47 protein-coding genes and 2 tRNA genes (1 of these 49 running past the window's edge) are annotated in these 57671 nt (G+C 61.4%); 16 read left to right on the top strand and 33 right to left on the bottom strand.

The annotated features are described in order from the left end of the window. Window positions 1–1236: the 3' portion of an EAL domain-containing protein gene (locus BMX62_RS09595; RefSeq protein ID WP_090207960.1), read on the top strand. 2316 nt of this gene lie to the left of the window's left edge; only the last 1236 of its 3552 coding nucleotides appear in the window; its start codon lies off the left edge, out of view; its stop codon occupies window positions 1234–1236. Window positions 1237–1242: 6 nt separating this feature from the next. Here the strand turns inward: BMX62_RS09595 and BMX62_RS09590 are convergent, their stop codons facing one another. Together BMX62_RS09590 and BMX62_RS09585 are read right to left on the bottom strand one after the other, a co-directional pair. After that, complete coding sequence (locus BMX62_RS09590; protein WP_162273528.1) at window positions 1243–4308, bottom strand: chemotaxis protein CheB; 3066 nt, start codon at window positions 4306–4308, stop codon at window positions 1243–1245. Window positions 4309–4416: 108 nt separating this feature from the next. Beyond that, window positions 4417–4506: transfer RNA gene (locus BMX62_RS09585), tRNA-Ser, on the bottom strand. A 106-nt stretch (window positions 4507–4612) separates the two neighbouring features. On the opposite strand from BMX62_RS09585, the gene mltF reads away from it, so the two are divergent. Further along, a complete protein-coding gene (gene mltF / locus BMX62_RS09580; RefSeq protein WP_238375937.1) occupies window positions 4613–6091 on the top strand; it encodes a membrane-bound lytic murein transglycosylase MltF in 1479 nt (492 codons plus the stop codon). On the opposite strand, the gene tadA is transcribed toward mltF, so the two are convergent. Next, window positions 6086–6553 (bottom strand): tRNA adenosine(34) deaminase TadA, encoded by a 468-nt coding sequence (tadA, locus tag BMX62_RS09575; RefSeq protein WP_238375936.1) that lies wholly within the window; start codon window positions 6551–6553, stop codon window positions 6086–6088. The two genes, mltF and tadA, sit on opposite strands and share 6 nt — an antisense overlap. 72 nt (window positions 6554–6625) lie before the next feature. Here tadA and BMX62_RS09570 point away from each other — a divergent pair, with 72 nt between their 5' ends. Further along, entirely contained in the window at window positions 6626–7492 is an 867-nt protein-coding gene (locus BMX62_RS09570) for an HDOD domain-containing protein (RefSeq protein WP_238375935.1), read from the top strand. A 9-nt stretch (window positions 7493–7501) separates the two neighbouring features. Here the strand turns inward: BMX62_RS09570 and guaA are convergent, their stop codons facing one another. The 3 genes from guaA to BMX62_RS09555 form a co-directional block, all read right to left on the bottom strand. Continuing rightward, window positions 7502–9088: a glutamine-hydrolyzing GMP synthase gene (gene guaA, locus BMX62_RS09565; protein WP_090207954.1), complete on the bottom strand. Its 1587-nt coding sequence runs from the start codon at window positions 9086–9088 to the stop codon at window positions 7502–7504. Window positions 9089–9093: 5 nt separating this feature from the next. After that, on the bottom strand, window positions 9094–10554 hold the full coding sequence (gene guaB / locus BMX62_RS09560) for an IMP dehydrogenase (protein ID WP_090207951.1): 1461 nt from the start codon (window positions 10552–10554) through the stop codon (window positions 9094–9096). Between the two features lie 132 nt (window positions 10555–10686). After that, window positions 10687–11466, bottom strand: coding sequence for an HAD family hydrolase (locus tag BMX62_RS09555; RefSeq protein WP_090207949.1), 780 nt, complete (start codon window positions 11464–11466; stop codon window positions 10687–10689). Window positions 11467–11606: 140 nt separating this feature from the next. Between BMX62_RS09555 and rpmB the strand changes: the two genes are divergently transcribed. The 4 genes from rpmB (at window position 11607) to mutM (ending at window position 13921) form a co-directional block, all read left to right on the top strand. Next, complete coding sequence (gene rpmB, locus BMX62_RS09550) at window positions 11607–11843, top strand: 50S ribosomal protein L28 (protein WP_090207946.1); 237 nt, start codon at window positions 11607–11609, stop codon at window positions 11841–11843. A 12-nt stretch (window positions 11844–11855) separates the two neighbouring features. Further along, window positions 11856–12023: a 50S ribosomal protein L33 gene (rpmG, locus tag BMX62_RS09545; protein ID WP_008931018.1), complete on the top strand. Its 168-nt coding sequence runs from the start codon at window positions 11856–11858 to the stop codon at window positions 12021–12023. A gap of 97 nt (window positions 12024–12120) precedes the next feature. Then, entirely contained in the window at window positions 12121–13110 is a 990-nt protein-coding gene (locus BMX62_RS09540) for a chorismate transformation FkbO/Hyg5 family protein (protein ID WP_090207942.1), read from the top strand. After that, window positions 13103–13921 (top strand): bifunctional DNA-formamidopyrimidine glycosylase/DNA-(apurinic or apyrimidinic site) lyase, encoded by an 819-nt coding sequence (gene mutM, locus BMX62_RS09535; RefSeq protein ID WP_090207939.1) that lies wholly within the window; start codon window positions 13103–13105, stop codon window positions 13919–13921. Before BMX62_RS09540 ends, mutM begins: the two co-directional genes overlap by 8 nt. Before the next feature lie 49 nt (window positions 13922–13970). Here mutM and BMX62_RS09530 read toward each other — a convergent pair whose 3' ends face one another. From BMX62_RS09530 to BMX62_RS09520, 3 genes are all read right to left on the bottom strand, one after another. After that, complete coding sequence (locus BMX62_RS09530) at window positions 13971–14222, bottom strand: YfhL family 4Fe-4S dicluster ferredoxin (RefSeq protein ID WP_090207937.1); 252 nt, start codon at window positions 14220–14222, stop codon at window positions 13971–13973. 67 nt (window positions 14223–14289) lie between these two features. Continuing rightward, window positions 14290–14772 (bottom strand): pantetheine-phosphate adenylyltransferase, encoded by a 483-nt coding sequence (gene coaD, locus BMX62_RS09525; protein WP_090207934.1) that lies wholly within the window; start codon window positions 14770–14772, stop codon window positions 14290–14292. A 79-nt stretch (window positions 14773–14851) separates the two neighbouring features. After that, window positions 14852–16162 carry an MFS transporter gene (locus tag BMX62_RS09520; RefSeq protein WP_090207932.1) on the bottom strand — a complete coding sequence of 437 codons (1311 nt, stop codon included), beginning with the start codon at window positions 16160–16162 and terminating at the stop codon, window positions 14852–14854. A gap of 211 nt (window positions 16163–16373) precedes the next feature. Between BMX62_RS09520 and BMX62_RS09515 the strand changes: the two genes are divergently transcribed. The 6 genes from BMX62_RS09515 (at window position 16374) to BMX62_RS09490 (ending at window position 25527) form a co-directional block, all read left to right on the top strand. Further along, on the top strand, window positions 16374–16757 hold the full coding sequence (locus BMX62_RS09515) for a DUF6627 family protein (protein ID WP_090207929.1): 384 nt from the start codon (window positions 16374–16376) through the stop codon (window positions 16755–16757). A gap of 6 nt (window positions 16758–16763) precedes the next feature. Next, window positions 16764–17768, top strand: coding sequence for a PA2778 family cysteine peptidase (locus BMX62_RS09510; protein ID WP_090207926.1), 1005 nt, complete (start codon window positions 16764–16766; stop codon window positions 17766–17768). 182 nt (window positions 17769–17950) lie between these two features. Then, window positions 17951–18883, top strand: a complete 933-nt coding sequence (locus BMX62_RS09505; protein ID WP_090207923.1) for a carbohydrate kinase family protein — start codon at window positions 17951–17953, stop codon at window positions 18881–18883. Between the two features lie 66 nt (window positions 18884–18949). After that, window positions 18950–20668, top strand: a complete 1719-nt coding sequence (locus tag BMX62_RS09500; protein WP_090207921.1) for a proline--tRNA ligase — start codon at window positions 18950–18952, stop codon at window positions 20666–20668. 39 nt (window positions 20669–20707) lie between these two features. After that, complete coding sequence (locus BMX62_RS09495) at window positions 20708–25369, top strand: EAL domain-containing protein (RefSeq protein WP_143339729.1); 4662 nt, start codon at window positions 20708–20710, stop codon at window positions 25367–25369. A gap of 81 nt (window positions 25370–25450) precedes the next feature. Further along, window positions 25451–25527, top strand: a tRNA-Met gene (locus BMX62_RS09490). 170 nt (window positions 25528–25697) lie between these two features. On the opposite strand, the gene pmbA is transcribed toward BMX62_RS09490, so the two are convergent. Further along, a complete protein-coding gene (gene pmbA / locus BMX62_RS09485) occupies window positions 25698–27041 on the bottom strand; it encodes a metalloprotease PmbA (RefSeq protein ID WP_202906244.1) in 1344 nt (447 codons plus the stop codon). 54 nt (window positions 27042–27095) lie between these two features. Between pmbA and yjgA the strand changes: the two genes are divergently transcribed. Continuing rightward, window positions 27096–27629 (top strand): ribosome biogenesis factor YjgA, encoded by a 534-nt coding sequence (yjgA, locus tag BMX62_RS09480; RefSeq protein ID WP_090207915.1) that lies wholly within the window; start codon window positions 27096–27098, stop codon window positions 27627–27629. On the opposite strand, the gene tldD is transcribed toward yjgA, so the two are convergent. From tldD to leuS, 17 genes are all read right to left on the bottom strand, one after another. Next, window positions 27623–29068 (bottom strand): metalloprotease TldD, encoded by a 1446-nt coding sequence (gene tldD / locus BMX62_RS09475; RefSeq protein ID WP_090207913.1) that lies wholly within the window; start codon window positions 29066–29068, stop codon window positions 27623–27625. The genes yjgA and tldD overlap by 7 nt on opposite strands. Next, window positions 29068–29910, bottom strand: a complete 843-nt coding sequence (locus tag BMX62_RS09470) for a carbon-nitrogen hydrolase family protein (RefSeq protein WP_090207986.1) — start codon at window positions 29908–29910, stop codon at window positions 29068–29070. The genes tldD and BMX62_RS09470 overlap by 1 nt, the downstream gene beginning before the upstream one ends. 175 nt (window positions 29911–30085) lie before the next feature. After that, window positions 30086–31099, bottom strand: a complete 1014-nt coding sequence (locus tag BMX62_RS09465) for a transposase (RefSeq protein ID WP_238375934.1) — start codon at window positions 31097–31099, stop codon at window positions 30086–30088. Between the two features lie 101 nt (window positions 31100–31200). Continuing rightward, window positions 31201–31329, bottom strand: coding sequence for a hypothetical protein (locus tag BMX62_RS13280; RefSeq protein WP_274377169.1), 129 nt, complete (start codon window positions 31327–31329; stop codon window positions 31201–31203). Between the two features lie 786 nt (window positions 31330–32115). Further along, on the bottom strand, window positions 32116–34332 hold the full coding sequence (locus BMX62_RS09460) for a BspA family leucine-rich repeat surface protein (RefSeq protein ID WP_090207910.1): 2217 nt from the start codon (window positions 34330–34332) through the stop codon (window positions 32116–32118). Between the two features lie 42 nt (window positions 34333–34374). Beyond that, window positions 34375–34530 carry a hypothetical protein gene (locus tag BMX62_RS12855; RefSeq protein ID WP_156055390.1) on the bottom strand — a complete coding sequence of 52 codons (156 nt, stop codon included), beginning with the start codon at window positions 34528–34530 and terminating at the stop codon, window positions 34375–34377. A 708-nt stretch (window positions 34531–35238) separates the two neighbouring features. After that, entirely contained in the window at window positions 35239–36252 is a 1014-nt protein-coding gene (locus BMX62_RS09455) for a transposase (protein ID WP_238375933.1), read from the bottom strand. Window positions 36253–36404: 152 nt separating this feature from the next. Beyond that, the gene (locus BMX62_RS09450) at window positions 36405–40241 is read right to left on the bottom strand and encodes a YhdP family protein (RefSeq protein ID WP_090207908.1); all 3837 of its coding nucleotides are present in this window, start codon (window positions 40239–40241) and stop codon (window positions 36405–36407) included. A gap of 36 nt (window positions 40242–40277) precedes the next feature. Further along, a complete protein-coding gene (gene rng / locus BMX62_RS09445; protein ID WP_090207907.1) occupies window positions 40278–41756 on the bottom strand; it encodes a ribonuclease G in 1479 nt (492 codons plus the stop codon). Beyond that, window positions 41753–42349: a Maf family protein gene (locus tag BMX62_RS09440; protein ID WP_090207904.1), complete on the bottom strand. Its 597-nt coding sequence runs from the start codon at window positions 42347–42349 to the stop codon at window positions 41753–41755. Before BMX62_RS09440 ends, rng begins: the two co-directional genes overlap by 4 nt. A 59-nt stretch (window positions 42350–42408) precedes the next feature. After that, the gene (gene rlmH, locus BMX62_RS09435) at window positions 42409–42879 is read right to left on the bottom strand and encodes a 23S rRNA (pseudouridine(1915)-N(3))-methyltransferase RlmH (protein WP_090207899.1); all 471 of its coding nucleotides are present in this window, start codon (window positions 42877–42879) and stop codon (window positions 42409–42411) included. Window positions 42880–42884: 5 nt separating this feature from the next. Continuing rightward, window positions 42885–43283 carry a ribosome silencing factor gene (gene rsfS, locus BMX62_RS09430; RefSeq protein WP_090207897.1) on the bottom strand — a complete coding sequence of 133 codons (399 nt, stop codon included), beginning with the start codon at window positions 43281–43283 and terminating at the stop codon, window positions 42885–42887. After that, window positions 43265–43924 (bottom strand): nicotinate-nucleotide adenylyltransferase, encoded by a 660-nt coding sequence (gene nadD, locus BMX62_RS09425; protein WP_090207893.1) that lies wholly within the window; start codon window positions 43922–43924, stop codon window positions 43265–43267. Before nadD ends, rsfS begins: the two co-directional genes overlap by 19 nt. Window positions 43925–43942: 18 nt before the next feature. Continuing rightward, window positions 43943–45217, bottom strand: coding sequence for a glutamate-5-semialdehyde dehydrogenase (locus BMX62_RS09420; RefSeq protein WP_090207890.1), 1275 nt, complete (start codon window positions 45215–45217; stop codon window positions 43943–43945). Window positions 45218–45222: 5 nt separating this feature from the next. After that, window positions 45223–46254 carry a DNA polymerase III subunit delta gene (holA, locus tag BMX62_RS09415; protein ID WP_090207887.1) on the bottom strand — a complete coding sequence of 344 codons (1032 nt, stop codon included), beginning with the start codon at window positions 46252–46254 and terminating at the stop codon, window positions 45223–45225. Window positions 46255–46259: 5 nt separating this feature from the next. Further along, window positions 46260–46742, bottom strand: a complete 483-nt coding sequence (locus BMX62_RS09410) for an LPS-assembly lipoprotein LptE (RefSeq protein WP_238375932.1) — start codon at window positions 46740–46742, stop codon at window positions 46260–46262. A gap of 44 nt (window positions 46743–46786) precedes the next feature. Continuing rightward, window positions 46787–49243 carry a leucine--tRNA ligase gene (gene leuS, locus BMX62_RS09405; RefSeq protein ID WP_090207885.1) on the bottom strand — a complete coding sequence of 819 codons (2457 nt, stop codon included), beginning with the start codon at window positions 49241–49243 and terminating at the stop codon, window positions 46787–46789. A gap of 338 nt (window positions 49244–49581) precedes the next feature. Between leuS and BMX62_RS09400 the strand changes: the two genes are divergently transcribed. Next, window positions 49582–50106, top strand: a complete 525-nt coding sequence (locus BMX62_RS09400) for a zinc ribbon-containing protein (RefSeq protein WP_090207884.1) — start codon at window positions 49582–49584, stop codon at window positions 50104–50106. On the opposite strand, the gene lnt is transcribed toward BMX62_RS09400, so the two are convergent. From lnt to BMX62_RS09370, 6 genes are all read right to left on the bottom strand, one after another. Next, window positions 50103–51647 carry an apolipoprotein N-acyltransferase gene (lnt, locus tag BMX62_RS09395; protein ID WP_090207882.1) on the bottom strand — a complete coding sequence of 515 codons (1545 nt, stop codon included), beginning with the start codon at window positions 51645–51647 and terminating at the stop codon, window positions 50103–50105. The genes BMX62_RS09400 and lnt overlap by 4 nt on opposite strands. A 4-nt stretch (window positions 51648–51651) precedes the next feature. Next, on the bottom strand, window positions 51652–52533 hold the full coding sequence (locus tag BMX62_RS09390; protein WP_090207979.1) for an HlyC/CorC family transporter: 882 nt from the start codon (window positions 52531–52533) through the stop codon (window positions 51652–51654). 26 nt (window positions 52534–52559) lie between these two features. Continuing rightward, window positions 52560–53006 carry an rRNA maturation RNase YbeY gene (gene ybeY, locus BMX62_RS09385; protein ID WP_090207879.1) on the bottom strand — a complete coding sequence of 149 codons (447 nt, stop codon included), beginning with the start codon at window positions 53004–53006 and terminating at the stop codon, window positions 52560–52562. Further along, window positions 53006–53992 carry a PhoH family protein gene (locus tag BMX62_RS09380; RefSeq protein WP_090207876.1) on the bottom strand — a complete coding sequence of 329 codons (987 nt, stop codon included), beginning with the start codon at window positions 53990–53992 and terminating at the stop codon, window positions 53006–53008. Before BMX62_RS09380 ends, ybeY begins: the two co-directional genes overlap by 1 nt. A gap of 114 nt (window positions 53993–54106) precedes the next feature. Then, window positions 54107–55438 carry a tRNA (N6-isopentenyl adenosine(37)-C2)-methylthiotransferase MiaB gene (miaB, locus tag BMX62_RS09375; RefSeq protein ID WP_090207873.1) on the bottom strand — a complete coding sequence of 444 codons (1332 nt, stop codon included), beginning with the start codon at window positions 55436–55438 and terminating at the stop codon, window positions 54107–54109. A 75-nt stretch (window positions 55439–55513) separates the two neighbouring features. Continuing rightward, on the bottom strand, window positions 55514–55915 hold the full coding sequence (locus BMX62_RS09370; RefSeq protein WP_090207976.1) for a helix-turn-helix domain-containing protein: 402 nt from the start codon (window positions 55913–55915) through the stop codon (window positions 55514–55516). Window positions 55916–55981: 66 nt separating this feature from the next. Here BMX62_RS09370 and iscB point away from each other — a divergent pair, with 66 nt between their 5' ends. Continuing rightward, a complete protein-coding gene (gene iscB / locus BMX62_RS09365) occupies window positions 55982–57052 on the top strand; it encodes an RNA-guided endonuclease IscB (protein WP_090207870.1) in 1071 nt (356 codons plus the stop codon). Window positions 57053–57671: the final 619 nt, after the last annotated feature.

Genomic DNA, 57671 nt, shown 5'->3' with positions numbered 1-57671 from the left:
CGGCGGGTAGAGCGTTCAGGAAAAGGACTGGCCCTGCTGTTCATCGACCTGGATCGCTTCAAAACCATCAACGATACCCTGGGGCACAGTCTGGGGGATCAGCTGCTGCAGACCGTCGCCAAGCGGATGGCGGACAATGTACGCGCCTCGGATACCCTGGCCCGGCTGGGGGGAGACGAATTCGTGCTGCTGCTGGAAAACGACGCTTCCATGCAGAACATCCAGACCCTGTGTCAGAAGATTCTGGGCGTCCTCACCGATCCCGTGACCCTGGATGAACACGAAGTCATTGTTACCGCCAGTATTGGTGTGGCCCTGTACCCGGAGGATGGAGAAGACGCGGACACGCTGCTCAAGCATGCAGACATGGCCATGTATGAGGCTAAAAACACCGGGCGCAACGATTACCACTTTTTTACCCCCAACCTGTCCCAAGGGGTGCTGGAACGACTGAAGATGGAATCCGCCCTGCGGGGTGCCTCCCAGCGGGGTGAACTGGTGCTGCACTATCAGCCCCAGGTGAACCTGCAGACCCGGCAACTGGTGGGCGTGGAGGCTCTGGTACGCTGGCAACATCCAACCCTGGGGCTGGTGTCTCCGGGCACCTTTATCTGTCTGGCTGAAGACATGGGCATCATCAGCGAAATCGGCACCTGGGTATTGCGGGAGGCCTGTCGGCAAATGAATCAATGGCGGCAGGACGGCATCCACCTGCCCCAGGTGGCTGTCAACCTGTCGGTGCAACAGCTTGAGCGGGATAATCTGGTCAGTCAGGTCAAAATGGCGCTGCAGGACTATCAGTTGCCGGCAGAATGTCTGGAGCTGGAAGTCACCGAATCCCTCATCATGCGCGCCCCGGAACGCACCCAGAGTGTCCTGCGGGAACTCAAAACCCTGGGGATCAAGATTGCGGTGGATGATTTCGGTATCGGCTATTCCTGCCTGTCCTATCTCAAGCGCCTGCCGCTGGATCGCATCAAAATTGACCAGTCATTTGTTCAGGACGTGGGCGCAGACAACAACGACGAAACCATCGTCCGTGCCATCATCGGCCTGAGCCGGAGCCTGGGACTGGAGACAGTGGCCGAGGGGGTGGAATCGGAATGCCAGCGACAGTTTCTGATTCAGGAAGGCTGTCGCATCGGTCAGGGCTACCTGTTCAGCAAACCCCTGACCGTCGATGCCCTGATCGCGCAATGGGCCAGCACGGCCCATCATGGGCAGGGCGCCGACTGACCCTGTTTAATTGTCGTTATGTTTCAGCCGCTCCGGCACCCAGTCGGTGATCTCCAGATGGCTGACGATGGCACCGCCATCGGGATGCTGCAGTTTCACTGCCCGCATCAGAAACCACCGGGGCGCCCCCGCCGCATCGCAAGGGTACTCAAAACCCAGACTCTCTATTTCTCCATTGAGTATCTTGCCCACCCCCTCCTGGGCCTTGCGGGCGTGGATGCCATCGGCAGTCTGATCACTGTTTTTACAGGCCTGCAGATAACAGGCACCGACCTGGGCCCCCTTGAGGGTCAACAGGCCATAATCCTTGGCACACGCCTGCCAATGCTTGTTGAGCATCACAACCACGCCCTTGTGATCCAGGACCGCGACATGGTGATCCAGGGAATCAAGCACCGCCTGCAGCAGCGCCACATCCCGGATGGAGGTGATATCCACCAAGGTGATCACCGCCCCCTTGGAGGACGCCCCTTGCAGGGTATAGGGTAAAATACGCAGCAGATAATGATGACCGGAATCAGCGCTGACCTCATGTTCGACCATCCGGCCTTCCCGCAAGCTGGCGCGCAGGTCGCTCATCAGGTTCGGGTAATCCAGGGAATGGCTGAAATCGTCCAGGGGCCGCCCCACATCCCCGTCCCTGATCTTGAAAATATGAGTCGCCTCCGGCGTAAACCGGGTGATCCGCAGGGATTCATCCAGAAACAAGGTGGCGATGGAAGCCGCCTTGGCCATGCTGTCCAGGTCCGCGTTGAGACGGTTGAGTATCTGAATCTTTTCCTGGTTTTCCGCATTGACGGTGTACAGCTCCTCGTTCACCGACTGCAGTTCCTCGTTGGAACTTTGCAGTTCCTCATTGGAGGCCATCATTTCCTCATTGGTGGCCTGCAATTCCTCGTTGGACGCCTCCAGTTCCTCGATGGTGGCCTGCAAGCTCTCCCGGGTGGCCGCCAGTTCCTGTTCCAGGGATTGAATCCGTTCCTGGGCTTCCATGTTCACGTCCATCGGCTGGCCGCCTTCGCTGCCTTCCGATGAACTGCTGGACACCAGGGATTCAAAAGACAGCAACAAAAATCCAGGGTTACGCTCATCCCCCCCCAGCCGTCGCGCCGAGACACACAGGCGCTGGGATGTGCCATCGGGCAACTTGAAGGTGCTGGCCTCGGAACGGACCACACCACTGGCTTTGGCGGCACGGCGCAACAGGGCCTGAGCCACCGGCACGATGCCGGAGGGCAAGAGTTTGGAGACTTCCAGGGAGATGCTGCCGGAGGGAAAATGCAAATAGCGCTGGGCTTCACCGAAAATATGAATCAGATCCAGGGTATCCGACAGCAATACACTCGGCGGCGCGTGATCCCGCAGCAGCAACTGCTGGGCCGTGTCAATGGCGGAAGCATCCCTGGGCTGGTTTCCCTGGATACCGGTGCGCCGGACCCGTGAAGAGGAAGACACCCGGGCACCCAGCAGCGCCGAACTGCCATGGGAGTCCAGGGGTAATGTGGTACTGCGCAGCATCTGGAACAGCTTGTATTTGCTGCTTACCGGGGTGAAGTCGGAACTCAGACCCGCCAGGGATTCACTGCTTCCCAAAAACAGGTAGCCGCCGGGGGCCAGGGCATACTGGAAACGCCGCAGGGCACGCTCCTGGGCCCCCGGCACAAAGTAGATCAGCACATTACGACAGGACACCATATCCATACGGGTGAATGGCGGGTCTTCCAGCAGGTTGTGGCGGGCAAATACCAGGGTCTGGCGCAGTTCGGGCTTGACCACAAAGTGGCTGCCCCGCTTGATGAAGAAACGCTCTAGGCGCTCCGGGGACACCTCCGCCATGATGGCCTCGGAAAATGTTCCCGCACTGGCGGCGTCCACGTTTTTCTGTTCTACATCGGTGGCAAAGATTTTGATATCCGGCCAACGGCGTGCCCGTTCAAATGCCTCGGCAAACAGGATGGCAATGGAATAGGCTTCTTCTCCGGTGGACATGCCTGCCACCCAGACCCGAATGGGATGGGATGCAGAGGATTGTTGCACCACCTGATCCACCACTTTGGTGGCCAGGGCGTCGAAGGCTTCCGGGTCACGAAAGAAGTTGGTCACCGGGATGAGAATTTCCCGCCGCAACACCGACACCTCGCCGGAGTCTCCATCCAGCAATTCCAGATAATGTTCAAAATCCGGCACATGGCGCACCTGCATCCGCCGCTCGATACGCCGCAGAACCGTAGCCGGTTTATAGTCCCGAAAATTCACCCCGCCGTGGTTATGCAGCAGATGGAAAATACCCTCCAGGGACGAGCCGGTATCCGGGTCCGAAGGAATGCGCGGTGGTGGTCCCACCCGGGTTTCCGGCTTTTGCAGGATATGGTCCTTGATCCGGCGTCCCAGCAGCTCCGCCGGCAGAATTTCATCCACAAGCCCGGTGGCAATGACGCTGCGGGGCATACCATCAAACTTTGCATTTTCCGGGTTCTGAGCCAGCAGCAGGCCGCCGGCATCGTTAATGGCCACCGATCCCCGGGTGCCATCGGATCCGGTGCCGGAGAGAATCACGCCGATACAGCGGTCCCGAAATTCCTGGGCCAGGGAGGAAAAAAACAGGTCAATGGGCAGGGAGAGGGCCTTGGGATTTTTCGGGCTAAGCCGCAGTTGACCTTCGGAAATGGTCATCAGATTGCCCGGCGGAATCAGATAAATGGTCTCCGCCTCAATTTCCATGGCATCCCGCACTGTCACCACCGGCATACTGGTATGCCGGGCCAGCAGATTGGCCATCAGGCTTTTATGGTCCGGGGACAGATGCTGCACCACCACAAAAGCAGCCTCGGTGCCTCCAGGCATACAATTGAACAGTTGCTCCAGTGCCTCCAGCCCGCCGGCAGAGGCACCGATGCCCACCACGTGGCCCTGAAACCCGCTGCGGGGTGTCGTCTCGGCGATATTCTGCTGTTCTTCAGCTTCGCTGGATTCGCACGCGTCCGCCAACCCCTCGGGCATCTGTGTTGCTTCCTGCGGCTCGGCAGCGGACTGAGGTTGGGTGACAGGGTGGGTGTCCGTCTTTTGGTTCATCTGAGTATCCTGGTGAACCTTAGTTGAGGGATGGGGCATGATACATTGCCCCCCAAGGCGAAAAAAAACCCGGTGGGGGCATGGGGCCCCCGCCGGGCGGCGGTCGTCTGGCGGAGAGGGAGGGATTCGAACCCTCGGTACGCTTGCACGTACAACGGTTTTCGAGACCGCCCCGTTCGACCACTCCGGCACCTCTCCATAACGGTCGAATGTTCGCCGCCCGGTGCAAGGCACCGGTCATATTGCATTATGGCACAGTGGCAAACTGGTTTATTATAAACGATTCCACCGAATTTTTAAGCCCTTGAAACGCCGCCGACCCAGATTAACCCTCATCCAGCGGCTGGAGGTGCTGGCTTTCCTGCTGTTGCTGGCGCTGGTGTTGCTGTTTACCTTCAACCGGCCAGTGACGGACCTGGAACGGGTCATTGCCTCGGGAGAACTGGTGGTAGCCACCCGGGTCAGTACCACCACCTATCAGGAATGGCCCACCGGCCCGGACGGTTTTGAATATGATCTGGCCGCCGCCTTTGCCGATAGCCTGGGGGTCGATCTGCGTCTGGTGGTGCCCCGACAGTTCGATGATATTCTGCCTCTGGTGGCCAGAGGTCGGGTGGACATGGCCGCCGCCGGCATGACCGTAACCCGATCCCGGCTGGCCCAGGTCCGTTTTGGCCCCACCTATCAACAGGTGACCGAACAGGTGGTCCATCGTCGGGGGACTCCCGCGCCCCAGTCCATAGAGGATCTGCAGCACCGGTCACTGGCGGTGATTGCCGGCACCAGCCACGGGGACACCCTGCGCCGGTTACAGCAGGATTACCCCTGGCTGACCTGGGAGGAGTTCCCCGGCATCACCCCGGCGGAACTGCTGCGCCGGGTCCATGACGGGGAACTGGATCTGGCGGTGGCAGACTCCATTGAATTGATCTCCATCCGTCGCTTCTACCCGGAATTAAGGGCGGTGATGGATCTGACAGAACCCCATTTTCTGGCTTGGGCCTTTCCCAGACATCAAGATTCCAGCCTGATCCAGGCCGCCGAGGCATTTTTTGAGGCTCAGGCCACCAGCGGTCGGCTGGCCCAGTTGCAGGAACGGCATTTTGGCCACATGGAGGTACTCGATTATGCGGGCGTCCTCACGTTCATGAGTCGGGTGCGGGAGCGCTTGCCCCGCTATGAACCCCTGTTCCGGGAGGCCGCCGAAACCTTCGGGATGGATTGGCGTTTGCTGGCAGCGGTGAGTTATCAGGAATCCCACTGGAACCCGGACGCGGTCTCCCGTACCGGTGTAAGGGGGCTGATGATGCTCACCCAGATCACCGCAGGGGAACTGGGGGTGCGGGATCGAACCAATCCCAGGGAATCGGTATTTGGCGGCGCCGAATACCTGCGTGGACTGCATCAACGATTACCCGAAGCCATCCTGGAACCGGATCGCACCTGGATGGCCCTGGCGGCCTATAACGTGGGGCTGGGACATCTTTACGACGCTCGACGCATCACCTTGAGCGAGGGCAAAGACCCCAACCGATGGATCGACGTGATGGCCCACCTGCCCCTGCTCAGCCGCCCGGAATGGTATGTCCACACCCGCCATGGCTATGCCAGAGGCTGGGAGCCGGTACATTATGTGCAAAATATCCGCAGTTTTTACGACATCCTCACCTGGTTCACCACCCCGGAACAGGAACATCCACTGGAGGGTGCCCGTCGTCCCTGGATGTCTCCGCCCAGGCCGCAGGCCACGCCACCGCTGGATATTCTGCCACCGGGACTATGACCCACGCCCACGCCGGGCGCGAAAAAAGGCCCGCAGACAGTCCCCCCCCGCCTGGGCCAGCACTCCCCCTCGCACCTCCAGGCCATGATGATGCACCGGCAGCGCCAGGGCATCGACGGCCCCCCCCAGCACCCCGGTTTTGGGGTCATGGGCGCCAAATACCAACCGGGCCACCCGGGCCTGCATGATGGCGCCCAGGCACATGATGCAAGGCTCCAGGGTCACATACAAGGTCGTGCCGGGTAGCCGGTAATTGCCCTCCTGCAAAGCCGCCTCCCGCAGGGCCAGGATCTCCGCATGGGCCGTGGGGTCGTGCAGGGCCACGGGGCGGTTCATGCCCCGCCCCAGACAGATTCCATCCCGCACCAGCACCGCCCCCACCGGCACCTCTCCCTGCTCGGCAGCGGCGGCGGCCAGGGCCAGAGCCTGCTCCATCCAGAAGATATCCGGGTCTGTTGCCATCTGGATTCCTTACCCGCCAACCGCGGTGATTATGCGATACTCCAGGATACATCCACCGGCGTCATCATCCTCGTGAATCCCCATTCTGCATCTCCCAAGGAAATCGTTGACACCTTCATCGACGATCTGCGGCGCGATCTGCGCAACAACGGCATCTATATTCCCACCTTGCCGGATATTGCTGTGCAGGCCCTGTTTGCCATCAATCAGGACGACAGTTCCATCGACCAGATCACTGCAGTGGTGGCCAGGGATACGGCCATGGCCGCACGGTTGATCCGCTATGCCAACAGCCCGGTCTACCGGGGACTGAGTCGTTGCGTCACCATCAAGTCGGCCATCACCCGGCTGGGACTGGAAAAAGCCCGGAACGTGGTGCTGGTGCTGGCCATGAAAGATGTTTTCAGCAGTGAGCATGAGCATATCCGTGATCGCATCGAGCATCTATGGCGTCACAGTGTGGAGGTGGCGGTGTTGAGTTTCCTGCTGGCGGGGCAGCATCGGCACCTGGAACAGGAAATCGCGCTGCTGGCCGGGCTGGTACACGACGTTGGCGTTATCCCGATCCTGAACAAGGCCAAGGATGTGGAGGTCATCGTGGAAAACGAAAAGTACCTTGCCATGATCACCCAAAGCCTGCACATGAGCGTCGGTCGTGCCGTCCTCAAGGCCTGGAATTTCGATCCACAACTGGTGGAAGTGGCGGCAGAACACGACAACCTGACGCGAAACCCCGGCCCGGATACCCCGATTGACTATGTGGATATCGTCCAGGCCGCCAATATCGAAAGCTACCAGTCCACAAGACACCACCTGGCCCAGGTGGATCGCTTGAATGTCCCCGCTTTGATCCGCCTGGGTTGTACCCCGGCGGACCCGAATCTGCATTGGGACAGCAGTCAGGATGACATGAAGCAGGTGAGCCTGATTTTTGGTTAGGGCGTTGCCCTATTCCCACTCAATCGTCGCCGGCGGCTTGCCGGAGATGTCGTAGACCACCCGGGAAATGCCCTTGACCTCGTTGATGATGCGCCGCGAGACCTTGTCCAGAAAATCATAGGGCAGGTGGGCCCAGCGGGCGGTCATGAAGTCGATGGTTTCCACCGCCCGCAGGGCCACCACATAGTCATAGCGACGACCGTCCCCCATCACGCCGACGGATTTCACCGGCAAAAAGACCGCAAAGGCCTGGGACACCTGATCGTACAGGCCGGCACCACGCAGTTCCTCGATGAAGATGTGATCCGCCTGGCGCAGCAGGTCCGCGTAGGGCTTGGTGACCTCGCCCAGGATGCGCACCCCCAGCCCCGGCCCCGGGAAGGGATGCCGGTAGACCATCTCCGACGGCAGCCCCAGTTCCACGCCGATGCGCCGCACCTCGTCCTTGAACAGTTCCCGCAACGGCTCCACCAGACCCATCTTCATGGTCTCCGGCAGACCGCCCACGTTGTGGTGGGACTTGATCACATGGGCCTTGCCGGTCTTGGAACCGGCGGACTCGATCACATCGGGATAGATGGTGCCCTGGGCCAGCCAGCGGGCATTGTTGAGTTTGGCGGCTTCTTCGTCGAAGACCTCAACGAACAGGCCACCGATGATCTTGCGCTTGGCCTCCGGGTCCGACTCCCCCGCCAGGGCCGCAAGGAAACGGGCTTCCGCATCCACCCGGATCACCCGCACCCCCATGTGACGGGCAAAGGTGGCCATGACCTGATCCCCTTCATGGAGACGCAAAAGGCCGGTATCCACGAACACGCAGGTGAGCTGGTCACCGATGGCCTTGTGCAGCAGGGCACCCACCACGGAGGAATCCACGCCACCGGACAGGCCCAGGATGACCTCATCGGTGCCCACCTGCTCCCGCACCCGCTGGATCATGTCATCGATGATGTTGCCGGCGGTCCAGAGGTTCTCGCAACCGCAGATGTCATGGACAAACCGGGACAGAATGCGCTGCCCCTGACGGGTATGGGTCACCTCGGGATGGAACTGGACGCCGTAGAAACGACGGGCCTCGTCGGCCATGCCGGCCACGGGGGCCGAGTCCGTGGAGGCCATCAGGGAGAAACCTTCCGGCAGGGCGCAGACCCGGTCACCGTGAGACATCCAGACGTCCAGCAGGCCATGACCTTCGGGGCTGGTGTGGTCTTCGATATCCGTCAGCAGGCGGGTATGGCCGTGAGCCTGGACCTGGGCATAGCCAAACTCCCGATGATCGGCGCTTTCGACCTGCCCCCCCAGTTGGGCCGCCATGGTCTGCATGCCGTAGCAGATACCCAGCACCGGCACCCCCAGTTCAAACACACACTGGGGTGCCCGGGGCGGATCGCTTTCAATCACGGATTCCGGGCCGCCGGAGAGAATGATGCCGCTGGGGTTGAAGTCGCCCACGGCGGCGGCGTCCATGTCCCAGGGGTGGATCTCGGAATAGACCCCGGACTCCCGCACCCGCCGGGCAATGAGCTGGGTGTACTGAGAGCCGAAATCGATGATGAGAATGCGATGGGCGTGAATATCCGGGGCAGACAGGGGCATGTTCTTCAATCCATCCGGTAGTTGGGGGCTTCCTTGGTGATGGTCACGTCATGGACGTGACTCTCACGCATCCCCGCCGAGGTGACCCGCACGAAACCGGGACGGGTGCGCATCTCGTCGATGTTGCTGCAACCCACATAGCCCATGGAGGAACGCAGTCCCCCCACCAGTTGATGGATAATGGCCACGATGGTGCCCTTGTAGGGGACGCGACCCTCGATGCCTTCCGGCACCAGCTTGTCCACCACGCCGCTGCTTTCCTGGAAATAGCGGTCCGAGGAGCCCTGCTGCATGGCGCCCAGGGAACCCATGCCCCGGTAGGATTTGTAGGAGCGGCCCTGATAGAGCTCCACTTCACCGGGGGCCTCTTCGGTGCCGGCAAACAGGCTGCCCAGCATCACGCTGTGGGCGCCGCCGGCGATGGCCTTGGCAAAATCACCGGAGAAGCGCACGCCCCCATCGGCGATCAGGGGCACCCCCGTGCCTTCCAGGGCCTGGCGCACGTTGTCGATGGCGGTCATCTGGGGAACACCCACCCCGGCCACGATGCGGGTGGTGCAGATGGAGCCGGGGCCAATGCCCACCTTCACCGCATCCGCCCCCGCCGCCACCAGATCACGGGCGGCTTGGGCCGTGGCAATGTTGCCGCCGATGACCTGAACCGCCGGGTAGGTCTTCTTCACCCAGGCCACCCGGTCGAGCACGCCCTGGGAATGGCCGTGGGCAGTATCCACCACCACCACATCCACCCCGGCTTCCACCAGCGCGGCGCAGCGCTCCTCGGTACCGGCCCCCACCCCCAGGGCCGCCCCCACCCGCAGGCGACCACGGTCATCCTTGCAAGCGATGGGAAAGTCGGTGGACTTTTGAATATCCTTGACAGTGATCATGCCCCGCAGATGGAAGGCATCGTTCACCACCAGCACCTTCTCGATGCGATGCTTGTGCAGCAGGTGTTGTACCTCTTCCTTGCCCGCCCCCTCGCGGACCGTCACCAGACGCTCCCTGGGGGTCATGATCTCGGACACCGGGGAATCCATGCGGGTCTCGAAGCGCAGGTCACGACTGGTGACGATACCCACCAGATCGATCCCCTTGACCACCGGGACGCCGGAGATGGCGTTGGCCCGGGTAATGGCCAGCACGTCACGGATACTGGTGTCCGGACTGACGGTGATGGGATCGCTGATGACGCCGCTTTCATATTTCTTCACCAGACGCACCTGCTGGGCCTGGGCTTCGATGCTCATGTTCTTGTGAACAATACCAATGCCCCCCTCCTGGGCAATGGCAATGGCCAGCCGCCCCTCGGTGACCGTATCCATGGCGGCGGAGATCAGGGGGATATTCAAGGTGATGTCGCGGGTGAGGCGAGTGGTGAGGTCCACGTCTCTGGGCAACACCGCCGAATGGGCGGGAACCAGGAGGACGTCGTCGAAGGTGAGGGCTTCCTGGACGATGCGCATGATAGGTCTCGGGGGGGAGGTATTGGTGAACCGACGGATTATAAAGAGGCCCCTGAATGGGGTAAACCCAGCCACGGCCCGAAACCGGGTATGACACCTGTCTTGTGGTGAGGTTCCCGGCCTGCGGGGTGGTCATGATCGGGATGGGTGGGCGGCCCGTAGCAGGGCCTCCAGGTCACCGATATCCACGATCCCGTTTTCCGGCCCTGTCCCCTGAATGACCCGCCCGGGCCGCCCCGGTTCTCCCAGATGCTCCAGCACGGCGGCGGCCCCGGAAAAATCATCGGTCGCCGTATAGTCGGTCGGGGTAATCAGTGTCGTGATCCCCGCCCCCTGGGCCGCCTGCAACCCCTGGGCGGAATCCTCGATGGCCACACAGCAATGGGCCGGCAGGCCCAGATGTTTGAGCACATACAGATACACATCCGGCGCCGGTTTCTTGACCGGCACCCCGTCACCGGCACCCATCACCGGGAACCAGTCCAGTGATGCCGCCCCCAGATTGGCCCTTAACAGGGCTGTCACGTTGGTCATGGAGGTGGTCGTGGCAATGGCCAGCACCACCCCCGCCCTGCGGGCCGAGGCCATCAGGCGGGACACACCCGGTCGCAGGGGAATATCCCCCCGCTCCAGCCGGGCCACCCAATGCTCGGTCTTGCGGGCATGTAACCGGGCAATGAACCGATCCAGATCCGGGGACGGCGGGCGGTCCGGGGCAAAGGTCTCCAGATAATAACGAATCCGCTCCTTGCCGCCGGCCACCTGCAGCAACTCACCATAAAGAGACACATCCCAATGCCAGTCAAGCCCCATATCCCTGAAAGCCGCGTTGAAGGCAGGACGATGCCCGTCTTGTTCCGTATCCGCCAAAGTCCCGTCCACATCGAAGATCAGCGCTTTTAAATGCGACATCAATATTCCCCTTCGGTCATTTCATTCCCCCCCCGCCATCACAGGGCCACAGTGCAGCCGGCAGGCTTGAGAGTTCCCCACCCTTCTGTTATCGTTCCCGGCTTTATTCAAATCAGCCTGGTTTTTCCGGAGAATATCCAATGGCCCGAGTCTGTCAAATTACGGGTAAGCGTCCAGTGTCTGGGTTCAACGTATCCCACGCCCACAACAAGACCAAGCGTCGCTTCCTGCCCAATCTGCATGAACACCGTTTCTGGGTCGAGAGCGAAAATCGCTTTGTCAAGCTCCGGACCAGCAGCAAGGGCATGCGCATCATCGACAAGAAGGGGATCGATACGGTCCTCGCCGAGCTGCGCGCCCGCGGCGAAAAGGTTTAAGGAGACGCAACCATGGCAAAAGGTGTTCGCGAAAAAATCCGCCTGGTGTCCAGCGCCGGAACCGGCCACTTCTACACCACCACCAAAAACAAGCGCAACATGCCCGATAAAATGGAGATCAAGAAATTTGATCCCGTGGTGCGTCAGCATGTGATGTACAAGGAAGCCAAGATCAAGTAATCCCCGGTACGACCTGGCTGATGGCCTCGCCCCGGTGAGGTTTCATGTACGAGGCCCATCTATGGGCCTCGTGCGTCTTTGCAGGTAACATGGCCCCATGGCGCACCCCCTCCATTCTGCACCCCTGACAATCCGCTTCCAGCAGGAAGTGACGTTGCCCGAGCAAGACCCCCATCGTCTTGCCCTGATCCACTTTGGCCAGGAAAACCGGGTGGACCCTGCCGACCCGGTGACATTGACCGTGGCCTTGCCTCCACTGGCAGCCCCGGCACCGCCGGAGCTGTGGCTGGCAGATCAGCCCGTGACCACCGGCTTTGAGGACGGCGTGGGCTACAGCCATACCGATCAGGCGCTGTTTGGCTGGATTTTGGTGAATGAAGGGGATTTTGATCAGGACATCAACCAGGCCGCTGAGTATGCCTATGACCGGCTGCTGGCGGTGCACCGCAATCTGGGCTTCCCCCATCTGCTGCGCATCTGGAACTATTTTCCAGACCTGCATCAGGAAGTGGACGGGCTGGACCGCTATCAGGCCTTTTGCCTGGGGCGTCATCGTGCCCTGGAACGGGTGCCCCTGACGGAGGGCGAGTTGCCTGCCGCCACCGCCATCGGCACCACGGCCCCCGGCCTTTTGGTGTATTTCCTCGCTGGGCGCACACCGGGGATTCAGATCGAAAATCCCCGTCAAGTGAGTGCGTTCCACTATCCCCGGCGCTACGGCCCCAAAAGCCCCTCGTTCTCCCGGGCCACACTCAAGCATTGGCCCGATCAACCCCATCTGTATATTTCCGGCACCGCCAGCATTGTCGGCCATGAAACCCTGCACACCGATGTGCTGACCCAACTGGATGAAATCATCGAGAATCTACGCACCCTGATCCAAGCTGCCGGTGATGATATCCGCCATCAGGTACATACCCCCGGCCATCTGTCCATGCTCAAGGTCTATGTGCGTCACGAGGCAGACCACGCCGCAATCCAGGCCCGGCTGGAGGCCGCCCTGGGCACCCAGGCGCCGGTCATCTACCTGCGGGGCGATGTCTGCAGGCATGATCTGCTGGTGGAAATCGAAGGACTCTATGCCTGAACTGCCGGAGGTGGAAACCACCCGGCGGGGCATTGAACCCCATCTGGTTGGCCGCCGGATCATCGGCATTGTGGTACGCCAATCCCGGCTACGCTGGCCAATACCCGACACTCTGCCACAACAGGCCCAAGGCCGGACCCTTCAAAGGGTTGGTCGCCGTGGCAAATATCTGCTGCTGGATGATGGCCAGCTCACCCTGCTGATACATTTGGGCATGTCCGGCAGTCTGCGCCTGGTTGAGGCCAACAGCCCGCCCCGGCGCCACGATCATGTGGACCTGATGCTGGATTCGGACAGGATTCTGCGCTTTCACGATCCCCGTCGCTTTGGCGCACTGCTTTGCTTTGATCCCCGCCAAGGCCCCCATCCCCTACTGGCAAAACTGGGACCGGAACCCCTGGAAGCAGATTTTGATGGCGCCTACCTGCATCGCCAAAGCCAAGGCCGGCGTCGGGCCATCAAAAGCCTGATCATGGACAGTCAGGTGGTGGTGGGGGTCGGCAATATCTATGCCTCGGAATCCCTGTTTCTGGCGGGTATCGAACCCCGGCGGGCGGCAGGAAAACTCAACCAGACCGAGGCCCACAGGCTGGCAGAGGCCATTGCTGATGTACTCACAGCCGCCATTGCCCAGGGGGGCACCACATTAAGGGATTTCGTGCGTGAGGATGGCCGTCATGGCTATTTCAGCCAACAGTTGCAGGTCTATGGTCGGGGTGGGCAGCCCTGCCTGCGCTGCGGCACCTTGATCCAGCAGACCACGGTGGGACAGCGTTCCACATTCCATTGTCCCTGCTGCCAGCCTGGCTAAATGCCCCAGGGAACACCAACGGCGTTCCCTGGAGCCATGCCGCATCCGATCAGGCTGCGCCGGTGATGCGCTTGAACTTGGCCATCAGTTCGTCCTGGGTTTCCTTGTTGTCCGGGTCCAGGGGAATGCAGTCCACCGGGCAGACTTCCACACACTGGGGCGCGTCAAAATGACCAACGCATTCGGTGCACAGGACCGGATCGATCACATAGATTTCCTCACCGGGAGAAATCGCGCCGTTGGGACATTCCGGCTCACACACATCACAGTTGATGCATTCGTCGGTAATCATCAGGGCCATAGTGCACTTTCCTCTTCAAAATCAAATATATGTAGTTTATACGGCATGTTGTGCCTGACCGCGTAGTTTAACGCAACCGCTCAATCAGCGCAGCCTTGACACCCTCGGCAACAAAGTGTGAAACATCGCCACCGAGCATGGCAACTTCCCGTACCAGACTTGAGGATATGAAGGCGTATTCCTCCGCCGGGGTCAGGAATACCGTTTCCAGGTCCGGTGACAGGTGACGGTTCATGCTGGCCAGCTGGAATTCATGCTCAAAGTCGGACACCGCCCGCAATCCCCGCAGTAACACCCGGGAATCATTGGCGGCGGCAAACTCCGCCAACAGGCCGGAAAACCCCTTCACTTCCACCTGATCGCCCAGATCGGCCAGAACAGTACGCGCCAGTGCCACCCGCTCATCCAGGGTGAAAACAGGCCGCTTGCCGGGATTGGCGGCCACGGCCACCAGCACCCGGTCAAACATCCTGGAGGCACGGCGCACGATATCGGCGTGGCCATTGGTGATGGGATCAAATGTCCCAGGATAAACAACGGTGACAGGCATGGGCGAAAATTCCAGAAATATGAAAGCCAGGGTTTCGGGGGAGGCATGATAACAGCATGGTCGTTAAAGGTTGGGGATGCTATCCACGACGACCATCACGGGCTTCGGCCACTGCGCGGCCCCGGGTCTCGTTGAGGCCCAGCGCCACCACCAGCGCCAGTGCAAACAACAGGGCGCAGAACAGAATCGACAGATGCAATCCGAACAGCATCTGCAGCACACCCAGCCCCAGCAGGCCCACAATGGCCGCCAGCTTGCTGGACAGTCCCCAGAATCCGAAAAATTCCGCCGCCTTCAGGCGGGGGGAGAGCACGCCCACCAAGGCCCGTCCCGCCGACTGGGTAGACCCCAGGCACAGTCCCGCCACACTCCCCACCACCAGGAAGATGTACTGGGCCTGCAAATCCAGGACACGCCCCAGCCAGGGGGTGGCAAAAATCAGGGTGACCGCCAGTATCCATAGCACCAGCGTCATCACATAGGTGCGCCGCGCCCCGACCCGATCCTGCATGAACCCGAAGGTGAGCGCGCCGGCGGCGGCGGTCAGTTGCACGGTGACAAACATCCAGACCCGGACATGCTCATCCCACTGGATCACCTGGGCACCGTAGATGAACGTGAAGGCGATGATGATGTAAATACCGGCCATGGCAAAGAAAACCGACACCATCAAGATGGCAAGATCCCGGTAATGGACCAGATCTCCCAGGGTAGAACGTACCCGACGCAAACCAATACCTACATATTGGTGCAGTCGGGGCAACCGCCGGGGCCGTCCCCGCTCCTGCAACCACAAGAACGTAGGAATGGCCGCCACCAGGAAGAATACTGCAGCAAATGGACCCACCCAACGGATTCGGTCAAAGTTTTCTTCACTGACCTCCCCCAGAACCACCAGGGCAAAGGCGGTGGCCACCAGCCCCCCCACATAGCCCAACGCCCAGCCAAACCCGGAAATCCAGCCCAGGGCCTCACGAGGCCCCAGTTCCGGCAGAAAACTGGCAATGAAGGATTCGCCGATGGCATAGGCAAAGTTGGACACCACGATCAGGGCCATACCCAGCCAGATATAACCGGGGGCCACACAGTACAGCAGGGCTGTGGAGATCACGGTAAGCAGATAACTGGCGAATAAAAAGCGCTTGCGGGCGGCGGAAAAATCCATGATGGCCCCCGCCACCGGCCCGGACAGCACCACCAGCAAATAGCTCACCGCCAGGGCAATGCTCCACAGCAGGTTACCCAGCCGGTAATCGGCATGGGCATCTCCCACGATCACCCGGGTAAACAGATCGCCGAAGATCACCGTGATGATCAGGAGGGTATAGGCTTGATTGGCGAAGTCGAACATCGCCCAGCCGAAGATTTCCCTGGATGAGGCCCGTTGCATCGATGGAGGGCACCTGGCGGAACGAAGTCCTTGAGGGGTCCAATGGTATTGAGTCGCCCCCCCTCCAGGCAACCTCTTTTACCGGGCACCGGAAGGTGACTGACCTTACGCCGGATATTGACCCATATCGAGGCCCGGCATGGTTTCGTCCTATAATAGCATCCCTGGCCTGAGCCATAACTGTTGCAGCGTACATCAAAGGTGAACAATCATGACCAGATATCTGCTGACCCTGCTATGTGCCCTGTCCCTGCTGGCCACCGCCATCAGCCCGGTGCATGCCGGGATGATCAGCACCGATCAGTTGCTTGAGATAGAACAGGGGCAGGTGGACCGGGCGCAATGGCTCTCCAGTCTGGAGCGGGAAGATGTGCAACAACAGCTGGCCCGCCTGGGTGTCAGCCCCGCCGATGCCGCCCAGCGGATTGCCCGCATGACTGACCAGGAAATACATCAGCTCAACCAGCGGCTGGAGGAGTTGCCCGCCGGGGCCGCCAGTGTGCTGGGGGTGGTGGTGCTGGTGTTCATTGTCTTTGTCATCACCGACGCCATCGGTGCCACGGACATATTCCCCTTTGTCCGCCCGGTACAATAATATCCCATGGTTCCGGTCACGGCCCTGATTGTAGTGGTTGTCCTGCTGTTGACCGGCTGCGCCACCCCATTGCAGACCCCCGCTCTGCGAGGCGACCCACCTGACCACCTGCCCCGGCAGGTGGAACTCAAGGACACGCCCTTTCACCCCCAGGACCGCTATCAGTGCGGTCCTGCCGCTTTGGCCACGGCACTCAATGCCCAGGGCATCTCCATCACTCCCCAGGCTCTGGTGCCGGAAGTCTATCTACCGGCCCGTCAGGGCAGTCTGCAGGCGGAAATGCTGGCAGCCACCCGGGCCAGGGCACTGGTGGCCTGGCCTGTACCACCCCGGATGGAGGCCCTGTTACAGGAACTGGCCGCAGGACATCCAGTGGTGGTGCTGCAGAATCTGGGGCTCAACTGGGCGCCCCACTGGCATTATGCCGTGGTGATTGGTTATGACCTTGATGCCGGCATTGTGATACTGCGCTCCGGGACCATCGAGCGTCATGTCAACAGCCTGCAACGTTTTGAACGCACCTGGCGCCGGGCGGGATACTGGGGGTTTCTGACCCAGCCACCAGACCGGCTGCCTGCCACCGCCACCCCCCTGAGCTGGCTACGGGCTGCCAATGATCTTGAGCGCACCGGTCAACAGGATGCTGCGGTCCATGCCTATCTCACAGCCACCCAGACCTGGCCGGAACATCCCGTGGGCTGGATCGGGCTGGGCAATGCCCATTATGCCCGTGGAGATCTGACAGGGGCGGAGCAGGCTTTCAGGGCGCTGATCCGTCAGGATCCAACCGCCCATGCCGGCTGGAACAATCTGGCCCATGTGCTCCATGCCCAGGGCTGCAGGGCCAGGGCACAAGCAGCTGCCACATGCGCCCTGCAACTGGCGCCCGATGACCCCCTGTATCGGCGGACCTGGGACACGGTCACCGCCCCTTCCCCATCTGCCGACCTCTGCCCTCAGGAACGGGCCGCCGGTGACCATGCCGACGTGATCTGCCCTCTGGCGCCATGAAGGTGGCGAAACAATGGCCAGAACAAACGGGTTTCCCCAGGTTACCCCGGTGTCGGGATATTCGCAATCACCCGTCCGGTTGCCTATCATGTCGCCCATCCCGACAGCGGTGCTGTGTATCCGATCAAGATGCCCCGGCTTGAGCCGTGGGTTTGTGGTTTACCTTGCTCACAGGAGTTTTCATGTCTGCCCTGATTTGCGGTTCCTATGCCTTTGATACCATCATGGTTTTTCCCGACCGGTTCAAGAATCATATCCTCCCGGACAAGGTACACATGATCAATGTGTCCTTTTTGGTGCCGGACATGCGTCGGGAGTTCGGCGGCTGTGCAGGCAACATCGCCTATAACCTCAAGCTGCTGGGGGGTGATCCCTTGCCCATGGCCACCGTGGGAGCCGATTTTGAACCCTATGCCCAGTGGATGGACGAGTGCGGCATCTCCCGCCAATACATCCGCATGATCCCCGAGCATTACACCGGTCAGGCCTTCATCACCACCGACCAGGATGATAACCAGATCACCGCTTTCCATCCCGGCGCCATGAATGATGCTCACCTCAACAAGGTCAGCGACGCTCAAGGCATCACCCTGGGCATCGTCTCCCCCGACGGTCGGGATGGCATGATCCAGCACGCAGAACAGTTTGCCCAGGCCGGTATCCCCTTCATTTTCGATCCAGGCCAGGGGATGCCCATGTTCGATGGGATGGATCTGCGTCAATTTGTCAAACAGGCCACCTATGTGACCCTCAACGACTATGAAGCGCAGCTGATGAGTGAGCGTACCGGCTGGAATCACGAGGAACTGGCAGACCAGGTAGAAGCCCTGATCATCACCAAGGGTGGAGAAGGCTCGGTGATCTACACCGGCGGCAAAATCCTGCGGATTCCAGCGGCCCCCATCGCCCGGATCAAAGACCCCACAGGCTGCGGCGATGCTTACCGGGCGGGCCTGCTTTGGGGGTTGATGAACCAGCTGGACTGGGAGACCACAGGCCGGGTGGCTGCCGTCATGGGGGCCATCAAAATCGAGCATACCGGGCCGCAAAATCACCGGCCCACACTGGAGGACATCAAGGCCCGCTTCAAGGAAGCCTTCGGGCGAACCTTCTGAGTCATCGCCATTGCATCTGGCACCTGCTACATTAACATCCCTGCACCTGATCCTGGACTGTTTTGCATGCGCGTATCCCAGTTTCCCCTGGCCACCCTGAAAGAAACCCCCGCCGATGCCGAGGTCATCAGCCACCAGCTCATGCTGCGGGCCGGCTATGTGCGCCGTCTGGCCTCCGGCCTGTATACCTGGATGCCCCTGGGGTTGCGGGTGCTGCGCAAGGTGGAGGCCATCGTGCGCCAGGAGATGAACCGGGCCGGTGCCCTGGAAGTGTTGATGCCGGCGGTGCAGCCGGCGGAACTGTGGCAGGAATCGGGCCGCTGGGAACAGTACGGCCCCGAACTGCTGCGGCTGAAGGATCGCCATGACCGTGACTTCTGCTTTGGCCCCACCCACGAGGAAGTGATCACCGATCTGGTACGGCGGGAAGTGAACAGTTACCGTCAGTTGCCGGTGAACTATTACCAGATCCAGACCAAGTTCCGGGACGAGATCCGCCCCCGCTTTGGCATCATGCGGGCGCGGGAATTTTTGATGAAGGACGCCTACTCCTTCCACGCCGATGCCCAGAGCCTGCAGCAGACCTACGACCTGATGTACGCCGCCTATACCCGCATCTTCCAGCGCTGCGGTCTGGATTTTCGCGCCGTGCATGCAGATACCGGCGCCATCGGCGGCAGCAAGTCCCATGAATTTCATGTACTGGCCGCTTCCGGCGAGGATGCCATTGCCTTTTCCAGCAGCAGTGACTATGCCGCCAACGTGGAACTGGCCGAAGCCGTGGCCCCGACCGGGGAACGGCCCGCCCCCACCGAAGCCATGCGCATGGTGGATACCCCCAACGTGCGTACCATCCAGGAACTGGTGGACGGTCACGACCTGCCCATTGAACGGACCGTCAAGACCCTGGTGGTGGCCGCTTCGGAAGAAACCGCCACCCAGCTTATCGCCCTGGTGGTGCGCGGCGACCATGAACTCAACGCCCTCAAGGCAGAAAAGCTGCCCCAGGTGGCTTCCCCCTTGCGTATGGCCGGAGAGGCAGAGATTCGGGCCGTGATCGGTGCCGGCCCCGGCTCCCTGGGTCCCGTCAACCTGCCCATCCCCTGCATCGTCGACCGGTCGGTGGCGGTGATGAGCGACTTTGCCGCCGGCGCCAACCAGGACGGCAAGCATCTGTTCGGCATCAACTGGGAACGGGACGTGCCCCTGCCCACGGTGGCGGATCTGCGCAACGTGGTGGCCGGCGACCCCAGCCCGGACGGTCAGGGTACCCTGGAGATCCGCCGCGGCATCGAGGTGGGCCACATCTTCCAACTGGGGGACAAGTACAGCAAGGCCATGAATGCCACGGTACTGGACGAGCAGGGCCGCTCCCTGGTGGTCACCATGGGCTGCTACGGCATCGGCGTCTCCCGGGTGGTGGCCGCCGCCATCGAGCAGAACCATGACGACCGGGGCATCATCTGGCCCGCCGCCCTGGCCCCCTTCCAGGTGGCCCTGTGCCCCATCAATGCCCACAAATCCCAGCGGCTGCGGGAAGCCGCCGAGGACCTGTACCAGCGCCTGCAGGGGGCTGGTATCGAAGTGCTCATGGACGACCGCAACGCCCGGCCCGGGGTCATGTTCGCGGACATGGAGCTGATCGGCATCCCGCACCGGATCGTGCTGGGCGAACGGGGCCTGGATGCGGGCGAGGTGGAGTACAAGGGCCGCCGGGATGCGGAGGCCACCATGGTCCCCATGGCGGCGCTGGAACCGTTCCTTCTGGAGCGACTGGGACAGTGAGGTTTAGGGGTGGCAGTTCATGGCCAGGGATTAACAAATGTGGGATCACCTTCTCCCACCCATGATTGCCCACCCCGACGCCGCTGGCTTGACCGCGGCACGGTGCTGTGGCTTGGGCTGATTCTCGTGCTTGGATCGCTGGTCGCCGGCTGGAAGGCGACCATGGTGGATCAGCACATGCGCGCCGAACTCCTGGCCGAAGCCGAACGATTGGCCGATACCCTCAACCTGCCACAGATTGGGGTACTGAGCGGTACCCGGGATGACCTGGATCAACCGGAGTATCAGCGCCTCAAACAGCAGCTGATGGCGGTACGCCAGGCGTTTCCTCGCTACCGGTTCATTTACCTGCTGGTGCAACACCCGGATCACACCGTCATCGTTCAGGTGGACAGCGAGCCCATTGGCTCCGAGGACCAATCTCCCCCCGGCGAGGTCTATGCCGAGATCAGCGCTGAAGTCATGCAGGTGTTTGACCCTGGCATCGCCCTGACGACCCAACCCACTGAAGATCGGTGGGGTGTCTGGATCTCCGCCTTGTTGCCCCTGCCCATGCCGGATACCCGCCCAGGACAACTGGCCCTGGGTATCGACGTTGATGCGGACCATTGGCGGTGGGACATCTTGCGCCAGTCCGTCATACCGGTGGGGATTGCAACACTCCTGCTGATGGCGCTGGTGGTCGCAGGACGCCTGCTGCGCGTGGGCCGCGGGGATCTTGATCCGCACAATACCGGGGCCTTGCGTCATACTGAACCAATACTGACCCTGTGCATCGGTCTGGTGCTCAGCCTCACCGCCGCCTGGATCGTTCACGGCCAGACGGCACGAGAACAGAGCACCAGCTTTCAGCTGGTGGCCGATGCATCCGCCCAGAGCCTGATCCGGGAGTTGTGCAACCTGCGCGACTTCGGCATGGATACCCTGGTTCGATTTTTTGAGTCCAGTCGCCATGTATCGATTGAAGAATTTGATCATTTCACCCAGCGCCTGACGGAAAGCGGACTGGCGCAGAACTGGGCCTGGGCGCCGCGAGTCCACGCCCAGGACCGGGAACGATTCGAGGAACACATCCAGAGGCTGGACCAGAGGGCCTTTTACATCTGGGACACGGCAGGTGACGGGCAGCCGTCCCTTCTTGAATCAGATCGGCAGTTTCTCTACCCCATCCTGCGCCAAACCGCATTTCGTCCCGACCCGGATCGGCTGGGTTTTGATTTGAACGCGCTGGAACGGGTACGCCAACCCCTGGAGATTGCCTATCAAACCGGTCTGATCACCGCATTGCCCCAACTCCGGGGGACGTATGCACCGGCTGTCCGCGGTCAGATGCTGATCATCCAGCACACCCGGGTCAAGCTGGATGATGACCGCCCGGAAGGCGCCGTCTTCAGCACGGTCGACTTCAACCATCTGATCCATACCTGGGACGGCGGCGGGCTGCTGGAGATGGAATTTTGGCTGCTGCATCCCGACGGCTTGCACAGCGTATTGGCCGCCTCGAATCACGCAAACCCTCTGGAGCGGACGGGCTACATGCTGGAGCGCCCGATCCTGGGCTTTGGCGAAGCCTTTCTCCTTCGGGTCCGCCCAGGCCCTGATTTTCCGGGGGCAAGACATCATCTGGCGAGTCTGGGCACAGGGCTGGCGGGCACCGTGCTGACCGTGATGCTCAGCATCGTCGTTGGGCTGGTGATACGGCGCCGGGAAACCCTGGAGCACGCAGTGCTTGAGCGCACATTGGCATTGCAGGAGTTTCGTTCAGCGGTGGAGCAATCGGATGACGGCATTGCCCTGACCGAACTATCGGGCAAGATCCGCTTCATCAATCAGGCCTGGGCCAGGATGCACGGCTATGAACCCGGTGAACTGAACGGGGCTGGGCTTGACACGTTCCATACACCAGAGCAGATGGCGACGGGTGTTGGTCCAAGGCTTGAGGAACTGCGGGCCAGGGGCGCCATTGCCGGCGAAGCCTTCCACCGACACCGGACAGGCCGTTGCTTTCCCGTTCACATCTCCACCAGTCTGATTCGTGATCCACAGGGTCGGCCCATCGCCATGCTGACCATTGCCCGGGATATTTCCGAGGAGGTGGAACGCCGTCAGCGGGAGCAGTTCGATCTGAGATTCCGTGCACTGGTTGCCGATACCGCATCCCGGCTGGTAACTGCCGGCAACGATGATCAACTGGATGCCGCAGTGAGCGAAGCGCTGCGGTCCCTGGGCATGTTGTTTGAAGTCGACCGGGCCTACCTGTTTCGATTTTCGGATCAACTCAGCCGTATGCGCAACACCCACGAATGGTGCGCCGACGGTATCACCAGCTACCTGAACACCTTGCAATCCATCTCCACGGCGCAGTTGGGTTGGTGGAGTGCCCGGATGCAGGAAAGGCGTCCGTTGCAAATTCCCAAGGTCAACGACCTGCCCGAGGCCGCCAGCTCGGAAAAAACCATCTTCCAGCAGCAGGATATTCAGTCACTGATCTGCCTGCCGATCCTGGACCCATGTGGAACACTGATCGGATTTATCGGCCTGGACTCAGTGACCAGGACACGGGTCTGGTCGCCGGATCAAGTGGCCATGTTGCAGGCCATCGCCGATCTGATTGCAGCAGCCCTGGCCCGCCACGACGCAGCCCAGGCACTGGCGGACAGCGAAGCCCGCTATCGGGAACTGGCCCGCGAGAGTCGATCATTCCGTTGGGAAGTGAATCTGGACGGCTTTTACACATCCGTTGACGCCATGGTGACCGAGGTCACCGGTTATTTGCCGGAGGAATTGATCGGCAAGAAAACCTTCTACGATTTAACCCCGGCAGACGCCCGCGAAACCATGAAGCAGGAGGGCCTGGAACATATCCGCCAGGGACTCAAGCACAGCGGCTATCACAACCGTATCCTGCGCCGGGATGGGTCGGAGATTTGGGTCAGCACCACCACCCTGCCCCTATATGATCCCCACGGAGGTCTGATCGGCGCCAGTGGTGCCGACACCGACATCACCGCCCGCAAAGCGGTCGAACTGCAGCTCAAGCACATGGCCCATCACGACCCCCTGACTGGACTGCCAAATCGGGTCTTGTTGGCCGACCGTCTGCAGCAAGCCATGCTGCAGGCGGATCGACGGGGTGAGTTGCTCGGCGTGGCCTGTGTGGATCTGGATGCCTTCAAACCCATCAATGATCGTTTTGGCCATGAAGTCGGCGACCGACTCCTGGTGACCATTGCCCAACGCATGGGGCAAGTGTTGCGGGAAGGGGATACGGTGGCCCGCCTGGGGGGTGATGAATTCGCGCTGGTGCTGGTGGGTTTTGATCAGGTTGAAACCTGCCGTCCATTGCTGGAGCGCCTGCTTGATGCGGTGTCAGCCCCGCTTGAAGAACAGGGGCAACAACTCGGCGTTTCGGTGAGTATTGGCGTTACGTTCTATCCCCAATCGGAAGACATCGACGCGGATCAACTCTTGCGGCAAGCGGATCAGGCCATGTATCAGGCCAAGCTGGCGGGCAAAAACCGCTATCACCTGTTCGATGCCGCCCATGATCGTCGCCTGCGGGACAACCATCAACAGATCGAGCGCATTCGCCAGGGCCTGGATTCGGGAGAATTCGTCCTTTACTACCAGCCCAAGGTGGACATGAAGCGCGGTGGCCTAATTGGGGTCGAGGCCCTGATCCGTTGGCAACATCCCAAGCGGGGGTTACTGCCACCGGGCGCGTTCCTGCCGCTGCTGGAGAACCACACCGCGATGCTGGACCTTGGCACGTGGGTCATGACAACGGCCATGCAGCAAATCACCGACTGGCGCGCCATCGGACTGCACATTCCCATCAGCCTGAACGTCGATCCACTACAGCTTGCGCAGCCGGATTTTATCGGTCAGTTACGGGATTTACTGGCGCGGTATCCGGCTGTACAGCCGGGGGATCTGGATCTTGAAGTCCTGGAAACCAGTGCGTTGGACGACACCGTTCCGATGGTCGACATCATTCGCCAGGGTGACGAACTGGGCGTATCATTTTCGCTGGACGACTTTGGCACCGGCTATTCATCGTTGTCCTATCTCAAGAAGCTGCCGGTAGCCACACTCAAGATTGATCGCAGTTTTGTCCGCGACATGCTCTTTGAGCCTGATGATCTGGCGATCCTGCAGGGGGTCATCAATCTGGCCCGCACCTTCCGTCAGGCCGTTGTGGCAGAAGGGGTTGAAACCGAAACCCACGGCAAGATGTTGCTGCTTCTGGGCTGTGAACTGGGTCAGGGGTACGCCATTGCCCGCCCCATGCCTGCTGATCAGCTTGAAACCTGGCTGACCCACTGGTCCCCGCCGCCTTCCTGGCAAAACACCCAGGCAGCGCGCAGCGATCAGTTACCGTTTCTGACCGCCATGGTTGAATATCGCAGTTGGGCCAACCAACTCCAAAGCCTCATCCGCAGTCCCGACGACGGCCCCCTCTCCCTGACAGAGCCGGCACAGGATTTCACCGCCTGGTTGAGTCAGCGTTTTAGTGACAGAAGTCTTGCAGAACAAGTGCTCCAGCTGCATGGTGATCTCAATCAGATCGCCCAGGAACTGATTGAGCTGGCTTCATCGGGATCGGCACAAAGTGCTCTGGACAAGCTGCCCGAGCTGGAAGCCCGCCTGGAAACCCTGCTGGAGCTTCTCAGGCGGGCCATTGGTATTGAGGTGGTATAAAACCAAAACCACTGGCGCTAACACGGAATTGCTGGGTACTTGACAAGCCGCCGGGGTTGGTGGAAAATGCCGCGCTTTAAAGGCTACGTAGCTCAGCTGGTCAGAGCATCGCACTCATAATGCGGGGGTCGGTGGTTCAAATCCACCCGTAGCCACCATGTATTCCAATGCAGGGCTTCCTTGCAGCAAAAAACCGCGTCGCAACGCGGTTTTTTTGTGCCTGCAGGTTTTTCGTGTCAACAGCCAGCGCAAGCTGGTGGAAGGCAATCCGTTGCAAAGCCCTGTGGCCGAACCAGCACCAGCAACAGGACTTTGCAAGCACCGAGGTTTACTCGCCGGCAATGGTAAGACCGTCGATCAGCAGGGAACCGGTCCGGATATTGCCCCGCAAATCCACGTCCGAACCCACAGCCACCAGATTCATGAACATGTCCTTGAGATTGCCCGCCACGGTGATCTCGGAGACCGGATATAAAATCTCGCCATTTTCCACCCAGAACCCCGCCGCACCCCGGGAATAGTCGCCGTTGACCATATTGATGCCGTGACCGATCAGTTCGGTCACCAGCAGCCCGGTACCCATCTCCCGCAGCAGGGCCTGGGCATCCCGGGTACCCGGATCAATGGTGAGATTGCGCACGCCGCCGGCGTTCCCCGTGGTTTCCATCCCCAGTTTGCGGGCAGAGTAGCTGTCCAGGGCATAGGATGCCAGATGGCCGTCACGGACCAGATCCCTGGCCTGGGTGGCTACACCCTCACCGTCGAAGGGGGCACTGCCCAGGGCCCGGGGGATGTGGGGCTGCTCGTGGATATGCACAAATTCAGGAAAGATCCGCTCCCCCAGCCGGTCCACCAGGAACGAGGACTTGCGATACAGGGCGCTGCCGCGGATGGCGGCGACAAAATGCCCTAGCATGGAACGGGCCACATCCGGGGCATAAAGCACGGGCACCCGGCGGGTGGAAAGACGCCGGGCATTGAGACGGCGCACCGCCCGGCGGGCGGCCTCCATGCCCACGGATTCGGGGGTTTCCAGGGCACCAGCTTCCCGAGCCACGGTGTACCAATAATCCCGCTCCATGGTACCGCCGTCCCCCGCCAGCACGGAACAACTCAGGGAATGCCGGGTGGAGGCGTAGCCGCCGATAAAACCGTGGCTGTTGCCATAGATGGCGGTGCCCCGGAAGGTGTTGACGCTGCCGCCTTCGGAATTGATGATCCGGGCATCCTCGGCGCGGGCCGCAGCCTCGCAACGTCGGGCAATCCCGATGGCGTCGTCGGCCTCCAGATCCCAGGGATGATCCAGGTCCAGGGCAGGATAGTCCCGGGCCATGAGACCGGCGTCGGCCAGGCCGGCACAGGGGTCCTCGGCGGTATAGCGGGCGATGCGGCAGGCGGCCTCGGCCACTTCCCGCAGGGATCGGGCACGCAGATCGGAACTGCTGGCGGAACCCTTGCGCTGGCCGATGTAAACGGTGACGCCTACACCCTGATCACGGTGAAACTCCAGGGTTTCCACCTCGCCCAGGCGGACATTGACCGACAGGCCGGTATCGTGGCTGACAGCCACCTCAGCAGCCGTGGCCCCGGCGCGACGGGCCTCGTCCAGGACCTGCCCGACGAGTTGTTCCAGCGCCTGCGCATCGAGAACCGGGGTCTGGGGTTCGGACATGAGATCTCCTTTGGTGATGCTCGTTGAAGGGGTCTTCGGGATACACTATGTCCCATGATGACCCATGATGAACTGGATGAATTCGACCGCCCCAGCCGCGGCGCCCGCAAACGGGAGGCTCAGGCCGCCAAGGACCTGGGTGAGGCCCTGCTTGAGCTTTCCGAGGCGGACCTCAAGGCTCTGGACCTGCCAGAACGCCTGCTGGATGCCCTCCACCACTGCCGCGGCCTGCGCAAGGAAGCCCTGCGACGACAGCGCCAGTATATCGGTAAGCTGATGCGTCAGGTGGACACCGGCCCCATTCAGGCGGCCATCGAGGCCAGGGAGGCGGCCCGCCGTGCCCAGGCCCGGCGCTTTCACCGGATGGAGCAGTGGCGGGACCGGCTGATCACCGAGGGAGACACGGCGCTGGTCTCTTTCTGCGATGCATATCCCCGAGTGAACCGCAAACGCCTGGCGACACTGGCTGCCGATGCCCGCGCCCAACGTCCCGGGGCATCCCGGGCCCTGTTCCGCCTGGTGTCCGACACCATGCAGACATCCGACACCATGCAGACATCGGATAGCCCGTCGCCAGAGGATCAGTGATTGGTGCCGCCCACCGTCAGGCCGTCCACCCGAAGGGTGGGCTGTCCGACCCCCACTGGCACGCTCTGACCTTCCTTGCCGCAGGTGCCCACGCCACTGTCCAGGGCCAGGTCATTGCCCACCATGGCAATCCGGCTCATGACCTCGGGGCCGTTGCCGATCAGGGTGGCCCCCCGCACTGGCCGGGTCACCTTGCCGCCTTCGATCAGATAGGCCTCCGAGGCGGAGAAGACGAACTTGCCGGAGGTGATGTCCACCTGACCACCGCCGAAATTCACCGCATAGAGCCCCTTGTCCACCGAGGCGATGATCTCGCCCGGGTCATGGGCGCCCGCCAGCATGTAGGTATTGGTCATGCGGGGCATGGGCAGATGGGCATAGGACTCGCGGCGACCGTTGCCCGTGGGCGCCAGCCCCATCAGCCCGGCATTGAGCCGGTCCTGCATGTAACCCTTGAGGATGCCGTCCTCGATCAGCACCGTGGACTGGGTGGGGATGCCTTCATCATCCACGTTCAGTGAACCCCGCCGCCCGGCCAGGGTGCCGTCATCCACCACCGTCACCCCGGATGCCGCCACCTTCTGCCCCAGCCGGTTGCTGAAGGCCGAGGTCCCCTTGCGGTTGAAGTCACCTTCCAGGCCGTGGCCCACGGCTTCGTGGAGCAGTACGCCGGGCCAGCCGGACCCCAGCACCACGGTCATGGTGCCCGCCGGGGCCTCGTCCGCCTCCAGATTCACCAGGGCCTGACGCACTGCTTCCCGGGCATAGCCCAGACCCCGCTCCTGATCCAGAAAGAATTCGTAACCGCTGCGTCCACCACCGCCGCTGGACCCCTGCTCCCGGCGCCCCTTGTCGTCCTCGGCGATGACATGGATGCTCAGACGCACCAAGGGCCGCACATCTGCCGCCACGGTGCCGTCGGTGTGCATCACCATCACCACCTCATGGACCCCGGCCAGACTGACGATCACCTGACTCACCCGGGGGTCCTGACGCCGGGCTTCCGCGTCCAGACGCTGCAACAGATCAATCTTGGCCTGTTCGTCCAGGGTCCCCAGAGGGTCTACCGAGGGATAGAGGCGGTGTGTCATTGTCTGCCGCTGCATCGGCACCGTGCCATCACGATGATCCCGGCCAATGGCCCGGGCAGCGCGGGCTGCCTCCATCAGGGAGGGCAGCAGAATCTCGTCGGAATAGGCAAAACCGGTCTTGTCGCCGGACAGGGCGCGTACCCCCACCCCTTGCTCGATGTTGTAGCCGGCATCCTTGACGATGCCATCCTCCAGCATCCAGGACTCGTGGCGGGACAACTGAAAATACAGATCGCCCCCATCCAGACCGGGGCCACACAGGGTGCCAAGCACCCGGTCCAGATCAGCCTCGGTGAGGCCGGCAGGTTCCAGCAGATGCAGGCGGGCGGTATCCAGAGCTTGGGTCATTAAAGGGGCCTTTGATCAGTGTCAGATGAGAGGTTGCAGGAGAGTCGACGATGGTAGATGGACGGAAAACTGCGGCGGATGGACTGTTGCCATTCCCGGTCCAGGGTGCCGGTCACCACCCCGGAACCCCGGGGCAGACGGTCGAGCACATTGCCCCAGGGGTCCACCACCATGCTGTCACCGTGGGTTTCCCGGCCATTGACGTGATAACCACCCTGGGCGGCAGCCACCATGTAGACCTGATTCTCGATGGCCCGCGCCCGCACCAGGGCTTCCCAGTGGGCACGACCGGTCACGGCGGTAAAAGCCGCTGGCAGCACCACGATCTCCGCGCCCTGGTCCAGCAACCCCCGGTACAGTTCCGGGAACCTCAGGTCATAGCAGACTGACAGCCCCATGATCCCGAAGGGGGTCTCCACCACCACCACCTGATCACCGGCGACGATGGTTTCGGATTCTTCGTAATGCTCGTCGTTGTCCGGCAGATGCACATCGAACAGGTGAATCTTGTCATAACGGCCCACCATCCGGCCTTGATCATTGTAAACCAGACAGGCGGCATATACCTTGGCCGGGTCCGGGCAGGTCATCGGGGTTGTTCCCCCCACCAGCCAGATTCCGTGACGGCGGGCCTGTTCCGCCAGAAAATCCTGAATTGGTCCCTGGCCCGGCGCTTCCCGCACCTTCACCTTGTCGTGTTCGGACATCCCCATCAGGGCGAAGTTCTCCGGCAGGACCACCAGGCGGGCACCAGCCTGGGCGGCCTGGGCGATCAGGCGTCCGGCTTCCTGAAGATTGGCACTCAGGTTGGTCCCCGAGGCCATTTGAACGGCGGCGATCATGGTCACATTGATTCCCTGTTTACTTGCGCGTCATCGTGGATGGGTTCTGGGTGTTCAAGGCGGCCTTTAGACTATACTCCTGAATCCGTGGCCAACCTCGCCCGCCCGACCGGAAATCGGCCCTGGCAGGGGGGCGACCCCGCGAGCGATGCTGTGACCGGTGGCCAACCAGCGTTCAGGGTACCTGAAGGCGTTTATCCATGAAATTCGAGCCTTTCCAAGCAACATTTGGGGGTGATTCCCGGGGCCGGAGCCATGGGTATCCGCGCCGCCTGTGCGCCAGGCAGTGCGCACCAAAGCGCAACCAGACCTGACGGGCGTGGTGAACCAGTTGTGCCGGCAGGCTGATCAACTCCTGGAACACCGTGCGGATACGGCGGCGCTTGGCGGGATGGCGCACGGGCGAGTCATCGCCGATCAGCCCCTGCAGGCCGATCCAGCGCAGGACGTTGTACACGAAAGTGCCCGCTGCCATGACCAGGGTGTTGGTGTCGAACTTGCCGGAGGGCAGGCGCTCCAGGTCCATGTCGGTCTTGAACTCGGAATGGAAATGCTCGCAGGTGGCATGGCCGCGATACAGGGCGATGATGTCGTCATCGGACAACTCCAGGGAGGTCCACCAGCCCTCGACCTCCAGGTCGGGGAACACCAGCGCCTGACCCTTGCGGTCAATAGTGCGCTCCACCACGCGCATGACGCGTCGGAAGGTGTACTCCTGCCCTTGCCAGCTCCGGGTTTCGTTGACGCTGAAGGTGGCGATCCGCTTACCCTCGCGGGGCGCTTCCCACTTGACCTTGCTCGCCTCCAGGCCATCCGCATGCGCCAGCCAGTCAGCGGCCGACGCCTGTCGGGGGTTCCACTTGATGATGAAGTCGATATCCATGGCCGAGGCATCCATGCGCTGACGCAAGCGCGCTGCCGACAGCCCGCGCTTCAAGCCCATGCAGGACAGAAAGAACGGATCCTTGCGCACCCCCTCGGCGGCTTCAAAGTCGCTCTTGCCCAGGGTAAGCAGCCCCAGGTAGGTGCTGAGCACCTGACCATGGTCGGTGCCCCGGTAAGATCCCATCGACTTCACCGCCTGATCCAGGCGGGATGCCGCAATCGCCTCGCCAATCAGTGCCAGCCCCGCATGGGCGGTGAGAATCCGGCGCGGCGACTGCTCAAGGCGAGGTTTTTTGAGGGGCATCTGGGTTCACCCAACTGGTGCAACGGGAAGCCCCGATTTTCTCATTTATCTTGTTGTTTTTGAAGGCTAATCATGAAATTTGGCGAGATTTCGTCACGGATTCAGGTGGCACACACCTTGTCCGCAATCCCGGTGCGATGGGCATCGGGAAACTCCCGCATCAGGGCTTGCACCCGGGCAACACTTTCCGGCTCACTAAGCGTACGCTTGATCTGATTCTGTGCTCGCATGCCAGGGACCGTAACCGCCCCGGCAGGCGTTTGTCCAGCGGAAGATGTGGGTACAGGGCAGGCCTAGGCCATCCTGCGACGCTTCACCCAGCAAAACGTGCAGCATGTACGGGCGGTTCGAACTCGACATGAGTACTCGGTTGGCCCGGCCTTGAGAGAAGTGGCGGCCTGGTGACACGGCTGTTGGGTCTAGCCCATGAGACAGATGAAATACCACCCGACCATGCCACGGTCAACCGCCGCCGGGCTTGCCGGCCGGCTACCGGGAGATGAGCCACCCTTCTGACTGACAGCCGCCGTACCAAGCTGCGTGCGGAGGCGTTACCTTCCGCGCTCAGTTCGGGGCCGGGGGTATGGGGGCGATGATCGTTTCTGGACAATCTATTCAATGCGTAACGGACGTGCTGTGGCTTGAGGTACGCAGACAACCCCAAGACGGTGAAGCGAGAGAAGATGGAAGCAACCCGCGGGGGCGTCGATATTGGTGTGCTGGTTGAGGTGAGTGCTGCACTGCCAAGTAGATCGCCCGCTGCTCCAGCGTTATGCAAATCAGCTCGTTTGCCAGTGTTGTGCGGGGGGGCGGCCGCGGGTAATTCCTTACCCGCGACCATGCCTTCCCTCAGAAGCGTCGCCACGCGCTCATGCTGCCCGAGAGCACCCCATCTCGCCTCGACTGATCCACGACATGGGGATACGTCTCCGGGATTCGCAAAGCCCACCTCCGGCCTCCCAAAATAGGCGCACTGTCTCGAATGGGTCTCGCAGCATGAGGGAAATACGGGCGATTTAAATAAACATGCTCCAATCCGGATGAAAATCCGGGTTCAGGTTATTGGCGAAATCATCCGGCATATTGTCAAGTGAAGACACATCCCAATTTGAAATGTCCCGGCTGAAATTGTTTGCGTAGAAAAACATTTGATCCATGTTTTCGACATTCGACACGTCCCATTGATTCAGGTGTTTATTGAAGTTATTTGTATCCCTGAACATCTCACTCATATCCTTGACGCTAGAAACATCCCAATCATTGAGTTCTTGATTGAATGTTGTAGCACCCATGAACATCTGGCTCATATCGACCACATTAGAAACATCCCAGTAGCTGATATTCCCATTGAAGTCTGAATTCTTGAAAAGCCCGGACATGTTGGTGATTGAGGATGTATCAATGTCGAAGGCCGAACTGCTGAAGGTGTATGTTTCACCTGAATCTTCAATGGCATAACTACCATCGGCCACTGCAGCGAACAATTGCTCTTCGGTCACCTCCAGCATCAATCCCTTGCCCCAGTCTGGCAGCCAGTCTGGGTTGAATGACCAATTTATAAAGCCAAATGGCTGCGATGGGATCAGCGGAACAAACCAATCGCTGATGTCCTGATTGAAGGATTCGGCTCCGAAGAACATACTCCCCATGTCGGTAACATTGGAGGTATCCCATCCGCCGATGTCCTGATTGAAGGATTCGGCTCCGAAGAACATACTCCTCATGTCGGTAACATTGGAGGTATCCCATTCACCGATGTCCTGATTGAATGATTTAGCTCTCGAGAACATCCACCTCATGTCGGTGACATTGGAGGTATCCCATCCGCCGATGTCCTGATTGAAGGATTCGGCTCCGGAGAACATAATCCCCATGTCGGTAACATTGGAGGTATCCCATTCACCGATATCCTGATTGAAGGATTCGGCTCCAGAGAACATAGACCACATATTGATGACATTGGAAGTATTCCATCCACCGATGTCCTGATTGAAGGAATCGGCTTCCCAAAACATCCACCTCATGTCGGTGACATTGGAGGTATCCCAATAGCCAATATCTTCATTGAAATCTGTAATACCAGAAAATAACGATGACATATTTGTTATTTCAGAGGTGTCAATATTAAATTCAGAATCCCCAAATGTGTATAGCACCCCATCGTTTTCAATAGCAAAGCTGCCATCATTGATGGCGCTCTTAAGCTCCCACTTGCTGGTCACTGTTAAATAATTTGGAGGTTCAGTAGACTGTTCAAGTAGCTCACCATCCTGGTATTCATAAGTAGAGTCACCCTGAGTAATGCCATTTACAGTAAAGTCATTCACCTCAACAAAGAAATTATCCGGCAGCGAATCTTCAGCCTCGAAAGTAAATGCCAGCACACCTTCTGGCTGGCCATTGCTGGCAGAGATCGTATAACTGGCCTCAGTCATGCCACCCAATGTGGTGCTGAATGAAGAGATGGAAAGTGCGCCGCCCCCTTGTAGAGAAACACCGTCAAGGGTTGCCGATGCGGGAAAGAAAAGATTGAAGCTGATATCGTTGCTGCCTGTTGTCCATGTGTCTGTGAGCGGTAGCTCCAGCTTCACTGAATCATGAACAGGCTCCGGATCGGGAGTCGCCTCCACGTTCAGATCCTGCTCACCGGTGGTGTGATCCTCAGTGGCCATCTGGAGGGTGTAGCTGCCGATGCTCAGGTCATCTGCAGCCAGCTCGAAGCTGACCGTCTCGCTACTGCCTCCGTCCAGGGTGATGCTTGTGGTGGACTGCGCGACACCGTTCACCAGCAGTTCCACTGTCTGCGTGGCACTCTGCTCGCCGGTGTTGGTCACCACGGCAGTGACAGTTACGGCCGTGCCTTCCGCGACCGAATCATCACTCAAGCTCAGATCGCTGACCTGGAAGAATGCAGGATCGGGAGTCGCCCCGCCTTCAAGAGACTCTTCAAAGGCAGTCTGAGCCTCCTCTTTGGCAGCATTGATCTGATCATTATCATAGCCACCCATTGGCCCTGCGGCAGGTCTATCGCTAATCGGACTGATAACGAAAGTGAAAACCTTGGCGAGCGTCTCAAAGGTTGGAGTGATAACCACATCACCCTCCTCATCGACGTTTATTTGCCTACTCAGTATTCGGCTAAAAACACCTTTGAGGCTATCATTAACCGGGATATCGTTACCGGCTAAAGACTGCATGAAGGTGTTTGCAAATTGTTCCATGGCGTTATGCATTATTTTTCCTCAAATTTCTATGTCAAAAGCCGTTGTAGCTGTTCAGCCTGTTGCGGCCACCCGCAGGACTTCGAAGGGGTTCTGCACGCATAATTTGCTGGTTTCCCAACCGGAGCGGTTGATGCAGAAGGCACGGGTGCCCCCCATGGCCCGGAAGCCACCGATGACCTTCAGTTTCACCTTGATGGGGCGGACCATCCGCGCGGCGAGTTTTTTTGAAGGGGATTCTCCAGGCGGTCACAAAGCGCCAGATGGCATCGCGGAAGTCCTGCAGTCTCATTAGCAGGTTGGTGACCAAGTGCTGTTTGGGGTGGCCCCGATTTCCATCCTTGGAGATTCGGTGGCCAGTACATTGTCCTGTTCGCTTCTGTATCTCGATCCCTACATCGTCTCTGACCCGAACGTGGTCGCCGTTCTTCAGGGAAATAACCTCCATGCGCCAAAGCACCTTGCCGGTCGGAGACAATAGGAGACTGGCTGGCGATGGGTGCCAAGAGGCGCTGGCGCCCATCCAGGGTAAGCGTCGGGATGTTGCTGAGGTGGGGTATTGCGGTGGGGTACTGCATGTGGCGACCGGTCCTTAGCAGTTATGTGCTTCTGAAGCTAATTCAATCTGTAAGATATTTCAACGCCTTCTGTCAGGCTTTCTTGGTGGCGGGGCTGCCATGCATGGCCTTGGTTGTTCTGTCGGCTGGCATAATTCCCCATGCGGACCGCAGAGGGGGAGAGATGGATCCCCGGGAAATCGCCCCTCGACCTGGCCCACCAGCCCCCACATAATACTGTAAATGTGAACAGTATTCGTGGAGCCTGAATCCGTGGCCAACCTCGCCCGCCCGACCGGAAATCGGCCCTGGCAGGGGGGCGACCCCGCGAGCGATGCTGTGACCGGTGGCCAACCAGCGTTCAGGGTACCTGAAGGCGTTTATCCATGAAATTCGAGCCTTTCCAAGCAACATTTGGGGGTGATTCCCGGGGCCGGAGCCATGGGTATCCGCGCCGCCTGTGCGCCAGGCAGTGCGCACCAAAGCGCAACCAGACCTGACGGGCGTGGTGAACCAGTTGTGCCGGCAGGCTGATCAACTCCTGGAACACCGTGCGGATACGGCGGCGCTTGGCGGGATGGCGCACGGGCGAGTCATCGCCGATCAGCCCCTGCAGGCCGATCCAGCGCAGGACGTTGTACACGAAAGTGCCCGCTGCCATGACCAGGGTGTTGGTGTCGAACTTGCCGGAGGGCAGGCGCTCCAGGTCCATGTCGGTCTTGAACTCGGAATGGAATTGCTCGCAGGTGGCATGGCCGCGATACAGGGCGATGATGTCGTCATCGGACAACTCCAGGGAGGTCCACCAGCCCTCGACCTCCAGGTCGGGGAACACCAGCGCCTGACCCTTGCGGTCAATAGTGCGCTCCACCACGCGCATGACGCGTCGGAAGGTGTACTCCTGCCCTTGCCAGCTCCGGGTTTCGTTGACGCTGAAGGTGGCGATCCGCTTACCCTCGCGGGGCGCTTCCCACTTGACCTTGCTCGCCTCCAGGCCATCCGCATGCGCCAGCCAGTCAGCGGCCGACGCCTGTCGGGGGTTCCACTTGATGATGAAGTCGATATCCATGGCCGAGGCATCCATGCGCTGACGCAAGCGCGCTGCCGACAGCCCGCGCTTCAAGCCCATGCAGGACAGAAAGAACGGATCCTTGCGCACCCCCTCGGCGGCTTCAAAGTCGCTCTTGCCCAGGGTAAGCAGCCCCAGGTAGGTGCTGAGCACCTGACCATGGTCGGTGCCCCGGTAAGATCCCATCGACTTCACCGCCTGATCCAGGCGGGATGCCGCAATCGCCTCGCCAATCAGTGCCAGCCCCGCATGGGCGGTGAGAATCCGGCGCGGCGACTGCTCAAGGCGAGGTTTTTTGAGGGGCATCTGGGTTCACCCAACTGGTGCAACGGGAAGCCCCGATTTTCTCATTTATCTTGTTGTTTTTGAAGGCTAATCATGAAATTTGGCGAGATTTCGTCACGGATTCAGGCCTACGGAAAGAATACACAATGCAAGCATCGGTCCAGACAGGTCCGTCAGGGCGCCCGGCTCTGGGCCGCCCGGGCGACCGCTTCCACTCGTGGCGCCGCCCAGTCTCCCGTCACCCGATATTCCATCCGGGCAGCCTCGTCGATACGCTCCCCCACCCCCAGCATCCGGTCAAAGACAAATACCGCCAACCCGGTCACCGGCCCGCCAAGGAGGGCACCAGCCAGGGGCAGGGTGCCCTTGACACTGGGGGTCACGGTGATGGTCTGGTCATAATCCCGGGTCACCATCCCGGTGCGGCCCTGAATACGGACCCGGGCAGCCGGACTGTGGACCGTCAGGTCCGTGGTGTAGAGATGACCGTCCTGGAGCTGGACATGCCCCTGTAATCGGTCAAAGACGAACCCTCGCTGAAAAATATCCCGAAAATCCAGGGCCAGTCGCCGGGGAAGCAGGTCCAGACTGAACAGCCCCAGTAACCGGCCCGCACCGGGCTGCACTTCGCTAAGACGACCTTCATCCACCTGGACCCGGCCTGTGCCTGTCAATCCGGCCCAACTGACCTGGGTGGGGGTATCGGGCCATTGCAGCGCTGCCTGCAATTGGGCATGCCCACCCCGGAACACCGGCTGAATTCCCAGCAGTGCCAGGGTTTGCCCCAGATCGTCACTGGACAGGTCGATCTGTAATCGGGTGTCGTGGGCATCATCATCATCTTTGATCCAATGGCCCCGAGCCTCTCCCCTGGCCTGCCCCGTGGCGTCAGCCAGCACCAGCCGTTGCAGTTGCACACCCCCCGGGATGGTCTGGGTATTCATTTGCAGCCCGCGGAAATGCTGCGACCGCAGCATCAACCATTGGGCCGACAGACGCAGGGGCGGCAAACTGGCTGGATCGGGCCGTACCGGTTCGGCGGCAGTATGGGCCATCTGGCCGGAGAGCTGATCTAGGTCCAGCCATTCCAGATCCACCACCAGTTCGGCGTCGGTCTGGTGTGGCCAGTGGATGCGACCCAGCATCAGGGGAGAAGCCACCTGGGCCTCCCATTGGCCGGCCTCCCGACGGGCCTGCAGACTGATATCGTCAATCCGTCGTCCCATGAATTGCAGACGATCCAGATGCAGGTCCAGTGCCCCTGGTTGTGATGCCGTATCGGCAGGCGGTGAGCGGTCCAGGGTATCAAAGACCATCCGCCAGTCATCCAAAGACAGCCCGGACAGATGACCTCTGATCCGCCATCCCTGTTCCGGCAATACCGCCTCCTGCCCCCCCAGCCGTAATTCCCCCCGGTGCAGGGCACCGGCTGAATCCAGGGTAAACAACAGGCTCAGATGATCCCCCAGGGTGATCCGGGCCGGGGTTTCCGGGGTAGGGGTCAGGGGAAACCGGACCGTCAGGGGGCGGGCGGCTTCCGGGATTTTGGCCAAAGGGGGTGGCAAACTGGAGCGCACCCCCACCAGATCGGAATTCAAGGTCAACAGCCCCTGGGACCATCCGGCAGCGGGCACCTGCAGTTGTGCCTGCCAATGGGCGCTGCCATCGAGCCAGTCCAGCCAGGAAGCCGGAGCCACAGGCGCCAGCAAACCCGTGATCGGTTGCTGGCCCTGGGCATGGACTTCCAGGGCGCCGGAGGGCGCCCGGTGGAAACGGGCGGTCACGTGGGCGCCATTGAAACGGGCCGCCAGCTGGTCAGCCAAGGCGGCCTCTTCGGTGAACTCTACCGTCCCCTGCAGCGCCTCCAGCACCAGCGGCGGGTCGGCCAGGGCCAGTTGATTGTCCATGAAGGTCAGTCGCCCCCGCACCCTGTCTGGCTGGGTCAGGGTATCCCGGTCTGCCAGAGGGATGTGAAGTCCGATATCCAGACCCGCCTCTCCCTGGACCGAAATACCCGCCAGCAGGGATTCTTGTGCCTCTGCCAGGGGACTGGCAGTGACAAAACGCAGGTAGTCCTCCAGCGGACCCCGGATATGGCCCTGAATCCCGAGCACTGGCGCCTGCAGATCCATGATCCATGCCTGGGCGGCATCAATATGGGCACCAAAGACCTGGGCCTGTATCTCATCAATCCGCAGACCCTGATTGTGAAACATCACCGTGGCAGAGACGGCTTCCAGCCGGGGCCAGCCGGGTTCGTAATCCAACACCCCATCTTCCACCTTGGCCATCACCTGAAAGACCCCCTCATGGTGCCGGAAGGGAAAGTCATCGAACCGGCCCCGGAACAGCAACCGGGCCTGGGTAATACGCCCGTCCACAATGGCCTGGTCCAGCCATTGCCGGGACAGCTCGGGCATAAAGCCCTGGGGCAGGTAACGGGATGTGCGGGCGCCGTCACCATCCACCAGCACCAGTTGCAGGTCCATCTCCGGATCCGCCCCCAGATGGATCACCCCTTGCCCACCAAGTTGCAGGTCTGCATTGGCCAGCACCAGCTCCTCCAGAGCCAACCGATGCCCATCCGGTGCCGGCAACCAGCGTACCCGTCCCTGAAGGGTGTCGATGGGGAGCTTGTGGGGGAACTGGTCAGGCCAGCTCACTTCCAGGGCCGTACTGTCCAGCCACAGTTCACCGCCGGTTTCGGCAAAGGAAAAAGCCCCCGCCGCCCCGGAAACCCCTGGCCCTGGCCCCCAGGGGGCTACAGCCCCGCCCTGAAACCGCCCATCGGCAACAAAGCGCGGTTCGCCGTCATCGGGAATCACCAATCCCAGGCGGGTGGCTGTCAAGATGCCTCTGGGCGCCAGTTCCACCAGGGTGGGCAAGCCCGGTTGCAGGGTCTGTCTTAACCAGGGCTGATGCAGGACCAAGGGCAGCAGATCCTCCAGGCGCAGGTAATCCAGCCAGACGTTGACCTGTGTCCCCTCATCCACTGCCACCACACTCAGGTCCAGACCACCGGGCGGCCAGGGATCCCCCTGACGGGACACCACCAGTTCATCCACCCGCAGATCCCAGCCCCCCGGACGGGCCTGCCACAGCAGCTTCCCCGCCAGGGTTTCCAGTTCTGGTGTCGGCAATCCCGGTTCGGGAACGGGTGTCATGGTCAACTGCTGCACGGTGAGCGCCAGATAGGCCCGGTGGGGTTCGCCTTGCTGCCAGTGCAGCCAGACCTGACCATCCAGCTGCCCCCTGTCCAGCCCCAGGGTTGCCCGTATCTCCTCCGGCAGGCCCGCCAGGTTCAGCCCGTCTGCTTCGATAAAGGTATCACCGCTCCAGTCATCCCACTGGCCCCCGTGGTGCAGGTTCATCCCCAGCCGGAACGAATGGCCCAGTGTTGCCGGTAAAAAAACATCCCCGGCCAGTCGTACCTGCCCCGCTTCCACGGCAATATCCAGGTTCAGATCGTCGAACTGGTAATCCATACCCAGTTGCCGGTCTTCCCAGCGTAGCCGGCTTTCACTGAGGGTAAAGGCCCGACCCACCGCCAGGGCCAGCAGGTCGACCGGCAGCGCCTCGGTGGTGTCATCCCGGCGGGTCGGCAACCCCTCGGCCCCCCGCACCCGCACCCGGCCACTGTCGTCCCGCAACAGGTGCAGATCGGCCCCCCGCACCTGAAGATGGCCCAGAACCAGCCGTCCCTGCTGCAAGCTGCGCCAGGGGGCCAGCCCCAGATCCAGATGGTCCACTGCCAGCATCGGCCCCTCTCCGGCAGCATCATGGATGCGAACATCAGAGACAGTGATCCGGGGGGAGAGAATACGCCATCGGACCTGCAGCGCCCCCACCGTCACCTGCTGCCCGGACTGTTGGGACAACAGACGTTCCAGAGGACTGCGCAGTCCATCCAGCAATGGTGTACCCAGTCGCAATCCGGCCACCACCGTGGCCAGCAACAGCAGGCCAATGATCAGGATACGGGGGCTGGCGGCCAGGGCGGGTTTGAGCACGCAACGGGCTCCTTGGGGGCCGGGACAGGGGGTGAATCAAAGCAGTACGATGTCGAACTGTTCCTGGGTATAGAGGCTTTCTACCTGAAAACGGATGGGAATGCCGATAAATTCCTGCAGCTGGGCAACACTGGCGGATTCCTCATCCAGCAGCAGGTCCACCACCGCCTGGGAAGCCAGCACCAGCAGCTCCCGGGCATCAAACTGACGGGCCTCCCGCAGGATCTCCCGGAACATCTCGTAGCAGACAGTCTCGGCGGATTTCACATAACCGCGCCCCATGCAGGTGGGACAGGGTTCGCACAGCAGATGTTCCAGACTTTCCCGGGTGCGCTTGCGGGTCATTTCCACCAGCCCCAGGGGCGAGACATCACAGATCTGGCTCTTGGCGTAGTCCTTTTCCATCGCCTTTTCCAGGGAGCGCAGCACCTGACGCTTGTGATCCTCCTGGGTCATGTCGATGAAGTCGACGATGATGATGCCCCCCAGATTGCGCAGGCGCAGCTGCCGGGCAATGGCCTGGGCCGCCTCCAGATTGGTCTTGAAGATGGTCTCTTCCAGGTTGCGATGGCCCACGAAGGCGCCGGTGTTGATGTCGATGGTGGTCATCGCCTCGGTCTGATCGAAGATCAGATAACCACCGGACTTGAGCTCCACCTTGCGTTCCAGGGCCTTCTGGATCTCGTCCTCCACGTTGTACAGGTCGAAGATGGGGCGCTCGCCGGGGTAATGTTCGATCCGGTCCAGCAGTTCGGGCACATACTGGGCGGCGAACTCGCTCACCCGCTGCACCGTCTCCCGGGAATCGATGCGGATCTTTTCCAGTTCCATCCCCACCATGTCCCGCAGGATCCGCAGGGTCAGGGGCAGATCCACATAGACCTCGGAGCCGGCCCGGGCCTGGCCGGCCCCCTGCTGGATGGTTTGCCAGAGTTTGGCCAGAAACATCATGTCGTTACGCAGGGATTCCACTGGCGCAGCCTCGGCGGCGGTGCGGACGATAAAGCCATGTCGGCATTCCAGTTCTGCCTGGAGGGTTTCCACCGTACCCTTGAGGCGGCTGCGCTCACTGTCGGTTTCAATGCGGGTGGAGATCCCCACCGTGGCGTTACCGGGCATCAGCACCAGATAGCGGGAAGGCACAGTGATATAGGTGGTCAGACGGGCCCCTTTGGTGCCCAGGGGGTCTTTGATCACCTGCACCAGGATATCCTGGCCTTCCCGCAGCAGGCGCTGGATGGGTTCGGTCCGTTCCCGTTCTCCTCCCTGAAGTTCTTCCCGCTCCACTGGCGCCACGTCAGAGGCATGGAGAAACGCGGCCCGTTCCAGACCGATGTCCACAAAGGCCGCGTCCATCCCTGGCAGCACCCGGCTCACCCGCCCCTTGTAAATATTGCCCACCAGCCCCCGACGCCGGGCCCGTTCCATGCTGATTTCCATCAACACGCCATTTTCCACCAGGGCCACGCGGATCTCCTGGGGGGTGATATTCATTAGGATTTCCGTGCCCATCATTGGGATGCCTTCAGAGTGTCATGATCAATGGCGGATTTTAAACCGCAGCGGCGTAACAGTGCGCCCGTCTCGAACAGGGGGAGTCCCACCACACCAGAATAGCTGCCCTGGATATGGGCCACGAACAGGGCGCCCAGACCCTGAATACCGTAGGCGCCGGCCTTGTCGGCAGGTTCACCGCTGGCCCAGTAGGCCGCCCTGTCGGCGGGTGTCAGCTCCCGCAGGCGCACCTGGGTGGTGGACAGGGCTTGATGACAGCCCCCTTGATGAATCAGGGCCACGGCGGAGAACACGGTGTGGGTGCGGCCAGATAAACGGCCCAGCATGGCCAGGGCATCATCCCGATCCCTGGGCTTGCCCAGGATAGCACCATCGATGCTGACCACGGTGTCTGCCCCCAGCACCGGCCATGAACCGGCCAGGGCATCATGGGCGGTCTGGGCCTTGGTCACCGCCATGCGCCGGGCAAAGTCCTGGGGAGATTCACCAGCCAGGGGGATTTCTTCCACATCCACCGGATGGGCCTGCCAGGCCACACCGATCTGATCCAGCAGTTCACGGCGGCGGGGGGAGGCAGAGGCAAGGACAAGCATGGGCACATCTCCGGGACGGGCGCGGACGGGAAAGACCGGCACGGAGGCCGTGCCGAAGGTCAGGCCCGATGATAGGGGTGATGGCGCAACAGACTCCAGCCACGGTAGAGCTGTTCTGCCAAAATCACCCGCACCAGAGGATGAGGAAAGGTCAGGGGCGACAGGGACCAAATGAAGTCTGCCCGGCGGCGGCAAGCCTCGGACAGGCCATCGGCCCCTCCCACCAGCAGCGCCACATCCCGGCCCGACTGCATCCACTGATCCAGCTGTCGGGACAGGCCGGCGGTATCCAGATGGCGGCCCTGCTCATCCAGGGCCACCACCCAGCAGTCCCTGGGCAGGGCCGCCAGCAGACCCTCACCCTCCGCTTCCCGCAGGCGTTCCACCGGGGCGTTGCGGCCCCGGCGTGGAGAAGGGATCTCCCGCAATATCAGACTGCATTCTGCAGGCAGGCGCCCGGCATAGTCTTTATAGGCTTCATTCACCCAGCCGGGCATACGGGTGCCTACCGCCAGCAGATGAATACGCATCCCGGTCAGCGGCGCAGACGGCGCAGGGCGGCTGCCGGAGAATCGTCCTCCTGATCCTGGTCCGGGGTCGCCTGCGGGGATTCATCCGTCAACCACAGCTTCTCCAGACTGTAAAAGTCACGAACCTGGGGCAGCATCACATGGACCACCACATCATCCAGGTCCACCAGCACCCATTCCCCCTCCCGCTCACCCTCGGCACCCAGGGGCTGAACACCGGCGGCCTTTGCCTTCATGATGACGTTGTCGGCCAGAGATTTCACATGGCGGTTGGAAGAACCCGAAGCGATCACCATGGTATCGGTGAGGGCGGTTTTGCCCCGTACATCCAGGCACTGGACATTTTGGGCTTTCATGTCTTCCAGGGCCTGGAGGACGATCTGGGTCAGTTGTTCTGTCTGCATGCATCCCTCTGGGAGTGGGGTAGAAGATAAAGCTGGTGTTGTTGAATATAGGCCAGCACCGGTTCTGGCAACAGAAATCTTGGGCTGTGTCCCTGGGCCACCAGACCCCGGATGGCGGTGGCGGAAATGTCCAGTTGGGTCACCGGCATGTACAGGATACGCCCCGCCGGCGCGGTCCGCAGATCGGCGGGGTTTTCCACCTGCCGGGATCTCCCCCAGGGTAGATGCCGGGGGCCTGTACGCCCTGGCCGATGGGCCACCACGATATGGGCCAGATCAAACAGATCTTGCCAGCGATGCCAGGAGGACAAGCCGGCATAGGCATCCATGCCCAGCAGCAGGCACAGGGGCACATGGGCACCCAGTTCCTGGCGCAGGCTCTCCAGGGTATCCACACTGTAGGACGGGCCGCTGCGGGTCAGTTCACGACGGTCCACCGTAAAACCGGGATGATGGGCCACCGCCTGTTCCACCATGGCCAGCCGGTGCGCCATGGGGGCCTGGGGCCGGTGCCGATGGGGGGGCAGGCCACAGGGGATGAAACGCAGTTCATCCAGGGCCAGATGTTCGTAAATCTCCAGTGCTGGCCGCAGATGTCCAAAATGGATCGGATCGAAGGTGCCGCCCAGGACGCCAATCATAGGATCTTCGCTTGGTACTCAACCCCGCACATGACCATCCCCCAGAACCACATATTTGAGGGTGGTCAGACCATCCAGCCCCACCGGGCCACGGGCATGGAGCTTGTCGGTGCTGATGCCGATTTCCGCCCCCAGGCCATATTCAAACCCATCGGCAAACCGGGTGGAGGCATTCACCATCACCGAACTGGAGTCCACTTCCCGCATGAACCGCCGGGCGCGGGTGTAATTTTCCGTGACGATGGTATCGGTGTGGCGGGAGCCGTAGTGGTTGATGTGCTCGATGGCTTCATCCAGGCCGGGCACCACCCGGATGCTCAGGATCGGTGCCAGATACTCTGTCTGCCAGTCTTCCTCGGTGGCCGGGCTGATATCCGGCAAAAAGGCCAGGGTACGGGGGCACCCCCGCAGTGCCACCCCCTTGTCGTCAAACAGGGGCTTGAGGGCGGTCAAGGCTCTGGGGGCGATGGATTCGGCCACCAGCAGGGTTTCCAGGGTGTTGCAGGTGCCGTAGCGCTGGGTCTTGGCATTGAAGGTCACCTTGACGGCCTTGTCCAGGTCCGCGTGATCGTCGATGTAGACATGGCAGATACCGTCCAGGTGCTTGATCACCGGAATCAGGGATTCCTCGCTGACCCGGGCAATGAGTCCCTTGCCGCCCCGAGGCACGATCACGTCCACGTCGTCCTTCAGGCGCAGCAGGGCGCCCACTGCAGCCCGGTCGGTGGTGCCTACTACCTGCACCGCGTCGGCGGGCAGACCGGCCTGATCCAGACCCTCGCGGATGCAGTCGGCCAGGGCCCGGTTGGAATGAAACGCCTCGGACCCCCCGCGCAAAATGGCGGCATTACCGGATTTAAGGCACAGGCCGGCGGCATCCACGGTCACATTGGGCCGGGATTCAAAGATGATGCCGATCACTCCCAGGGGAACCCGCATCCGGCCCACCTGAATGCCACTGGGGCGATAATTGAGGTCGGAGATGGCCCCGACCGGGTCCGGCAGGGCAGCGATCTGGCGCAGCCCCTCGGCCATGGTGTCCAGACGCTCGGGATTGAAGGCCAGACGATCCAGCAAGGCCGCATCCAGGCCATTTTTTTCACCGGCCTCCAGGTCCTTGCGGTTTTCTGTCATCAGGGTGTTGGCCCGGGCCTCGATCAGTGCCGCCATGGCCAGCAGGGCGGCATTCTTGGCGGCGGTATCAGCCCGCAGCAGGCTCCGGGAAGCACTACGGGCCTGCCGGCCCATGTGCTGCATGTAGTCGTGGATATTGTCGATCACGGTATCTGCCATCGGTTTCAATAGGGGGGGATGCAACTCAAGGACGACGGCTGTCCTGCCAGTCCCAGGGTCAAGTCTAACAATTCATCCCAGGCACTGCCCGGCTTCTGCCCCTTGGCCACCTGATCCGCCCGCGCTCCGGCCTGCAGCAGCTGGCCCAGAACCGGCAGGGGCAAGCGTTTCAGGGCCTGCCGCATCACCGGCTGGCGCTGGGGTGGCCAGACTGACTTGAGCACCCCCTGGAGGGTGGCCCCCGCCGTCACCTGTTCCGACAGCCGGTTGAGGGTCCGAATCTCACGGGTCAGGGTCCAGGCCACCAGCACCGGGGCAATGCCCTCGGCCCGCAGGCCGGACAGGATGCGCACCGCCCGGCCTGCTTCTCCGGCCAGGGCCGCAGCGGTCAGGTCATAGACATTGAAACGGGCGCTATCGGTCACCGCCGCCAGCACCCCCACCTCGTCCACCGCCCCGGTCCCCTGCAACAGCACCAGTTTGTCGATTTCCTGGGCGGCCGCCAGCAGATTGCCTTCCACCCGCTCCGCCAGTAGCCGGGCGGCGCCGGCGGTGGGGTGTAAACCTCGCCGATTCATGCGCCGAATGATCCAGGTTTCGGTGCCGGCCAGGTCCAGGGGCCAGACCTGAATCATCACTCCGGCCTGTTCCAGGGCCTGACACCAACGGGATTTTTGCTCCTGACGTTCCAGCTTGCCGCACTGAACGATCAGCACCGTATCGGCGGAGGGTTGCCGGGCGCAGGCTTCCAGTACCTTGCCGCCCTGGACACCGGGTTTGCCGGATGGCATGCGCAGTTCCAGTACCCGACGCTGGGCGAACAGGGACAGACTTTCAGCGGCAGTTTGCACCTGACCCCAGTCAAATCCCTTGTCCACGGTAAACACCTCCCGGTCCTCGAATCCCTCGGCCCTGGCCCGCGCCCGGATGCCATCCACCGCCTCCATTGATTGCAATGGCTCATCGCCACTGACCAGATAAAGGGGCGCCAATCCCCGTTGCAGATGATCTTCCAGTTGCTCCGGCTTGAGTCGCATGGGTCCTAGGGGGTTTCGGCGGTGGCCCGCAGGCGCAGCAGGATCAATTGGGCCAGATCCCGGTTCATGGATTCTCGCAGCCGCTGTTCCTGTTCCGCCTGCCCCAGCACCCCTTCAGGATCGAACAGATAATCCCGGGTCAGGGTCAGGGTCTGCTCGGGAATCTGAAAATCATTCCCCCGCCCCTGCACCCAATAGCGCAGATGGGTAAATATTTCATACTCGGACACCTGGGCGTTGCGTCCCACGGAAAGCGCCCGCCGCCCGCTACGCAAATCCTGGATATGCAGTTCAGCGGTGGCCTCCCCCAGGGGCACCAGCATGACCCCGGCACCGTTCAAGACCAGTTGCAGGTCGATGAACAGGGGGTTGGCAGCACTTAATCCGGTGATGGCGGTACGGGCCATTTCCGGGGGCACGTCGGTCCCGCCCCGCAACTGAAAGCCACAGGCCAGCAGCAGCAGGCTCAGCATCAGCACCAGCGCCATCTGCCCTGATCTGAATGGCCACGGTCCCAGGCCCCGGCGATCCATCAGCGGGCCACCACGTTCACCAGTTTGCCGGGGACCACGATGATCTTGGCCACGGTTTTGCCGTCAATATGCCGTTTGACGTTGTCATCGGCCAGGGTCAGGGTTTCGATGGTGGTGCGTTCGGCCCCGGTGGGCACCCGCAGGTGGCCGCGCAGCTTGCCATTCACCTGAATCACCAGTTCCTGGGTGTCGCTTTCCAGGGCCGCGGGGTCCACCTGGGGCCAGGGGCGATCCACCAGGGCATCGGGATGTCCCAGTTCGGCCCACAGGCGATGGGTGATATGGGGCACCATGGGGGAGAGCATCAGCACGATGGCCTCCAGGGCCTCCTGCATCAGGGCGCGCCCCTGGGGCGTGGCATCCTCGAAACGGCTCAGGTCATTGAGCAGTTCCATGCAGGCGGCGATGGCGGTGTTGAAGGTATAACGCCGGCCCATGTCATCACTCACCTTGGCGATGGTCTGATGCAGCTTGCGACGCAGATCCGCCTGGGGCTCGGTCAGGGACGAGGTATCCAGGGCCGGCGCAGGGCCGGCACTGACATGGTCATGGACCTGTTTCCACAGTCGCTTGAGGAAACGGGACGCCCCCTCCACCCCGGAATCGGACCATTCCAGGGACATTTCCGGCGGCGCGGCGAACATCATGAACAGGCGCACCGTATCGGCACCGTACCGCTGGATCAGCTCCTGGGGATCCACCGTGTTGCCCTTGGACTTGGACATCTTGGCCCCGTCCTTGAGCACCATGCCCTGGGTCAGCAGGTTGGCGAAGGGTTCATCCCCCGGCACCAGCCCCTCGTCCCGCATCAGCTTGTGGAAAAAGCGGGCATAGAGCAGGTGCAGCACCGCATGCTCAATGCCGCCCACATACTGATTCACCGGCAGCCAGTGACGGGCCCGCTGGTCCATCATGGCGCCGTCGTTGTCCGGGCAGGCGTAGCGGGCGTAATACCAGGAGGACTCGAAGAAGGTGTCGAAGGTGTCCGTTTCCCGCTCCGCCTCGCCGCCGCAGCGGGGACAGGAGGTGCGATAGAATTCGGGCATTTTCTTGATTGGGGAACCCACGCCGTCGAAGGCCACGTTCTCCGGCAGCACCACCGGCAGCTGGTCTTCGGGGACGGGGACCGGACCGCAGTCCGGGCAGTTGATGATGGGAATCGGGCAGCCCCAGTAACGCTGCCGGGAGACACCCCAGTCCCGCAGCCGGTAATTGACCCGGCGCCGCCCCCGGCCCTCGGCTTCCAGCTGATCGGCGATGGCATTGAAGGCGCGGTCAAAATCCATGCCGTCAAACCGGCCAGAGGCCAGCAGAATGCCCTTTTCGGTGAAGGCTTCCTTGTCCAGGTCGATGGCCTCGGCCCCGTCGGCGGGACGGATCACCTGCCGGATGGGCAGGCCGCAGGCCCGGGCAAACTCCCAGTCCCGCTGGTCGTGGGCGGGCACCGCCATCACCGCGCCGGTGCCGTATTCCATGAGCACGAAGTTGGCCGCCCACACGGGCACCTTTTCCCCGGTGATGGGATGGATGGCCTTGAGACCGGTGGCCACGCCCCGCTTCTTCATGGTGGCCATGTCCGCCTCGGACACCTTGGTGTGGCCACATTCCTCGATGAAACCGGCCAGGGCCTGGTTGTCCTCGGCGGCCAGGGCGGCCAGGGGGTGTTCCGGCGCCACCGCCAGATAGCTCACCCCCATCAGGGTGTCGGGGCGGGTGGTATAGACGGTCAGGGGGGTGTCGTGACCCTCTACCTGGAAGACCACTTCCACCCCTTCGGAGCGGCCAATCCAGTTACGCTGCATGGTGCGTACCTGCTCCGGCCAGCCGGTCAGGGTATCCAGACCATTGAGCAGCTCTTCGGCGTAGTCGGTGATGCGCAGGAACCACTGGGGGATCTCCCGGCGTTCCACCGGGGCACCGGAGCGCCACCCCAGGCCGTCGATGACCTGTTCATTGGCCAGCACGGTCTGGTCCACCGGGTCCCAGTTGACCACGGCGGTTTTTTTATAGACCAGTCCTTTTTCAAACAGGCGGGTGAACAGCCACTGCTCCCAGCGGTAATACTCGGGCCGGCAGGTGGCAATTTCCCGGGACCAGTCGTAGGCAAACCCCAGGCGCTTGAGCTGGCCACGCATGTAGTCGATGTTCTCGTAGGTCCACTGGGCCGGGGGCACGCCGTGCTTGAGGGCGGCATTCTCGGCGGGCAGACCGAAGGCATCCCAGCCCATGGGCTGGAGCACGTTGCGCCCCTGCATGCGCTGGTGGCGGGCGATGACGTCGCCGATGGTGTAGTTGCGCACATGGCCCATGTGAAGCCGCCCACTGGGGTAGGGGAACATGGAAAGACAGTAGAAGGGTTCCCGGTCATCCTCTTCCTGGGCACGGAAGCAGTCATGGGCTTCCCACCAGGACTGAGCCTCGGTTTCGACGACTTCGGGTTCGTAATGTTCTTGCATGGGGTTCCACCGGCTGAATCTGGGAATGCACGGGCCAGGGGCGCGGATCACCGCGGCGTTGTCCATGGCTCCGGGAAGACCGGCAAGGATAGCGTGACTGCCGGGGGGTCACAACTTCCGGGGTATGGGTGGAATGCGTGAAACCTGGTGTACTCTTGGCAGTATGGTGGCAGATATGAACACAGGGTCAGGCCGTGGCCCCGTCGGCGGGACGCCGTGAATACATCCCTGTAGGCTTGATTGCCGCGTCCCTGCGGCAAACACCCGCCGCCAGGACCACGGCCTCCCCCTTCTGCAACACCGACCCTTTCTCATGTGCAATGCTGGAGCTAGACATCATGTCGGATAAACAAAGCGAACATCCCATCCGGGACGGACTGGTCCATGCCTATGACCGGATGCTGGAACGGGTGCGGCATGGGGTGGAAGTGGCAGAGGAAAAGACCGGCCCGACCCTGGAACAGGCCATCGAGGACGCCCGTCACAAGGCGGTGGAACTGGGCGAGGCCACCCGGGAGGAAGCTCACGATCTGGCCGAATACATCCGCCGGGATCTGCATGACATCGGCGATTACCTGAACGAGTCAAGCCGGGATTTTCGCACCTGGTTTCGCATGGACCTGCAATTGGTCGAAGCCCGGATTCTGGATCTGCTGTCCTCCATCGCCGACCGCACCCGGGTGGAACTGGCGGAACTGGAGGCCCGCGCCCGGGCGGTGGGTATCTGGCACACCGGCGAGGTGGCAGCCCCTGGCGTGCTGGTGTGCCAACACTGTGATACCGAGTTGCATTTCACCCGAAGCGGGCGGATTCCTCCCTGTCCCAAGTGCCACGGTACGACCTATCGCCGGGACCGGGATTAGCCGGAAAGCCGGGACCGCCGGGCACCGCCCAGCAACAGCCCCGCCACCAGCACCATCAGCCCGGTGACCACCAGCCAGTTCCCCCATAGGGCATAGGGGGTACGCCCCTCCCGGGGCTGTGCCCAACTGGTCAATACATGGGGCTGAAACTGGGGTGAACGGTCACGAATCCGGCCTTGATGATCAATCACTGCCGAGATCCCTGTGTTGGTGGCCCGGAGCATGTCCCGTCCCGCTTCCAGTGATCGTACCTGGGCAATTTCCAGGTGTTGATGGGGGGCAATGGAATCTCCAAACCAGGCGTCGTTGGTCACGTTCACCAGCATCTGCGCCTGGGGCAGGGCACGGATGATCAGGTGGCCGAAGGCATCCTCATAACAGATGGATGCCCCCAGCACGATCCCGGCGGCCTCCAGGGTGTAGCCACCATGCCCTTGGGACAGGTCCGCCATGGGCAGTTCGATATAGCGTTCCAGCCACTCCAGCCATCCCCGCATTGGCAGGTATTCGCCAAAGGGGACCCGCTTGCGTTTGTGGTAGAACTGGGGATGGTCGGCATCCACCTTGACGATGCTGTTGAACATGCGCCGGGTGTGGTGTTCGTAAGTAAAGATGCCGGCCAGCAATGCACCACCATGAATACCGGCCTCAGCCGCCAAAGGCAGGAAGAAATCCTCTTCCAGAGCGTGATAGAAACTGGGTACTGCCGTCTCGGGCCAGAGGATCAGATCGCTGCCGAAGGCCGCTTCGGTGAGTTCCCCATACAGTTTCATGGCGGTCACCCGCGCCCCCGGACGCAGCTTGTCCTCCTGGGCCATGTTCCCCTGCACCAGGCTGACCTGCAGCGGCTCGCCCACGGGCCGGGTCCATTCCACCTGGGTGAGTCCCAGCCCACCCAGCCACAGGACCCCCACCAGCCCCAGGGCCGCCACCAGTCGCCGAGGCCCACTCACCACACCCCAGACCAGGGCGCCGGCCATCATGGCCGCCACCAGGCTGGTGCCGAAGACTCCCAGCACCGGCAGGTAGCCGGCCAGGGCCGTATCCCGCTGGGCCGTCCCCAGCAATAGCCAGGGGAATCCGGTGAGGAGCCAGCTCCGCCACCACTCAAACAGCACCCACAGGGCCGGCACCAGCACCACCAGATGCACAAAGGGGGTGGTCCGCCCCCGCAGACGGGCGACCAGATAGCCCAGCAAGGCCGGAAACAGGGCCAGCAGCATGACAAAGCCGGCGGTGATCAGGGCCGCCAGAGGGGCAATGGCGGCGCCGAACAGGTGCAGGCTGTAATACACCCAGTAGACCCCCGCCCCGAACAGACCCAGGCCGAAGACATAACCCCGCCAGGCCGCCTGACGGGGTTGCGCCCCGGCCCAGAGCAAAAACAGCAGGGCCGGTGCCAGCACCCCCAGCACCCGGATTTCAAAGGGGGCAAAGGCCGGCACCAGGGCGACCCCGGCCAGCAGGGCCAGCAGCAGAACCCAGCGGGGATGACGTTCCAGCAGCCGGATCAGGGGCAGGGTGGACAGTGTCTGGGGCATGGCATCAGGGGGATGGAGCAGAGATCATTTCGGCGGGGGGAATTTCCCGGTAACTCAGTTCCAGCAGATGCACACGGCGGTTATCGGCCCGCAGCACCCGGATCCGGAAACGATCCAGATTCAGTTCTTCACCCCGTTTGGGGACATGGCCAAAACGATGGATCACAAATCCACCAATGGTGTCGAACTCGTCATCGCTGTAGTCGGTATTGAAATAGGCGTTGAATTCCTCGATGGGCGTCAGGGCTTTTACCGTGAAGCGGCCATTGGCGTGACGGAGGATATGGGTCAGAAAATCCTCGATGTCATGCTCATCGTCGATTTCGCCGACGATCTGTTCCAGCACATCCTCGATGGTCACCAGTCCCGCCACGCCGCCGTACTCATCCACCACGATGGCCATGTGATTGCGGCTGTTGCGAAATTCCTTGAGCAGCACGTTCAGGCGCTTGCTTTCAGGCACAAAGACGGCGGGGCGCAGGATATCCTGCATGTCGAAAACTTCCTGACCGTCCTTGACGAAATAACGCAGCATGTCCTTGGCCAGCAGGATACCCACCACCTCGTCCCGGTCGTCACCGATCACCGGAAAGCGGGAATGGGCCGAGTCCGCCAGGGTGGTGACGATGTCGTCCAGGGCAGCATCCCGCCGCACCACATCCATCTGCGCACGGGGGATCATGATGTCCCGCACCTGCATCTCGGAGACCTGCATCACCCCCTCGATCATGCCCAGGGCATCGGGGTCGATGATCTGGCGCTGATGGGCACTGCGCAGCAGTTCCACCAGTTGGGCACGGTCCCTGGGTTCGGCCCCGGACAGGGCCAGGGTGAGACGTTCCACCCAGCTACGGGCGGGAGGTTCGCTGGAGCGATCAGTATTCATCATTTTGCGCGAGAGGTCGGAAGGATTCAGTACGCATAGGGGTCTGCATGGCCCAATTCTGCCATGAGCAATGTTTCAATCGTCTCCATCACCTCGGCCTCGGCCTGGGACAGGTGATCAAAACCGCGCAGATGCAGTACACCGTGGATCACCAGGTGCGCCCAGTGGCTCTGCACCGGCTTGCCCTGCGCCGCCGCCTCCCGGATCACTACCGGAGCGCAGATCACCAGGTCACCCAGATGGTCCACGGGCACACCTGGTGGTGCCTCGAAGGGAAATGACAGCACATTGGTGGGACCGGACTTGCCCCGGTATTGATGATTGAGCTGGCCACTTTCCGTCTCATCGGTGATGCGGATCAGCACCGACCCGGCGCAGCCCTGGCAGGCCAGATCCACCCAGCGCCGAAAGCTCGCCGGTCCGGGTATCCCCTTGCGGGGTACCGCGTATTGTAATGACACATCCCGGGACATCAACGGTCCTTGCGAGACGACTCGCTCGCGTCATAGGCCTCGACGATGCGCTGCACCAAGGGGTGGCGCACCACATCCCGGGCAGTAAAGAAGGTGAAGCTGATACCTTTGACATCCTGCAAAATCTCGATCACATGGCGCAACCCCGACTGGCGGGGGTGGGGCAGGTCTGTCTGGGTGACATCACCATTCACCACCGCAGTGGACCCAAAACCGATACGGGTCAGGAACATTTTCATCTGTTCCGAGGTGGTATTCTGGGCCTCGTCCAGGATCACGAAGGCATCATTGAGGGTGCGCCCCCGCATGTAGGCCAGGGGCGCCACTTCGATGACATTGCGCTCCATCAGCTTGGCCACCTTTTCAAAGCCCAGCATTTCGTAAAGGGCGTCGTACATGGGCCGCAGATAGGGATCGATCTTCTGGGCCAGATCGCCGGGCAAAAATCCCAGCCGTTCCCCCGCCTCCACCGCCGGACGCACCAGCACCAGCCGCCGTACCCGTTCCGTTTCCAGGGCCTCGCAGGCGGCGGCCACGGCCAGGTAGGTCTTGCCCGTGCCCGCCGGCCCGATGCCGAAGTTCAGGTCATGGGTACGGATGTTGCGCAGGTAGCGCAGCTGGTTGGCACCGCGCCCCCGGATCACGCCCCGTTTCAGATGCAGCGGGGTTTCATCCTCGTCTGCCTGGGCATCCTGCTGGGCCAGCAGACGATCAACCCCCGAGGCCTGCAAATGCAGATGGACTCGGGCAGGGTTAAGGGTTTCCTTTGCGGTGGCCCGGTAAAGATCCCGCAGCACCTCGGCCCCGGCCTGGGCCGTCTGCGGGTCACCAATCACATTGAAGCGGGCGCCCCGGTTGTTGATTTCCACGCCCAGGCGCTGTTCCATGAGCCGTAGGTGCTCATCAAACTGACCGCAGAGATTAGCCAGACGCAGGTTATCGGCGGGCGCCAGGGACAGTTCCACGGTCACTGGAGAGGCCGCCATTTGAGAATCGGCAGAAGTGTGAGTCAAGGCAGGTTCAGACCATCAAGGCAGGTTGTGTGTCCACGGAGTATAGCCTGTCCAGCCGCTCGCGGCGGCCTTCGGCATCGGTTCGGGTTATTCGTCAGGCACCCGTTCCCCCCGCAGTGAATGACTCAGGGCCTGGGTAATGCGCACCGGAACGAATTGTCCGATACAGTCCGGATCCGCCGGAAAGTTCACCACCCGGTTGTTGCCAGTGCGTCCCGCCATCCAGCGCGGATCCTTGCGGGACGGGCCTTCCACCAGCACCGATTCCACCTGTCCCACCATGGCTTCACTGATGGCCTGGGCGGAGGCATTGATGGTGTCCTGCAGGTGTTGCAGGCGTTGCTTCTTCACCAACAGGGGTACGTCATCTTCCATCACCGCCGCCGGAGTACCGGGACGGCGACTGTAGATAAAACTGAAGGACTGGTCAAAGCCGATGTCATGGATCAGTGCCATGGTGGCCTGAAAATCCGCTTCCGTTTCACCGGGGAAGCCGACGATGAAATCCGAAGACAGACAAATATCTGGCCGGGCCTCGCGGATACGGCGGATCTTGGACTTGTACTCCAGGGCCGTGTGTCCCCGCTTCATGCCCGCCAGTATCCGGTCAGAACCGCTTTGTACCGGCAGGTGCAGATGGCTGGCCAACTGGGGCACCTCGGCGAAGGCGCGGATCAGGCTGTCGGAAAATGCCACCGGATGGGAGGTGGTAAAACGGATGCGCTCGATCCCGTCTACCGCCGCCACATAATGAATCAGGAGGGCCAGATCGGCCATTTCCCCATCATGCATGGGGCCTTGGTAAGCGTTCACATTCTGTCCCAGCAGGTTCACCTCCCGCACCCCCTGGGCCGCCAGCTGGGCCACTTCCGCCAGCACATCATCGAAGGGCCGGCTGATTTCCTCGCCCCGGGTATAGGGGACAACACAGTAGGTACAGTATTTGCTGCACCCTTCCATGATGGACACAAACGCCGTGGGGCCGTCGGCCCGGGGTTCGGGCAGAGCATCGAATTTTTCGATCTCCGGGAAGGACACGTCCACCACCGGATCCCGTCCCTCTCTGGCGCTGTTGAGCATCTGGGGCAGTCGGTGCAAGGTTTGGGGACCAAAGACCATATCCACAAAGGGGGCGCGGGTCCGCAGCAATGCCCCTTCCTGGCTGGCCACACAGCCGCCAACACCGATCACCACGCCGGGGCGCTGTGCCTTGATGGCCCGCCAGCGTCCAAGCAGGGAGAAGACCTTCTCCTGGGCTTTTTCCCGAATGGAGCAGGTGTTGAGCAAAAGCACATCCGCGTCCATGGGATCGTCTGTTAACTCACCCCCATGGGATTCACGCAGCACGTCCAGCATCTTGCCTGAATCGTACTCGTTCATCTGACAGCCGTGGGTCTGGATATAGATTTTGATACGCATGGATTGATACCTTCTACACGGGTGACTGCTCCCCGCCCTAAGCGCTGACGCGCCACGGGCGAGGCTTCCCACTTCTCAGGCAGCAGCCGGCGATGTGCCGGACTTACGCAAGCCTCCATGGGCAGAGACGGACAGCCCTTCCGCCTTCAACTTTACTATGCCTTGATGCTTGATGTTCAGCGCCGCGTTGATATCCCGGTCATGCTGTGTGTGGCAGGCCGGGCATTCCCACGACCGGACGCTCAACGGCATGGCATCCCTCTTGTGCTGGCAGACATACTTGCGCGATTTCTTGGCGACCGGCAACAGCTTCTTGATGTCGTGTTTGGCGCTCAACGACTGGCCGTGGTGTTGGTAGCGATGGGATATGATGCGAAGGCCGGTGTTATAGACAAAGCGCACCGCGCCGAACTGGCAGTTCAGAAATGCCGCCTGTTCGGTCGTGGGGTAGATGCGTATCTTCGTGGCCTTCAGCATGTCAGTGCTCGCTGCTAAAATAGACATAGATTAAAGGCTATAACGGGGGATTTCAAGTGAGTGCGGATGCAGTCTACCGACGAGGGCGGCACAGCGTCACTCGTATTCCGCGCTTCAGCAAGAGCGCTGCGCCGCAATCGACGCGCCCGGAAGACTCGCTATCGCCAGGCGCGGTTTCTGAATCGTCGCCGGGATCGAGGCTGGCTGCCACCTTCCGTCCGCCACCGGGTGCAAACCACCGAAACCTGGATCGCCCGCCTGCGACGCTGGAGCCCCGTCACCGCCCTGAGTTTGGAGAGGGCCAGGTTCGATACCCAGCTTCTCGAAAACCCCGACATCGAAGGTGTGCAGTATCAGCAGGGCACCTTGGCGGGCTACGAGCTGCGGGAGTACCTGCTGCTTCGCCACCGCCACACCTGCGCCTACTGTAATGGCCTTTCTGGCGACCCGATCCTGGAGCGTGAGCACGTTCACCCGCAAAGCCGGGGCGGCTCAAACCGTATTGCCAATCAGGTCATCGCTTGCCGCACCTGCAATCAAGCCAAGGGCAGCCGTACCGCTGGAGAGTGGGCCGAAACGCTGGGACGGCGTACTACACTGGACCGCACCCGCAAGGCCAACGCCGAAGCCGTGCAGGCAGGACAGCGGCCCAGCCTCAAGGACGCAGCAGCCATCAATGCCACGCGCAACGCCCTGGCCGAGCGGATGCAAGCCACCGGCCTACCGGTCGAGACTGGTACCGGCGGTCAGACCAAGTACAACCGGACCCAGCTCGGTTACCCGAAGGGTCACTGGATTGACGCGGCTTGCCTTGGAGCGTCCGGAGAAGTCGTCCGGCTGAACCCGGAACAGCGCCCTCTCACCATCAAAGCCACTGGCCATGGCAAGCGCCAGCATGCGCGACTCAACCGGTTTGGATTCCCCCGGGGCCATAAGCCGCAGGCGCGCTCCTATCGCGGCTTTCGCACTGGCGATCAGGTCAAAGCCGTAGCCGGCAAGGCGAAAGGATGTGCTGGCCGAGTCTCCATCCGATTCCGGCCCTGTTTCGTACTGCAGCAAGCGACCAACAGAATAGACGGGATTCACCCCCGCGACTTGATCGTGCAGCAGCGGAGTGACGGTTACGCTTATGTCTAAAGCAAGAGACGGCGCTTCCCCTCCCACCAAGCCCGATGGGCTATGGTGGGAGCACCCGCGCCGAATTTTGGTGGAGAAGGCGAACTTTTCGGTGGTGGTTTTGTGTCGGGTCATGCAGGTCAGCCGCAGCGGTTACTACGCGTGGTGTCAACGGGGGCCGGATCCGGACAGAATCCGGCGGCTGGACATGGTCAAGAGCATCCACGATCGTATCAGCAACATTTTCTAGCGGTTGCTGCTTAATCCGTGTCCGCTGCGACTTGACCAGAACAGTGCGCTACCGCAGTCTTGCAAAGAACATGGCCCACCAGATGAGGCTTTTTCATGCTGGCGAACCTGTACTTGGTGCGACGATCCTTGTGTACGTCGTAGGGCCGTTGCGCCCGGAGTTCGGTAAAAGGATGTAAACAGGCCGCACAGGGCCGTGAAAATGGCCTCTGTAAGGTGAAATTCCACGTTCGTGAGAGCGATCGCAGTCATGAAGGATTCATGGCCTTGCTTTGCATGACTTATTCAGCGTATCCCTAAGCTGACTGACTGGAGAAAGTACTATGTCAATGAATGTTGAATTTGCCCGTGCCTACCTGAAGGAACTGGCCGGCGAAAATGCCAACTCGAC

Origin of the sequence: Ectothiorhodospira magna (assembly GCF_900110965.1) — a bacterium.
Classification (GTDB): domain Bacteria; phylum Pseudomonadota; class Gammaproteobacteria; order Ectothiorhodospirales; family Ectothiorhodospiraceae; genus Ectothiorhodospira; species Ectothiorhodospira magna.
This window is presented reverse-complemented; position numbering and strand designations above follow the sequence as displayed.

Coding starts and splice junctions, on each gene's coding strand:
- BMX62_RS09590 (WP_162273528.1), bottom strand. CDS start 4,308: ATGAACCAAAAGACGGACACCCACCCTGTCACCCAACCTCAGTCCGCT.
- tadA (WP_238375936.1), bottom strand. CDS start 6,553: ATGGCAACAGACCCGGATATCTTCTGGATGGAGCAGGCTCTGGCCCTG.
- guaA (WP_090207954.1), bottom strand. CDS start 9,088: ATGCCCCTGTCTGCCCCGGATATTCACGCCCATCGCATTCTCATCATC.
- guaB (WP_090207951.1), bottom strand. CDS start 10,554: ATGCGCATCGTCCAGGAAGCCCTCACCTTCGACGACGTCCTCCTGGTT.
- BMX62_RS09555 (WP_090207949.1), bottom strand. CDS start 11,466: ATGTCGCATTTAAAAGCGCTGATCTTCGATGTGGACGGGACTTTGGCG.
- rpmB (WP_090207946.1), top strand. CDS start 11,607: ATGGCCCGAGTCTGTCAAATTACGGGTAAGCGTCCAGTGTCTGGGTTC.
- rpmG (WP_008931018.1), top strand. CDS start 11,856: ATGGCAAAAGGTGTTCGCGAAAAAATCCGCCTGGTGTCCAGCGCCGGA.
- BMX62_RS09540 (WP_090207942.1), top strand. CDS start 12,121: ATGGCGCACCCCCTCCATTCTGCACCCCTGACAATCCGCTTCCAGCAG.
- mutM (WP_090207939.1), top strand. CDS start 13,103: ATGCCTGAACTGCCGGAGGTGGAAACCACCCGGCGGGGCATTGAACCC.
- BMX62_RS09530 (WP_090207937.1), bottom strand. CDS start 14,222: ATGGCCCTGATGATTACCGACGAATGCATCAACTGTGATGTGTGTGAG.
- coaD (WP_090207934.1), bottom strand. CDS start 14,772: ATGCCTGTCACCGTTGTTTATCCTGGGACATTTGATCCCATCACCAAT.
- BMX62_RS09520 (WP_090207932.1), bottom strand. CDS start 16,162: ATGCAACGGGCCTCATCCAGGGAAATCTTCGGCTGGGCGATGTTCGAC.
- BMX62_RS09515 (WP_090207929.1), top strand. CDS start 16,374: ATGACCAGATATCTGCTGACCCTGCTATGTGCCCTGTCCCTGCTGGCC.
- BMX62_RS09510 (WP_090207926.1), top strand. CDS start 16,764: ATGGTTCCGGTCACGGCCCTGATTGTAGTGGTTGTCCTGCTGTTGACC.
- BMX62_RS09505 (WP_090207923.1), top strand. CDS start 17,951: ATGTCTGCCCTGATTTGCGGTTCCTATGCCTTTGATACCATCATGGTT.
- BMX62_RS09500 (WP_090207921.1), top strand. CDS start 18,950: ATGCGCGTATCCCAGTTTCCCCTGGCCACCCTGAAAGAAACCCCCGCC.
- pmbA (WP_202906244.1), bottom strand. CDS start 27,041: ATGTCCGAACCCCAGACCCCGGTTCTCGATGCGCAGGCGCTGGAACAA.
- yjgA (WP_090207915.1), top strand. CDS start 27,096: ATGATGACCCATGATGAACTGGATGAATTCGACCGCCCCAGCCGCGGC.
- tldD (WP_090207913.1), bottom strand. CDS start 29,068: ATGACCCAAGCTCTGGATACCGCCCGCCTGCATCTGCTGGAACCTGCC.
- BMX62_RS09470 (WP_090207986.1), bottom strand. CDS start 29,910: ATGATCGCCGCCGTTCAAATGGCCTCGGGGACCAACCTGAGTGCCAAT.
- BMX62_RS09465 (WP_238375934.1), bottom strand. CDS start 31,099: ATGCCCCTCAAAAAACCTCGCCTTGAGCAGTCGCCGCGCCGGATTCTC.
- BMX62_RS13280 (WP_274377169.1), bottom strand. CDS start 31,329: ATGCGAGCACAGAATCAGATCAAGCGTACGCTTAGTGAGCCGGAAAGT.
- BMX62_RS09460 (WP_090207910.1), bottom strand. CDS start 34,332: ATGCATAACGCCATGGAACAATTTGCAAACACCTTCATGCAGTCTTTA.
- BMX62_RS12855 (WP_156055390.1), bottom strand. CDS start 34,530: ATGGTCCGCCCCATCAAGGTGAAACTGAAGGTCATCGGTGGCTTCCGG.
- BMX62_RS09455 (WP_238375933.1), bottom strand. CDS start 36,252: ATGCCCCTCAAAAAACCTCGCCTTGAGCAGTCGCCGCGCCGGATTCTC.
- rng (WP_090207907.1), bottom strand. CDS start 41,756: ATGATGGGCACGGAAATCCTAATGAATATCACCCCCCAGGAGATCCGC.
- BMX62_RS09440 (WP_090207904.1), bottom strand. CDS start 42,349: ATGCTTGTCCTTGCCTCTGCCTCCCCCCGCCGCCGTGAACTGCTGGAT.
- rlmH (WP_090207899.1), bottom strand. CDS start 42,879: ATGCGTATTCATCTGCTGGCGGTAGGCACCCGTATGCCCGGCTGGGTG.
- rsfS (WP_090207897.1), bottom strand. CDS start 43,283: ATGCAGACAGAACAACTGACCCAGATCGTCCTCCAGGCCCTGGAAGAC.
- nadD (WP_090207893.1), bottom strand. CDS start 43,924: ATGATTGGCGTCCTGGGCGGCACCTTCGATCCGATCCATTTTGGACAT.
- BMX62_RS09420 (WP_090207890.1), bottom strand. CDS start 45,217: ATGGCAGATACCGTGATCGACAATATCCACGACTACATGCAGCACATG.
- holA (WP_090207887.1), bottom strand. CDS start 46,254: ATGCGACTCAAGCCGGAGCAACTGGAAGATCATCTGCAACGGGGATTG.
- BMX62_RS09410 (WP_238375932.1), bottom strand. CDS start 46,742: ATGGCGCTGGTGCTGATGCTGAGCCTGCTGCTGCTGGCCTGTGGCTTT.
- leuS (WP_090207885.1), bottom strand. CDS start 49,243: ATGCAAGAACATTACGAACCCGAAGTCGTCGAAACCGAGGCTCAGTCC.
- BMX62_RS09400 (WP_090207884.1), top strand. CDS start 49,582: ATGTCGGATAAACAAAGCGAACATCCCATCCGGGACGGACTGGTCCAT.
- lnt (WP_090207882.1), bottom strand. CDS start 51,647: ATGCCCCAGACACTGTCCACCCTGCCCCTGATCCGGCTGCTGGAACGT.
- BMX62_RS09390 (WP_090207979.1), bottom strand. CDS start 52,533: ATGAATACTGATCGCTCCAGCGAACCTCCCGCCCGTAGCTGGGTGGAA.
- ybeY (WP_090207879.1), bottom strand. CDS start 53,006: ATGTCCCGGGATGTGTCATTACAATACGCGGTACCCCGCAAGGGGATA.
- BMX62_RS09380 (WP_090207876.1), bottom strand. CDS start 53,992: ATGGCGGCCTCTCCAGTGACCGTGGAACTGTCCCTGGCGCCCGCCGAT.
- miaB (WP_090207873.1), bottom strand. CDS start 55,438: ATGCGTATCAAAATCTATATCCAGACCCACGGCTGTCAGATGAACGAG.
- BMX62_RS09370 (WP_090207976.1), bottom strand. CDS start 55,915: ATGCTGAAGGCCACGAAGATACGCATCTACCCCACGACCGAACAGGCG.
- iscB (WP_090207870.1), top strand. CDS start 55,982: ATGCAGTCTACCGACGAGGGCGGCACAGCGTCACTCGTATTCCGCGCT.